Raw genomic sequence first — 57671 nt, 5'->3', positions numbered from 1 at the left:
TCACGACCGTACTTCTCAATGCTGGCTGCCAGGACGTCCGGGAGCAGCCGGTGCAGGCGGGCAGTCGGCCGCGCGGTGCCGCCGTCGCTGACCGTCTGCTCCACCAGGTCGACCGTGACCTTCTTCCACTGCAGCGCGCCGGGATCCATCTCGGCCCAGGCGGCCTGGACGTGGGGGAACATCGACTCCTTGCGCTGCAGGTCCGCCAGCCATGCCGTAACCAGGGTGTTGAGGATCCTCGGTTCGAGGGGGCTGGTGGTGTACAGCCACGGGCTGGAGTCGTCCAGTGTCGCTTGCTTGGCAGTCGACAGCAGATCGGGGGCCACGGCCCGGATCGTCTCGTTCAGCCGGCGGATCGGCACCGACTTGATCCGATCGGGGTTCCTCTTCTCGAGCCGGTACAGATCGAGGATGATCTTTCGCCAGGCGCTGGGGAAGGCCAGGGCATGGAAGTCCGCGGTGAACGGCCCGGAGGCCGGGTCGTAGCGGAAGGCTGCGGGGCGGATGCTGGCGGCCATTGCGGGGGTTACTCCTTGGTCTGGGGTCAGCGGGTCACAGGTCGGCCAGTGCCTTGTGCAGCGGCTCGTACAGGGCGCGGACCAGGGCCCGGTCCAGTTCGGGTAGGCCGGAGTCCTGGTCGAAGTAGGGCTCCAGCAGGGCGCGCATGGCCTCGATCAGGCTGGTGTCCGGGGTGTCGGAGCCGCGAAGGCCGGCTTCCCTGGGGTAGAACGCGGCGTCGACCAGCACGACCCTGGCCGGGACGCCGCCGCGGACGAGGCGGCCGATGACCTGCCACATGACCACCAGCTGGTCCCAGGCGAACGACTTCTTCTCCTGCTCCTCGAGGCTGTTCCAGGCGATGGTGCGGGTCATGAACCGCGTCCACTGCCCTCGCGCCTCGCGGCGGAAGTCCCGGCCGGCGGCGTCCAGGGAGCCGGCGGCGCGGACGCGTTGGGCGAAGGCCCCGCCGTGGACCTCGCGGACCGCCCAGTCGTTGATCGCGTGGATTGCGAGCGTGATGTCGTCGGGCCGAGGGTGCGGGCGGGCCAGGAAGTACACGGTGCCGATGGCCGCCTTGCCTCCAGGCATGACGATGTTGTGCCCTCGCTCCACGGCCAGCAGCGGGGCGACCAGCAGCTGACCGCTGCCGTGCGGGAAGGTGGCCAGCTCGCCACGGCGCAGCACTTTGACGCTGTCCTCGGACTGCACCTCGGTCCAGGAGTCGTCCAGGTCCGCGTCGTCGGAGACCAGCCGCACCACCCGCCCTTTCCACTCCTCGATCCTGTTCAGGTGTTCGGCGGCCCGTTCGGCTTCCTCGTAGCTGCCGGTCAGGATCAGCAGCCGGCGGCGCTCGGGATCGGTGATCTGGTCAAGTTCGGCGGCGAACTTGCTGCGGGCGCCCTGAAAGTTGGCCGGCTTGGCCAGCGCGTCGAGCATCTGCCGGAGCACGACGGCCCGGGTCTTGGGGTCTTCGCCGGACAGCCGCAGCGGGCCCTGCTTGCCGTACTGGATGTCCTTGCGGAACGTGGTGCCCAGGATCGCCTCGACTTCCTCGCGGTGCGGGCGAAGGACCGCACCGACGGGGATGCGCAGGTGGTAGCGGCTGGAGGTGCCCGACCAACTGGTCGCCGACATCAGCAGGAGCTTGGGGCCGTGTCGTCCGTCTATCTGGGGCCAGGTGGCCATGGCCGGTAGCAGTTCCCGCCCGACGCCGCCGCATCGAAAGAACAGCAGCTCCCCGCTGCGCTCGCCGTCAGTGGTCTGCTCGTCGGCGCGGAACTGGAAGCCCAGGATGTTGCCCATGGGTGACTCGGGGATCAACGGCTCGTAGTCCTTGGGCGGGCGCCGGGACAGCACGTTGGAGGTGGATTCCAGGTTCAGCGCCGCCTCGACGCGGGCCCACAGGGTGGTCATGTAGTCCAAGCTGGTGTGCAGTGCGGCCAGCAGCAGTGTGAACTCGAACTGGTCGTCCGGCGAGGCGGGCGGGACGTCCTGGTCGTCGTCGATCCCGTGCCGGCTGCGGCGGCCGCGCGAGACCGGGGCCGCCTGTGCCTGCAGGGCGGGGGCCGGGCCGGCCAGTTCCTCGATGAGGTCGCTCATACGGCGGCGAGTGGTGGCCGACTGCGGGGCGTGCAGTAGCTCCAGGGTCAGCCGGACGAGCCGGTCCACCATGGGGTCGCTGACCGTCTTGTGCCCCAGGGGGTCGTCACGGAAGTCGTTGAGGACGCGGTCGACCTCGGCGCGGCGCGCCAGCCTTACGGCCTCGGCCTCACCAGCCGCACTATCGCCGTCGGCCTCCGCCGTCAGCGCCTCATCGGGCACGGCGCCGATCGGGCGGGGAAACCATGCGTCGAGCAGGTGTCCGTGCAGGGTGAAGGAGCTGAAGTAGTCGGCCCCCACCCAGGAGCGGATCTCCGGCTTCTGGACCAGAAGCCGGTACAGGCGGTCGTTGGCGGAGGTGACGGTGTTGACCGCGGTCGCCCAGTCGTCGACGTCGAAGTTGGACAGCTGGATGCGGCCCTGCCGCGCCAACTCGGTGATCTTGTGTCCCTGGACCTCGTCCAGCCAGGACTCCGGGGACCTCCCGGACAGGGTCGCGGCCGGGCAGAACGCGGTGTCCAGCTGCATTTGGACTCGGTCGGCCTCGTCGACGATGATCAGGTCGCTGCGGCGCACCGCCAGTTCCATGTAGCGCAGCTGTTCGTCGTTGAGGTGGTCTGGGACGCTGCTGTGGACCAGCCCGGCGGGGGTGGCAACCCAGATGTCGGCGTCCACCAGGGCGCGGGCGCCGTGGTGCCGCGGGCACTGGGACCACAGGGCGCAGCCGTGCCGTCGCGGGCGTTTTCCCCGCCGCGTCGGCACGACCGGGCCGGCCGCCAGGCCGTCGTCGTACTTCAGGGTGTCCGCCGCGTCGTCCTCGGTGCGTTCGACGGGGAACAGGGACGTGCATGGGGCCTCCCGGACGGCCAGCGGCATGGCCGCCTCGGCGCCGCGCAGCGCATCGACCGGGCAGGCGGTGGTGACGTAGTCGAATCCGGGGTCGTCGTGGGCGAGCATGCTCGGCGCGCCGGAGCTGGCCAGGCGCCGGTGCAGGCGGCTGGCGTTGCGCTGCCGGGTGGAGTGCCCAAGGACGGGGGCGGCGGCCAGGTCGAATTCGCTGTAGAGGCGCACGGTGGCCAAGGTCTCGGCGACGTCCCCGACCACGACGGTGGTCCGGTAGCCGTTGCGGGCCGCCCACACGGTCAGGATGTCGCGCAGCGTGCTCTTGCCGGCCCCGACCATCCCTACCAGGTGCAGCAGGTTGGCGATGGGAAGCACCTCGGCGGGGTCGAACCGGCGGCCGTCCGTACTGGGGATGAACAGCTCCACGCGCGCCAGCCGGCCCGTCCACAGTCGTGGCTTGATGCCTTTGCGGATCTCCTCGGCGTCCATCCACTCGGCAGTGGTGACCAGTTCCTTCCAGGGCACCTCCCCCAGCGGCTGCAGCGCCTTGCGGACCGGGGCGAGGTCGTGGCCGGCCAGTGCGGGCCCTGCCAGCAGCTCGGCGTCGAAGGTCACCGCGTGGCGGCGGTCGCCCTGCCGGAAGGTGTACTCCCCGGCTCCGGCGATCGGCAGGGGCTTGCGCTCGAACGGCGGGGCCGATGCGAGCAGGGTCGCGTAGACGGTGCCGCGGCGCGCGGCCATGCTCGGGTGCCGCCGGACCGGCACATCCCAGACGTCAGCCAGGTCGAAGGCGCGCAGTTCCTGCGGGACCTGGAGGTACAGGCCGACCTTGGTGTGCCAGACCTGCTGGCGCCGCAGCTGCCACAGGTAGTGCCGGGCGCGGTCGCGCTGGTGGCGCTGCTGTTCGGTGGTGATGTAGCCCAGGGCCTCGGCGTAGGGGTAGCCGCCGAGCAGCGTCCAACCCGAGGCCGCCGGCTGCTGCGGCGTGAGCTCGAGCAGCAGATGCAGGCCCAGCTCGACGTCGCACAGGTCGCCGGGCGAGAAGTCACCGGCAAGCTCGGCCGGCCACACGGCCTTCAACTCCCCGACGATCTTGTCGTGCCATCCGCTGCGGTTACGCATTCCCAGCCTCCTGCTGCACGGCCGCCGAGCGCTTGGCGGTGCGGATCTCCTTGCGGACCATCGCGACCAACTCGCGGTCGGTCACCAGGTCGACGACACCGCGCAGCTCTTCGGGACGGTGCCGGTTGAAGATCGTCCGGTAGCCGTCGCGCTGCTTGAACCGGTAGTCCGGCACGACTAGGAACGCCCGGTCGAAGCGCGGCGGGCTGCGGAACGGCCTGGCGCCGCGCCCCAGCAGCGCCGGGTTCGCCCGATCCTTCACGTCGATCGCCCACACGCCGCCGCCGGGCAGCGGGACGTGCAGGTCGTAGGTGTCGTACTCGGGCCACATCGTGATCGTTAGCCCGAGCTTGGCCAGCTGGGCCTCCAGCTCGGTCTCGGCCCGCCCTGGTCCGGTGATGAACACCCGCAGCGGCCGGGCAATCTGGAACAGACCGCCGTCCTCCCGCCAGCCCACCGTGCGGCCGATGCTGGCAGAGCCCTCATACCGGCAGCGGTCCAGCTCGCAGCGCCACCCGCCGCCGGCCAGCGGCGTCAGCAGGCAGCCACACCGCGCGCATGTTGCACACTGCCCGTCGACCTGCAATGACGCCGGCACCCGCTGGTAGCTCTGCTTGATGACCTCCAGCGTCGGCTTGAAGAAGATCCCGCCGTCTTCGCCCAGCAGGGAGGCGATCTCGACGCCGGTCAGCACCGGCCGGGAGATCAGCAGCCGGCGGAACGCCGTGTACGCCTGCGGGGAGCGCGAGGAGCGGCACTGATCGATGGCGTGGCCCATGAGCCGGTTCTCGATCTGCTCGGCCGTCGCGTCTGCCGCGTCGACCACCCACTCGTGGCAGGCCTGGGTCGGACTGTTCGTCTCCTCATCGACCAGCAGCTCCCCGGCGCCAGCGACGTCCTCGGGCAGCTCCAGCGGCCACTGGTCCACCGGGATGGTCCGCGCCCACCGGATCATGTCCGGGACGCTGCGGGGCGGGGGAACCTGCTGGCGCAGGCACAGCAGCACCAGCTGATCCAGAGCCCGCTGCGCGGCGGCCGGGTACACCTGTCCCTTGGGCTGCACTCCTCGGTCGAGCTGGACGATGCCGGTAGCGATGGTGCGCAGCAGCGGAAGCCCGGCATAGGCGCTCCAGCTACCAGGCGTCGTCGTTTTGAGGGTCATCCAGCAGCTCCTCGTCGACGCCGTCGGCGTCGAATATGTGGTCTGAGTTGGTCCGGGGCGGGACGTAGTCGGGACACCACTGTGATACCGGACACGTCCGACAAGATTCACCAGGTCGGGCTATGGATCGCATATCCGCATGCCAGGGCTCTGCGAGTCCGGTCACGATGCGCTGCGCCTCAGCCGCAGTCTCCGGATCGGCGGGGTCCAGGCAACTGGGGTCGGCTCCGTCCGGACGCAGCACCTCCACCTCGATCCGGGCTCCGGCCGAGCCCGGGCCGAGCACTCCGGCGCGCAACAGCAGTACGGCGAAGGCCAGCTGCGGGTGCTCCTCGAGCAGCGTCATGGTCTTCGGGCCGTACCACTGCGTGGTCTTGGTCTCGCGCCACACCCAGCCTTCGCTGTCGCGGTAGATCAGGTCAGGCTTGGCCACCACCAGGACGTCCGCGGCTGTGTCGTGGGCGACGATCACCGGTTCGACGCGCGAGTCGATGACCTGGTTGGCGTGCCGGAACGGGCACACCGCGACGTGGTGCGCGAGCATGCGGGCCGCGACCAGAGCCTGATCGCCACGAACCTGCCAGCGCCCGACAGACCAGTCTTGGCTGCCGTCCGGGAAGTCGCCGATCTGACAGGGCACCCGCGGCATCCGCGCGTGGTTTGCCTCCAAGACCGCGTGGACAGCCTGACCGCGAATGGCCTTCGGGCTGTACTCGGAATCCAACGGCCGCGGCAGGTGCAAAGTGCGGGACAGGTGCTCCTGGGCCGGGCAGCTGGCGTAAGCCTTGGCCGTGGCGGCCGATAGCGTCCGGCGCACCTTGGAGGAATCGGCGATGCCCAGCAATCCCGGCACCCGGGGAAGGGCGTCGCATGCGGTGATGATCTTGCAGTCAGCGCAATCGGATCCGGGATTCGGAGCCCCGCCCAAGGCTCGCTGCCGAAGGACGTCCTGGGCGCCAGCCGCATACATCGCGGCGGCCTCCTCCACCGTCCCGTCGAACAGCACGGCTCTACTGCTGTCCAAACAGCCGAACTCGACGATCCGTACACGCCGCACCGCCGGCCCAGATGGCGGGACCGGGTCGAACGGCTCGCGCCACGGATCAGGCCACGCCGCCGGGGAGCCGAACGCAGTCGTGTAGGCGGCGGTCGCCAATTCCGCAGGGGGCCGGGTTCTGGATCCAGCTGTACCGAACCGGAAGACGCGCAGCTCGCGGACGGCTCCGTCCTGGCTTCGATACCTCCTCCCCCACGCCCACGTCTCGCGCACGACCCCGTCCTTCTTCCCCCGACAGACCCAGAATCCGCGCACCGGATACATCGGCTCGTCGCAGCTCAGGGGATTCGAGGGGTTCGCCAGGTAGCCGCGTACGGCGTGCTCGGTGAAGGTGCCCAAGCCAGGGTGAGATGGCGGACGCCGGTGCTGTGCGACCGTCTCCAATGCCTGCTGGATGCTGTCACCCTCGAACTCCACCCGGTTCAGCACATCCATCAGCGGGCCCAGGGCGAACGTCTCCAGCGGCTGTCCTTTGAAGGGGCCCCGCACGCGCGGGGACACCTCCGGATGAGCCTTGGCCGCGATCTGTGCGGGGCAGCTCTGCAGCAGGTCCAGGCCCGCCATGCGCGCGCCAACGCGAACCAGGTTCGTCGAGCCCTTCATCCCACCAGGGATCTGCCAACTGTGGACCACTGAACGATCTCCCCCCAGGCGACGACGCGAAGTAGGTGGGACTGCCCCAGTCCCACAACAGCCGCGGCTGGGCCGGCGGCTTCACAGAAGGGACCGCGCGTCTGCCCCTGGCTTCATCGATGCAGTACGGCCCTGTCCAAAGCGATGATCCACACGGTTCAGTGACAATCAAGTTCGTCCTCTGATATCACGACACAATACAGTCCACGAACTGTCGGTGTCTGCCCGGAAGCTGTCGGTGGCGAGCGACAGACTGGGCAGCCACCTAACAGAAGGGGCGGCGGCTGTGGGGGCGTTTGTGACTACCGGCCGATGGCTCGTTGAGTGGCTACACGAGCTCGTAGGCCGGCGAGTTGGTCTAGCTGTCACCGAGGCGGACCTTCGCAGATCTGCGACGGTGGGTGGCTATGGGCAGCACTTCCCGGAACCGACCGACGGGCCACTTCGGGTGCGCGCGGAGACGGCCCAGATCCTGGCCTACAGCGCACTCGACTACTTCGGCGCCGTTGGTGCTTGGAGATCGACAAGGCCGCTAATCCAGCGAGTGCGGGAACGAATCGAATCTCCCGAGCTCGCCGCAGAGGCTGTCGCCGTATTCGGACAGGCCGTGCCATGGGTCGGCCTCTTCGACGAGCACAAATTCGCGGCTCTCGTAGAACAGACTCGTCAGCAGCGCGGCCAGGCCGCAGCTGAGGCCCTCGCTACCGTCTCGGAAGAAGCACTGCTTGCGGAGTCGATGAAGCCATGGAGCAGCTGCAAGTCGCCGGAATGGACCGACCCAATACGACTGTCCGAGTTATTCACGTCAGAGTCGGTTCTCACTTCATTCGGCCCATTCATTGACCAACGCTTCATCGACTACCTCGTGTGCAATTTCGATGAGATCGGATCGATCAACTGGCGGAAGTTCGAGGCCCTCGTCGCAGAGCGTTTCCATCGAGCCGGGCTAGGTGTGGAAATCGGCCCTGGACGCAACGATGACGGCATCGACCTCCGAATCTGGGACGCTGGCATTGAGTTGGAAGCCCCACCGCTGATGGTCGTGCAGTGCAAGCGAGAGAAGCGATCGATCAGCAAGGTCGTGGTTAAGGCCCTCGCGGCCGACGTTGCGTGGCACGGAGCCGCTTGCGGCCTGCTCGTCACGACATCCGAGTGGTCGCCAGGAGCGCGGACGACCGCTCGGACCCGCAACTACCCGGTTCACGAAGTCAACAGAGCTGCACTCGCGTCCTGGATTCAGGAGATGCGTTCTCCTTCCGTCGGCCTGTGGACGCCGGGCCGGTGATTCGTGACGGTGCCGCCTGCCTGTCCGGCGTCAGGTTCACTGCGCGAGTCGTGTTCACCGTCCGGGACGTGCCCTTGGAGGCTTGCCATCGAGCGCTGATTTGCCAAGATGCATTGTTGTAGTGACCGCGCGTGACCTGGTGAGCAGTCTGTGCTTCCAGAGGTGCGCCCGACTGCAGGGGGACTCATGGCCACGCCAACTACACGCCGCTCATCGTCGACCAAATCCACGTCTACTGGGGAGGCACGCCGTCCTTCGACTGTCGCTACGCCTCGCGGGGGCAGCAAACCAGCGCGACGTACAGAATCCCGCAGCGGTCGTGCGATCCTTGCCGCAGCGGTCGGCGGGATCGTGGCCGTTGTTGAAGTAGCTACCGGCAGCCTGGGTTCACTGTGGCCGGCCATCCCGGGCATTATGCTGCTCACTCTTCTTGGCTCAGCGGTGATGCCATTTCTGCGCGCTGGACGCGCAGAGGAGCAGGCAGAGCGGCAGCGTCTCGCCGACCTGGAGCAGGCCGCGCGGCATCAGAACTTGGCCGCAATCGATGCCATGTCCGGGGGTGAGTTCGAACGTTTCATCGCTGGGCTGTGCCACCGGGACGGATTCGTAGTCCAACAACACAACGGCGGGGCGGGCGATCTCGGTGCTGACGTCGTCGCCGACGCACCCGACGGCCGACGCATCGTGATCCAGTGCAAGCGCTACAAGCCCGGAAATCCCGTCCCAAGCCCGGATATCCAGCGCTTTTTGGGCACCGCACGTACGATCCACGAGGCCGATGTCCCCGTATTCGTCACTACCGCTTGGCGCTTCACCAAACAGAGCCGCGAGCTCGGGGCCAGCCAGCAGGTCATCCTCATCGATCGGGACCTGCTAAGCCATTGGAACAACGGCATCAGCCTCGACAAGTACTTGCCCACCGCGCTGCCAGAGGTCGGCCGCTAGTAGCGAGCGCCTGCTTCGGAAGGCGATCAAGAGCCTGATTGCCATCCGCCCGAGTGAGGTTCGCTCTCCGTGACGCAAGCTGACCTGCTTCGACTAGGCGGTGCAGTACCTGGTGTGGATCCGCCACGACAGACAAGTGTCTGTGGTCGGAACTGGCTATGCTCAGTATCAGGATCGTGACTCAGCGTCCGCAGGTTTTCGGCGGAGTGCTTCGAGGAGGCGCGGTGAGCAGGGGGAGAAAATGATCGGCGCCACACAGGCGCGTTACTGCCAGCGGAGGCCCTCGCCCCGCCCTCCAGCCAGCCCTCGGGGTGAAGGTGGTGTCTTTCGCGGGCGGATTCACAACCACGGGCCCGCGGTCGGAACTCGGGAAGCGACTTGAACGTGCCAGGCCCTTTCGAGAGCGCAAGCATGCCACCAGTTTCACGACGGGGCCCGGGACTGCCTGACCGCTCGGGTTCGAGAGCGGTCCTGATCGGCGCGTCCCAGTACGCCGACGAGGCACTTCCTGACGTTCCGGCCGCAGCCAACAGCCTGCGTGCAATGGAGTGCCTACTGCTGGAGATCGGGGGCTGGCGTACCGAGCAGGTGACGGTACTCGGCAACGGGATCAGCGTGGTGGAGGCTGTTAAGTGCCTGCACGCTCGCGCCAAGGAAGCCAAGGACGCATTCCTGCTGTACTACGTCGGACACGGGGTCATCTCTGGCACGAAGAGGCATGAGTTGTGCCTGACGCTCTCGGGCACCGACTACGAACACCCTGAGATATCTGCAATCGCCTACAGCCACATCAGGGAGGTGTTCGCCGACTGCGCGGCACGCGTGAAGATCTCGATCCTGGACTGCTGCTTCTCTGGGCGGGCGATCGAGGCGCTGTCGTCCGGATCGCTAAACGATCTCGCAGTCGCCCAGGGCGTATACACCCTCAGTGCCAGCGACGGCTACCAAACTGCGCACGTCCCGCAAGTCGCGGCACAGCCCGATGTATGCACGTCGTTCACTGCGCAGCTGGCGGACCTGCTGCGAACCGGGATTGAGGGCGGTGCCGACGTGCTCACCCTGGGAGCGATCTACCCGGTGCTGCGCGCCCGGCTGCTGGACCGCGGCCTGCCCCAGCCGAACAGCAGGGCCACCGACACGGCCGAGCAATTCCCCTTCGCCCACAACGCCAGAGCCGTCGCGGCGCCGCCGCCAGTGGCAAGCCAGGCGGCCCTCCCAGATGAATGGAAGGGTCGGACGCAGATACCCGGCTGGCTTCGCAAGTTCGCCGAGCCGGCGCTGCCCCGCTCCACCCGCCGCGTGGCCTTCGACACCTTGAACAACCTGCCCGCCCACCGGCCGACCCGCACATCGCCGCCGCTTCTGGATGCCCAGGTCGACCTTGCGCAGTTCACGGACATGCTCGGACTTTCCCGCCGCGCCGCCTCCGCGCTGGCCGCCCGCGCGGACATCAAGCGGGCCTTCGCTAGTGGATACAAGCAGGACCTGGAGTCGGTGCTGCGTGACCTGGCCCGCGACGGTGTAGAGCTACCGTTCCGTCTTCCGCTGCTGTGGCGATCGCTACCCGCGGCCAAGCCGGCAAGGCTGGAAGTGTCCAGGGTGCACGACGGCTTCTTCATGCACGTTTGGAGAGCCGAGGCCGGAAGAATCTGTGTCCTGTATCCGTGCGACGAGCTGACCCCACGCGCTCCGGACCACAGCCGCCTGGTCTCCGACTTGGACCCGGTGCTCATCGCTTCGGAGTCGAAGAAGCATGGGCTGTACGGCCCACGGCTGCTGTGCGTGGACGCCGAGGATGCTGGGCGCAGTTACCTGGCCGACTGGCGCGAACTGGCCCGCATACTGGGCCAGGACGTGCCCTGGTGGCCCCAAGCGATGCGACGGCCGCAGCATATGGCCCGCTGGGTACCGGGGGCCGAGGCAGCGGTCTATGAGACGGCCACCGAGGAGGACGTGGCCGCGTTGCTGGACCTGGCCGACAGCGAGCCTCCGGAGTCACCGGCCCGGCTCGCGGCCCTGGCCCTGGCGGCGAACTGGCGCTACCACGCCGTTATCGGCGCGGACTCGCAGTTCCGAACCGTCGGGCGGGCCCGGCGGCCGACCGGGATGACGATGGCCGCGCGGCCGATCAAGCGCGGCTACGACGCCTACCGCGATGTCCCCGAGGAGGTACTACGGGTCGGCTGGGCCCGGATCCTGGACCGGGACGATCACCTGGCCTGGGTCTGCGCGCGGCAGGCCAGCGTCATGTACGGCGGCGATGTGTTCCCTTACGGCGGAGCCTTCTCGGTCAGCCGTCCCGAGGCCCCGGCTGCCGCCGAGTGGATCCGGCGCCTGGTTGCCACGACGCCCACGGCTGCAGCCGCATACTTCGGCGAATCACAGATCACCGAAGTGTTCACTGACCCGGTAACCGGATTGCCGGTGGTGGCTAAGCCCAACAACTATCTGGAGGCCACCTCGCCGATCGCCTACCACGGCTTCGCTGCCAGACGACTGCCGACCACCAGTCCGCTGGCCGAACTCGTCCTCGATGAGGTGATCTGGATCCGCACTCAGGATGGTGTGCTGTATCCGGCCCCGCGTCGACCCGACACCCAGCTGGGCTTTGGATACGACGGCACAGGATCCCTGGCCCTGGCGATCCTGATCGACAAGCTCCTGGACGACATCGGCGCAGAGGCCCCCGATGTCATGCAGGACAGCGCCTCCATCGGCCTGCAACACGGTCTCTACGGCCACTGGCCGGCCGGCGCCGTCCTCGGCCGGACGCAGTTGCTGCTGGCACGGCAGAGCACCGGCCGCATGGACCGGGCCCTGTGACAGCCGCCGCGACCGCCAGCCCCACCCAGCAGGGCGATAGCCCGGCGAACCCACCGCACGCGGCGACAACCTGGCCCCGCTACCGCGGGACCAGCTCCGAACCCGACCATAAGCGATCATGAACTGGGAGGCACCGATGGTCAACGTCCTGCTGCGCACTGACGGACACGGCAGTGCGAATCTCGAGGACCTGTATCGCTGGCTGCGCGGCGAGCGAGCGCTGAGCGGGCGCGTCACCCTCATCCATGATCTGCCCGGTGAGGAGGACCTCGGCGCCGGGCCCGGTGCGATCGAGGTCATCCTGGGCTCCGGCGGCATCGGCGTCGCGCTTGTCGGCCCGCTAACCGCGTGGTTGCAAAGCCGCCGCTCCGAGGTGACGATCGAGGTCACCGTCGGCGACAAGAGCGTGAAGGTACAGGCCAAAAACATCGACGAGGTGACGCCGCTGCTGACCGAGGCGCTGCGAATCGACGACGACCGTGATTCCTGATCGGGGCCGGTCCCACGCAGTCCTCATCGGCATCTCGGCCTATGCCGACCGCCGGCTGCCGGATGTGCCGGCCGCCGCCAACAGCCTGCGCGCCGTCGAACGGATGCTCACCGAATCCGGCGGCTGGACGCCCGACCAGATCACCGTACTGGACAACCCGGAGGACTGCCGCCAGGTCATCGGCCTGCTGCGGAACCTCGCCAAGCAGACCCCGGACGCGCTGCTGCTCTACTACGTCGGTCACGGCCTGATCTCCGAGGAGCAGCAGCTGTGTCTCACGATGGCCGACACTGATGTCGACCACCCGGATATCTCCGGTATCGAATACGCCCGAATACGGGCTGCCCTCCGGGACAGCCCGGCCCGCGTCAAGATCATCATCTTGGACTGCTGCTTCTCCGGCCGCGCCATCCAAGCTCTGTCCGGAGACGACCCACGCCATCTCACCGCGGTCCAAGGCGCGTTCGTCATAGCCGCCAGCGACAGCGACCGCAGTGCCCACGTGCCACCGTTGGAACGCCAAGCCGGGGCGTGCACGTCCTTCACTGGCGAACTGGTTGACCTCATCGCCTCCGGAATCCCCGACGAGCCGGGGGTTCTGACCCTGGCGGCAACCTACCTGCACCTTCGGCGCCGGCTTATCGAGCGCGGACTGCCCGAGCCGAACTGCAGCGGCACCGACACCGCCGCCGGGTACGCCTTCGCGAACAACCGCGCCGCCCCGGGCCCGATCGCTAGGCCGACCGCCGAGCAGGCAAGCCACTGGCGGCCCGCAGATCGGATACCGTCCTGGCTGCGCGACTTCGCCGCCACCAGCCGACCGGGCACCCCACGCGACGTGTCACTGGGCGAGGCCAACCTTCGGGCCTTCATCGGCGACCAAGGCCACGAGCCGCCGACACAGCGAACCCTGTTCGATGGAACTGTCAGCCTGCCCGAACTCGCCGAACGGCTCGGACTGGACCGGCGCGGGCAGCGCAGGCTCGCCTCCCACCCTGCCCTGCCCAGGATTCTGGCCACCTCGGGTACCACGACGGACCTGGGACTAACCGTGCGCCGTTTGGCAGCCCGCGACCCTGAGATGGCCGCTCTCACCCCGCTGATGTGGCGTCCCGCCCGCCCAACCGGGCCGGCCGCGTTGGAAGCCATCGCCGCGAACGACGACTACCTCCTGTGCCAATGGCAGGCACAGGCCGGACGGGTCGCCGTCATCTACCCGTGCGAACACGACTGGACCAGAAGACCCGTGCGGTCCCGCGACTACATGCATCTGGCCAAGGCACTGCCGCACGAACCCGACACCGTCCTGTGCCTCGGGCACGAATACGGCTACTCCGGACCGGACCTCACCGCCGTCGACGCGGCGCACCCCGACCGCTATTACACCGCCGAGTGGCAAGACCTGGTCGGCGTGCTCGGGCAGGCCGTCCCCTGGTGGCCCCACGCTCTGCGCCAACCAGATCGGATGGCTGAATGGCTCGCCTCGGCCGCGACCAGCGCGGCACAGTATGAGGTGAGAACAAGCTGCGACATCGCCGCGTTGCTGGACTTGGCCGAGGCCGAACCCCCTGAATCGCCAGCCCGACTGGCCGCGCTACACCTGGCATCGGACATCCGCGATTCGGCCGTCACCTGCTGCCTGGGCGAAGTCGAGCATGTGACGGAAACGGACCGATACAGCGGGATGCTGGTGGCCGCCCGGCCGAGCACCCGCGGCATGGGGCGGTTCGCGACGGCTCCAGCGCGAAGGCTTCGCCAAGGTTGGCAGATGATCGCAGATCGAACGGACCCGCTCTCCTGGGCCTGCATGAAGATCACTCAAGGCCGGAGTGTCGCAGAACACCTGCCCTTCGGCCTCGAATTCACCATCCACGACCCGCAGGAACCCGTCGCTGCCGAGTGGCTGGCCTCTCTGGTGCCTGCGACATCCACCGCCGCCCTCTCCTCCCTGAACACCGCGCACTTCACCCAGCTGCTGAAGGACCCGCGCACCGGCCTTCCCGTGGTGAAGCAGGACGGCTATCCCAACGACACCTATACCGGCCTCGCACCGACCAGGCTGGCTACCACCAGCCCGCTCGCCGAGGTCATCCTGGACGACGTCATCTGGATCAGGACCGCCGACGGCGCCTTGTACCCGGCTCCGAGGCGCCTGGACGCCGGCATCACCTTCGGTTACTCCGGCACCGGACCGATGACCTTGGCGGTGCTCATCGACCGGCTGCTCGACGACATTGGCTGCGAAGACCCAGTCGACGACATGGCCGAAAGCTGCTCGCTAGGCCTGCACCAGGGCACTGCGGGCAAGTGGGGTCGCGGAATGGTGCTCACACGCGATCAGCTGCTCGTCATCCGTCAGAGCACCGGACGCTGGCGCCGCTGAAGACCACTGCAGACACTGACCTTCCGCCGACGTGGGACAGGGCGGCCGTAGCGGCGGTGTCGTGGAGCCGTTCGCGAGCTGCACGACGGTGGGTAGAAAAACGGAGCGCTCGAATTTGTTCGTGGCGCATGATGGTGGCATGGATGCAGATGCCGGTGAGGCACTATTCGAACGCTACGTCACGGAGAACGGGTACAAGATCCTAGACCGGCATCCTGATCTCGGCACGCAGAAGCGTCCGGACTACCTGGTCCTGGCGGCCGGTGTGGAGGTCGTGGTTGAGGTTGAGTCATTCAATTTACCCTCGGCTGCATCGGTTGGAGATGTCGCCCTGCTCGACATGAGGCCGCAGCTTAAGAACGTCCGCAATAAGATCACGGCCGGCGCAGAACAGTTGAAGGGCATCGATGGCTATCCGTTGGCCGTTGTCTTGGCGAACCCCAAAAACGCCCATCTTCCGCTTGAAGGACCCATGTTCGAGGGCGCTCTCTACGGCGATCCAATGATCACAATCGACGGAGACGGCGAGACCGATATGCGCTTTGGCCGCAATGGCCGTCTGCATGTAACAGAGCTCGATGGTTCGGTGCGCGGAAACCATCCCCACCTGAGCGCCGTTGCAGTGCTACGCCGGTCGTACTCAGATGAAGCGCACGCCGCCGCGATGCAAGCCAGTCAGAGCCTGGGCTACGAGAACATCCTCGCGACCGTCCGAGAAGCGCACCGGCGCATGGCCGAGATGGGTGAGGACGCCACCCAGGCCGTCTGTCTCGACATATATGAGACTGTCAGCAGGTCTGCCATTCCGCTACCACGCGACGTCTTCGCGGGACCGCATGACACCCGGTGGGGCGAGGTGGCGGAGGGTCGCTATGGGCAAATTGAGCGTGAGAGGCCCGGGAGACACAGCGCGGCCAGTTCGATCCAGCAATCAGCTACGTGTGAGAAGGCGTCTTGAGCCCCGTCCCATGGGTCACGTTAGAGCCGACCCAGACCGAAACGATCATCGCGGTGATGCTCTGTCGGCTCAATCCCAGCGCTGTCCGCATCCGACCGTCTCAGGGAGATGGCGGCATCGACGTCATCCAGATCACCCCTGACGGCTGGATCGTCGACCAGATCAAGTACTTCGCAGAGACGCTCGACGACAGCCAGAAGAAGCAGATCGTCAAGTCCTTCGGGAAGGTCCGCGCGTTCGCTGCTCAGCAGGGTGCAGGCATCGCCGAGTGGCACCTGGTGACTCCCTTGGACCCGACCAAGGAGAACCGTCTGGACTGGTTCTCAACCATCACTGCGAACGCCGACTTCACCTGCGAGTGGCGCGGTAAGGCTCACGTTGAGGGCTGGGTCAGCGAGTTTCCAGAGGTCGTTGACTATTACCTACGCGATGGCAAGGACCGCCTGGCTCAGCTCGTCACAGCGGTAGCCACCATGTGCAGGCTCTTCACCGACTCGGACACCATTGCCCAACAGGGCACGCTAGAACCGGCTGATACGGTGACTGGGCTGCGCTCGGTGTATGAAGCGCTCAACGCGCATGATCCGCACTACCGGTACGGGTTCTCCGTCGATGGCGAACTGGTAGACGTACCTCCCGAGCCTCATCAAGTAGCGGTGCTCCAGATCGAGACCACCTCGTGCTGGGTCACATTCAAGGTGTACGCGCGCTACGACGCTGCTGTTCTCGACCGTCCGGTGCCGATCGTCTTCGAGGTAACGGCTGCGCCCGACAGCGAAGCAGCGCGAATCATGACCGACTTCCAGACCTATGGGTCGCCGGTCGTGCTTGACACCGGAGATGGCGTTTCCATAACGGTAGCCGCGGACTTGCCCGCAGGGCTGGGGCAACTGGTTTCCGGGCAACTCGCTGGCTTTAGTCTCACGGCCCTGCCAGCCACGCCTTTCCCTGCACGGTTACAACTCATCGACGCGGAAGGAAACGAGCTGGCGATCGTTCGACTGAACCTTCAGCCTGCCCTCACCAACCTGGATGGTTCCGGCATGTTCATCGCCGGGACCGAGCAGCACGGCGTCTTCGATGCCGAACTGCGAATTCAGCGCCAAGCCGGCACCGTGACGACCAAGCTTCAGGGTCATGATCCCGCGGGGCTCGCACCGGACGATGTCTTGCCGGCGCTGCGGCTCTTGAGCGGGCTACATCACCCCAACCAGTACCGGGTGGTTGGAGCGCACGGCCCCAAGCAGGGTGATGCGATAGCGATCCCGCAACCCGACTCACCATCGGCCGATCTGCTGGTGCTCACGAAGTTCGTCGAGGCTCTAAGCATCATGCAGCAGCACACGACCGAGCAGATCCGTGTGCCTGACGCCGCTGGCTTCGGTGCGCCAGCCATCCTTGAGCTCATCGAGCTCGGGCAGCTGCTGAAGGACGGCCGGCGCCAATCGTCCTGGACCAGCATGAGCACAACGCTGAGCCCCGACACCAGGTTGCCAGAGGACGGAGGTTCGCTACTCATAGTGCAGCAGGCCACCTACAACCTAGAGGGACGCCAGATCGAGCTCGGACGTGTGCGGACGATTCTTGACTCAGTTCGGTTCACGCAATCCGAAACCGATGGCAAGGGCCGGCGTCATGTCGTGATGGTTCCTGGACGCTCCGACAAGATGACTGCTATTCACGAGCCGCTGGATGTCCACTGACGGTCTGTGCTGCGGTTGACGCTTCGCAGGCCCGCGGACCGACAGGTTTACCGACCGTTCCGTCGTGAGTGGGCATGTCACGCAAGACGTTGATGGGTCGCGGGTCCTTCTTGGCGTGGGCTACCACATGCGCGTCAGCTTCGCGCATCTGGTCACGCCGCCGGTCCAGCGTGGCGGCGAGCACCGTATCGGCCATGACCCACTGCCTCGTGCGGCGGTTCTCGATCCACCACTCGTCTTCGTAGAAGGCCGCCTCGACAACGACGCTCAGAATGACTGACGTCCCGTCCGCGATGGCTTGATGCATCTCCTCTGCGCTAAGGCGGAACTCCTTCAGCGCGTCGTCAGGCTCGCTGGTGACGCGGGTGTCCGTGATTTGCTTCTGGTCCTGCATGTCGCGTCTCCTCACGCCTTCAGCTCGGGGCCGTTGGGCTCGATCGCCGGCTGCTGGGGAAGCAGCAAGGGAGCTGGCAGAGGGCCATGATCCAGGGCTCGCCCCTGTGCCGCGGCGTGTGCGTGGGCCGCAGAACCTGCAACCGAGACCGCGGCCTGCGCAGTGACTCGATCGGCTTCTGCGGCGAGCACGGTGTTGGTGTGCTCGATCAATAGGTCGCGTCCGACCGCGAGGGCCGCGCCGTATTCGACGGTCGCGGTGGCCAGCAGCGCGACGTAGCCGACGGTCGGGCCGGGGCCCATCCGCCCCGCCTCCTCCGGCGCCATCCCTTCCTGAATGTCGTCGAGTGCGCGACGCCGGCTCAGTTCCCAAGCGACGGTGAGCTCCTGAACTGGCTCGCCTCGATCGTCCACAATCAAGATCGTTTCGTAGACCATCCGGTTCGCTGGGGAGGTGAAGACTTCGGCGTCGAGCCAGTGGACTTCAGGGATGAGTTCCGGGTGTTGGATCAGGTCCGACAGGATGATGCGCTCTCGCTCAGTGGCCAGCATCCAGGAGTCGTAGGACGCGCCGGTGTAGGTCAGCGAGCTGGCGGTCTCGCCGACCCAGGCAAGGCCGGTGTCGTGGGTGCGCAGGGCATCGGCGAGCAGTGCCAGATGATCAAGGCGGGGGTCGAGACCGCGTACGGGGCCGGCCTCGCCGGTGAGGCGTTCGGCGTGAGCCGCCATCTCACGTCGTAGAGCGGCTTCGGCGACCATGCGGCCGTAGACCGCGATGGCGTCGGGGTCCGGGCAGGACATGGCCAGGCCGCCCAGGTATTCGGCGTCCACGCTGGGCCGGTCGACGATTCGTGCCACCTGGTCTGCAAGAGCCGCGCCGGCGAGGTCGGGGCGGGAGATCGCGAGGTCGACGATCGTCTTGAAGACCAGTTGGTGTGTCGGGTCGGCGAAGTCGGTGAAGGACAGGTAGCCCACGTCATTCAGCAGCGTCCGGTCGATGAGCGCGGCGCCGATGAGCGCCTGCTCCGCCCGGTGGGTGAGGTGGTCGGTCATCGTGATCTAGCTTTCTGCGGGGCGGTTGGAGCTGGCGGTGAACGCGGCCACTCTGGCGTCGGCTTCGGCCAGGTGGGATCGTCGGAAGTCGAGCCCTTGGGAGACCACGACATCGGTGATCTTGACCCAGCCGCCTCCGGCCTGTTTCCACCAGAAGCTGTCGTAGGACGCGAAAGCGGTGACGGACCCGCTCATCGGGGTAGCTCGGCCAGATGAGATGTGGGCCGCCATGGTCGATGTGGTCAAGAACAGGTCGCTGTCGGTCATGTTCTCCTTCTTCGCGGTAGCCAGCAGGTGCGCTGGTATCCCGGCGAGTGGATCGCCGGCAGACCAAGCAGACTGGATCTCCGGTGACGTCACTGCGCGCACGACGCCGTCGCTCTTGTGCCCGCTTCGGCAGTTGCGGGAGTAGAACATCACAGCACTTGTGATCAGCTGGCGCAGCTCGTTATGCCAGTAGCGGGCAGCTTGCCCGCTCGGGCCTTTGGCCCCGTAGATCTCCTCGCGCCAGACCTTCAGTGCCCACAATTCCTCGATCAACCCTGGGTGCTGGCTCCAGCAGCGGGGCAGCCGAGTCTCAACGCTCAGCTCGTAGCGGTCATGCAGCCAGGTGACCCAGCTGACCAGCTGCGGCCACGCGGCTTGGCGCTGGGCGGGGTCCATTGCGTGCCACTCGGGGATTCCGGCGTGCTGGGCACCTCGCTGGCCGCGCCGCTGGTTCCTCACCGCTCGGGGCGGCAGCCCTGAGTGGCCACGCCCTTGGCGGGGGACGCTCGGCACGGCGAACGGCTTGGGCTCCGTCAGTGCCTCGGTTCCGCGGGGTTCGGCCTCGGTTTCGGGCAGGAGGGACCGTGGTTCCTCGTCGCGGTTGCCGAAGACGGCGGCCTTCCATCGCGGGGCGTCGTCGTTTGTCATGCCGCCTCCCTCTGTACGTCGTCGGGTTCGCTGCTCCCTTGCCGAGCGCGCTCTGCGCCGATGATGGCCCGAGCGTCCTTGACGGCTGTCACGAACTCTGCGGCGTGGGGGCCTTCGTAGTGGCGCTGCATGCGCACCTTCACTGCCGGCGTCGTAGCGTGGATCACCAGCGCTTCCCGGCGCTCGGACGACAACGTGCGGATCTGCTCCGGGGAGATGGTCTTCCGGTCCAGGAGCGTGGTCTGCATGCTGTATCCGCTGCTTCCGCGCTGGTAGGTGGTCAGCGATTCGCGGTACTCACCGCCGAGCTTCGACAGGTCGTCGAGTTCGTCGCCCGACAGTCCGCCGAGGGCGATCTTCACGGTCGCGGATCCCCAGATCTTCGCCGCGCCGTTCGGTCCCCAACCGTCGATCGCCTGCGCCATGTCTTGCAGCACCATGACCATGAAGATTCCGGAGCCGCCGGAGTAGGAGATCAGGTCGGGGAGTTGCGGTAGCGGGGAGACGTTGGCGATCTCGTCTCCTAAGATCGCGAGCGGGGCATCGAGCCGGCCGCCGGGCGAGTCGTCCGCCAGGCGCTTCGCGGTCTCGATCACCTCATCGAAGAATGCGCTCACCAGCGGCGCGAGGCTTTTCGCGCGGTGCTTGGGCACGAGGATGTAGATGGTGCCGTGCGAGCGCAGGAAGCCCTCGATATCGAACGTCACGCCGGCTTCCGGCGCGAACGTTGCGCGGGCGGAGACAGACAGCAGAGGCGCTACTGCGGTCTGCACGGTCGTCCAGAGGTTGGAACGCGTGGTGTCGGCCGGTGCGCGGTACAGGTTGTCCAGCATCTCCGCGACATCGGGTGCGGCCTTGGGGTTGCTGCCAAGGATGTGGACCGGTTCGTCCAAGCCCTCGTTGAAGGCCCACCGGAGCACGTCGGTCATCGAGCGGCCCGAGATCGCGGCGGCGTGCAGCCAGCCGGCCATGAGGTTCGTCGCGGCCAACCCGAAGAACTTGTTGTTGTCGCCACCGCCAGCGCTGTCGCCGCTGCTCTTGCCGACAGTGACCATCACTTCGGCGCGCAGAATCGCCTTGTCGAAGTCTTCGCAGTCGGCGAGCGGGGGCCACTGGACGTTGTCAGGCCAGGTGACCATACCGGTCGGCGCCATCACCAGAACCGGGCCTTGCTTCGCGCGTATCGTCGCGGTGTTCTCCAACACATCGGTCCGTGCGCTGGTGACGATCGCCGGACCCTTCCAGCCGTGCAGCCAGGGGATGATGACCTGGCTCGACTTGCCCTGGCGAGGAGGGGCCAGCATCAGGACGCTGTCCTCGATCGAGATCGCCACCGGTATCCCCGCCGGGTCGGACCAGCCGACCCGCACGCCGACGTCGACCAGGGTGAACTTGACGCCGCTCACGCTGGGGCGAACGATCGGACCGCGCTTCAGAACAGCCTTCTCGGACAGCGATACAGCGAGCTGCTGGCGGGAAGCGAAGCCACGGTGCGAGCGTCCCCTCCACGCTCGCTTCGCGGCGACGATCCCCAGGCTGCACATCGCCGCCAGCACCAAGGCTGCGGCGATGCCGAAGCCGATCGGTCCGGGAAGATCCGGCCGCGTGCTTGCCGGCCAAGCCTGCTTCGGGTCAGACCAGTGATGCGGCAGAGCTCCGATGATCTTCGGTGCCTGCCCGAGGCTCGCGGTCGGGAGCACGAAGTGCGTGATGAGCCCGGCGAGCTCGCCGGTGGCGTAGACACCGGGCACCACAACGGCGACCGCGACGATCAGAGCGAAGATCGCATAGTCGGCGGGACTGTCGAGCACCGGCCGCCGTGCGACCGTGACATCTCCGGCCATCAGACGACCATGCGTTCGTTGGTGTGATACAGCTGCCGCTCCAGCGGCGTCAGCACCGTCTGCACGACATGGCTGGCGCTGCGACCGACCTTCCACACCGCACGACCGCGGTGCTCGCCGGACCAGCTGGCGATGTGCGCGCACTCGGTGTCGGTCAACCCGATCGCCTCGCGGGTCATAGCCAGCGGCGCGGTGTCCTGCCGCAGACAGATCCGCACGTCACAGCTCGCGATCAAGTTCTTGGCGATCGTGACCTCTTCCGAGCCGGCCGCCCCCACGGCCTCGAAGTCGGCCAGGCGGTGCGTGCTCAGCACCTGGATGGTGCCCTGGGCTCGGGACAGACGCAGGTCTGAGTCCAGCTTTCGGATCATCGCCGGGACGCGCATTGCCCGCCACAGCTCGTCCCGAACGACAAGGCGGACCGGACCGCCGGGCTCGTCGATCGCGGCCTGACCCCAGCTGGACACACAGGCCAGGGTCATCGCCACGGTCTCATCGCCGCGGCCGTCGATCCGCGACAGGTCGACGGTCTGGATCGGCGCGGAGAAGTCCACACCAACCGTGGTCGGTCCATCGAACAGCCCCGAAAGCGAGCCCTGGACCATGTTGCCCAGAGCGTCGACGGCGGGCCGGATCATCTCCCGCAGCTCGCCAATATCGCCGTCACGAACACGCAGTTCCTCGGCCATCTCCGGCACGGGGTCGCGCAGCAGCGCCCATACCTGGGGAATCGTCGGGTCAATGAGCCGGTTTCCGCTGGCCTCTCCAGAAGCCTGCTTGATCGCCAGCGAGAACGCGGCCTCCTCGGTCGGAGTCAAGGCCCGGCCAAGGCGCATCACGACCAGCGAAGCAAGCAGGGTGATGCGGCGCCGGTGGATCTCCTCCAAGCGCTCACGCAGCAGTTCGGGGTCGGCAGGAAGGTTCGTGCCGAGCGGTCCAGCGTCCAAGGGATTCAGACGTGCCCCGAGACCTGGTCCGAGTTCGACGGGCTCGACGCCCAGAGCGCGCGACAGCGGTGCGTACTCGTTCTTGATGTCGCCCAGGACGAAGGTCTTGACGCCGTAAGCCATTAGACGCATCGCGAGCGACTTGATGGCCGCGCTCTTCCCCGCCCCCGGCACACCGGTGATCAGCATGTTGGGATTGGTGATCAGGCCCTGGTGAAGCCATTCGATCGGATGGCAGGAGAACGCCCCGCCGGTCAGGCAGTCGACGCCGATATAGACACCGACCGGCGGCATGCTTTGGCCGTACAGCCACGGATACAAGCCAGAGAACTGGCCGGTAGAACTGCGGAAGACCGGGATCGGCGGAGTCTTGGGCGCGCGGCCGGCGAACTTCCTGGCGTAGCCGCGGCGCGGCGGTGTTGGGTCGACCGGCGCCTTCCGCTTCTTGCTCTCGGGTGCCGCAGCTACGGCAATCGTGGACGGCTCTGCGCCGTCCGCTGCGGGAGCAAGCAGGCTGGCGAAGTCGACTTCCGGCAGCTGTGACTTCTTGGACTTGGTTGTGAAAGCCATCGTCGTCACCACCGCATCTTCGGCAGGCCGAAGCCCAGCGGCAGCGAGCTCATGCTGAAGCCCACGTCCTGAGCCATCCACAGCCGACGCAGCTCGATGCGTGCGGCAGCGGCATCCGCTTCGAGCGCAGCGCAGGCGTCTTCGAGCTGGTCAGGATCGGTGACGGTGACAGTCACGAAACCGGTGAACCTCACCAGCCCGTGGCCAGCAGCGCGTTCGGCATCCTGCTCCTCAGCCCGGCGCAGCGCGGCCTGCTCGTGCTCGGGCACGATCTGGCCGGTGCGCTGGCGCATCCGGATCGCGACGTGGCGAGCGGTGCGCTCGCGCATCACCTGACGCTCCGCGACGCGCGGACCCAGAGGTTCAATGTGGAGGCTGAAGGCCCGGCGGTGCGTGCCCTCGCCGAGCAGCGGCGCTAGGGCAGTGGAGAAGACCTGGTTACGCGGCCAGTCATGAACGACATAGGTCACCGAGTCTGCGCCATCGTGCAGATAGGAACCGCGCTTCGCCTCGGCGGCGGCCGGCCCGGCGACACCAGGATCGACGCCAGGGGCGAGTCCTGCTGCATCGCGGTCGATCACGGTCGCATTGGCACTGGCACGGCGCTCAGCAAGGGTGCGAGCCGAGTGCGGGTCGTAGGCGGTCCGGATCACCTCAGCCAGATCGCGCGGGCCGAGCCAGCCGTCTACCTGAAGGTCGGCGCCGGAAATGGAGGACGTCAGAGCCCGGAGGTGTCGAACCAGGACCGCGGCGGCTCCGGCCGCTCCGCCGCCGGCGCCCTTGATGGCCTGACCGGCGCGGCGCTCGTCCATGACGAAGGCGAGGTACGCCTCTCGCTGGCTAGTGCTGAGTGTCGATGTCGCCAGTAGCGTGCTGGTGATTTCGACCGCCGTTTCGGGAGCGTCCGCGGCCAAGCGGTCGTTGTGCCAACGCCGCAGGGCCGCCCCGGACTCGGGGACGATTCGTTGCAGAGCCTGGACCCTGATGATCGGGTTGCCCTCGGTGCACAGCCCGGACAGCAGCGTTCCCCAGCCGGCCACACGCTGGTCGCGGCGAGCAGAGTCGACCAATCCGATTCCGGGAAACTTGATCTTCGCGACGGCGGTGTACGTGCGGTCGTAGCGGTGGTGCACCACGGCCATGGTGCTGTTGCCGGTGTCGGCTTCCAGGATCCGCAACGGCGCGAGGATGCCGGGCAAATCCATCGGTTTGGGGCCGGCCGGATCCGCCTTGGAAGCCGGAGTGAACGCCCCGGCGGCGAACTTGTGTTGATTGCGGGACTTCAGCAGTTGGAAGGACACAGCGGCCACGAACCATTCGTCGGTGGTGCGTCCGGCGATGCGGACGAAGGCGAGCAGGGCGAGCAGGATCGCGATCGGCCAGGCCACGACGCCTGCGGAGATGTTGGATGCGGCAATCGGCCATACAGCGACCAGGACAGCGGCACCGCACATCACGGCACGCTGCGCTGTCATCCCGAACAGGAAGTTGACCTTCTCGCTTTGCCAGCCGAAGTAGGTCCGCGACGACCGGGTCTCGGAAGGAAAGGTGCTTGTGCTCACTTCTTCTCTCCGTGGCGGTCGTTGTCGGGTGCCTGCGGCGGTCGTGCAGGCGGGATCGGCGGAACGTCGCGCACAGCGGGGAACTCGGCGGTCGGCGGGTCACTGCGCGGCGAGATCGGCTCGACCGGAGTGGGCGGCGTCAGCGGCTGAACAACCGGCGCCTGCCCTGCTTGGTTGTGAGTCGCTGGTTCGGGTGCCGCGGGTAGCGGCGGCGTTGAGCGGTCCTGCGGCGCGCTCATGTCAGGCGGAGCGGCATGCCGCTCGGGCACGGTCTCCGGCGCCGAGGTTGCGACCGGCTGCTGCGATACCGCTGGGGCGGGCTGCTCTGCCGCCGGTCGTGCCGCCGGTGCTGGTGTCGGTCGACTGCGGGCAGCCGATGGCATGGCGGATCCCGCGGGGTGACTGTACGGACCGGTCGGGTACATACCGGCATGTCCAGCCATCTGCTCCATCCGGCCGCCCAGCGCGTTCACGCCCTTCTGGGCCATGCTTAGCCCGGCCGCCGCGATGCCCATGGGTCCAAGGGCGGCGCCCGCAGCTGCCTTCGCACCCGCTCCTCCCGCTCCGGCACCGGCCATCGCAGGAACCCCGGCTGCGGCCGCCGATCCGGCCCGGCCTGACATCGCGGACATGGTGCGAGCCTCGCTCTGCCGGGCGAACTGCTCCGGCGGGATGCCGGTCGGAGACCCACCAGCTGCCGACGCAGTCCGGCCCGCAGCGAACCCAAGCATTGCCCCCAGGCCGCCAGCTGCGCCGACCTGTACGGAGGCGAAGGTGAACAGGCGCCCGATCACCGGCCAGGCGAATACCGCCAGCAGGAGAACCAGGATGCCGATCAGAAGGCCCTGGATGTCCTTGCTGCCAGCGCTCAGGTTGAAGCCCAGCGCGAAGACGAGCGCGATCACCGGCTTGAGGATGATCAGCTGGATGCAGGCGGTGCAGAGCTTGGTCCACCACTCCTTCGTGGCCTGCGACATCTGCCCAACCGCCGAGATCGGCGACGTGGCGACCAAGACGGCCAAGGCTGCGTTGCGGATCAAGAGCTCCAGCCACAGCACCACCGTTGCCAGCAACGCGAGGACCGACACGAACAGCAGGAGCGTCATGGAGACGCCACCGCCGGCCGACCCGAAAGCGGCGAGGCTGCCCAGCTTGGCACTCATCGCGTCGATGCTGCCGAAGCTCTGCTTGATGATCGATTGGGTGATGTTGTCCGAGGCCAGTAGCGCCGCATTGGTGAAGACGAGGATCAACATGAAGGACAGCGCGGTCTTGCCGACGCCGACGAGCGCGGTCGCCACCGGCGTGCCGTCGTGGGTGATCGCGGTCCGCACGACCTGGCCGAGCAGGATCAGGACGGCGACGAACCCGGCGATACCCATCGAGATGGCGTAGACGTTGCGGACGCCCGGCGAGGTGACATCGATGTTCGGCATCGCGGCGAAGGCTTGAGCGAACGCCTTGAGCAGCTGGTCCGCGGCGTCGGCGAAGGACTTGCAGACCATGTCCCAGGCGCTGGAGGCGACTGAGGACGCGGCGTCGCTGATGCAGTCGATCGGATTGATGGGGCAGCTCATTGTCCGATCTCCTGCCACCCTAGGCTGCGCGCCTGGTCCGATCCCGGCGCCGCCGCGAGGCTGGTGTAGGTCGTGCCGTCCGGCTTCAGCACCTTCCAGTCGCCCCCGGCCCAGTGCATGCGCAGCGGGAACACTGCGTTCGAGCTCTTGGTGCCGGTGCCAGGCAGCGAGGTGGTGTAGCGCGCCAGGAGCAGCACCGTGACCTGATCGTCGGAGGCGTCGCGGACCTGGTACTCAGCTGGGCCGAGCATGACTGCCGCGGCCGAAGGCAGCAGGCCCGAGGTCGGAAGCCCCAGCGAGGCACGGGCGTCGGAGGTACCCTTTGCCCACTCCGCCGGCCCGTCGGTGTAGGACGGATCGGCGACCAGGCGCATCACCGCTGCGGTGCGATCGGGATCGAGAGTGGACCCGAGATCAGTCATGTACTCGGACGCGGCAGAAACCGCCCCAGCCAGAGTGTGTGGGTATTCGATGGAGACGCCGTTGACCAGTTGGCTGCCGCGGGTCAGGGCGACCGGTGCAGAGGCGCCGGAACTCGAAGGCATGTCCGCCGATGGGGTGCTTGCGGTCGCTAGCGGATTCGGGCGCGGGGATGGGCTGTCGGCGCTGGCGTGCGTGCCGGACATCGCCGATGCCGCGACGTAGGCGATGCCGGTCAAGGCTGCCAGCCCGGCCGCCGTGAGGACCGCATAGCGACCGGTCCGGCGGCGTGGGTGCAGAAACTCGTTGCTCATGGCGCTACATCCGTTGTTCTGAAGGCTGGATCAAAGCCCTTAGTGGGCAGCGCCGAAGACGGTGTTGATCAGCGGGATTGCGCAGGCGGTGACGATGACGCCGCCCAGGGACCAGACGAGGGACCGCTTGCCCTTCTCCTGGTGGTCGGGCCTGTTGCTCAGCGAGCCGACGGCCATCAGGCCGCCGGAGGCGACTGCGGCGACCGCACACGCCACCAGGCAGCCCCACTTAACGTACGAGAGGAGCAGGTTGACTCCGTTGGAGCCGCTAGTCGGGTCGGCTGGCGCCGGGTTGGTGATGTCCGCCGGGAGGGCGCCGAGCGCTTGCACGACAGAGTGGATCGAGCTCATGAGTGGGGACTCCTTGCCGCCTGGGAACCCGATCGGGCGGTCGACGCCGGCCGCGGGTAAGGATGAGTTGCCGAGGCCCTGAACTGCACGTTCTGCTGTAGCAGAACCTCGGGGCAGTAGATTAGGCAGCAATGAGTGGTGCTTGTCAACTACAGCATAATTTTGGGCGGTGGGACCTTGAGTTGCGTTTGCTATAGCAGATGCGGCATGCTGGCAAGAGATCGTTGAATCCGGAACCGGAGGAGCTGCTGCGCGATGGGCGGAGGGCCAGAGGACGTCGAGGACATCGGCGTGATCGCCACGCGCATCAAGCACCTGTTCGCAACGGTCTATCCGAAGTCATTGGGCCGGCCCTACACGCTGCGCGAAGCCGCCGACAAGATCAACGAGGACGCGGGCGAGGAGCTGATCTCCGTCGCGTACCTCAGTCAGTTACGCAAGGGCGACAAGCGGGAACCGGCCTTCAACAAGCTCGCGGGCGTGGCCAAGCTGTTCGGCGTGAGCACCGACTACTTTCTGGACGACGAGACGGCCGCCAGGACTGACCAGCAGTTGGCCTTGGTCGCCGCGATGCGCGAACAGGGCGTGGACCGCGTGGCGACGCGGGCCCTGGGGCTGTCGGCGAACAGCCTCGAAGCCATCCTCGGCATGATCGAGAACGCGCGCAAGATCGAGGGTCTGGCCGACGACGAGGGCGACGCTCCCGCTCAAGAGCAGTGAGCCTGCTCACTTCACTCCGCGCTGTAGTGCAGCGTTGTCAATTCGTGATTTTCGTATCGCCCGTCTGATCGCTTACCGTATCGAACGCGGGAGTTGTCACCGTTGTCCGATTTCATCTCGGTAGCGCGGCGCCATTGACGGGTCTCCCACATCGAGCGGGAGGAACCGGCGTGCGAGACCTGAAACGGCTTCGTCGTGCCTGCGAGCAGCGGCTAGACGGACTGCGGATCCCACGACCGTTCGACTTGGACACGTTCATGGTCAGCGTCCAGAAGCAGCGCGGCGGGCGACGGATCCACATCCGGCCGTCGCCGATCCCGGCCAGCGAGGTTTCGCCCTATGGCATGTGGGTTGCCACCCACGATGACGACTTCATCGTCTACGAGCCGGAGACGACGCCCCTTCACCGCGCACAGATTGTGTTGCACGAGGTGGGCCACATGATCTTCGACCACCATTCCGACGAGGTGGTGGACCCTCGGATCCTTCGCGTCGTGTTCCCCGATTTGGACCCCGCGATCGTGAAGCTTGTCCTGAGCCGCCACGACCACCACAAGCGCGAAGACGAGTTCGAGGCCGAGATGTTCGCCTCTGTCGTGCTGGAAAAGGCCGGCTACGAGCCGGACCCGGCCCTGACTGAGGACGGCCTGATGGACCGTATCGGCGACGCACTCGGACACCCGATGCGCCGTCGGGAGCGTGGCATATGAAGCCGGCCCTCGTCGTGATCTTGTGGGTGGTCACCGTCTGGCGACTGGGATCAGTTCGGGACCAGCCCTGGAAGCGATCCCTGTGGCTCGCCTTCTTCGGGCTGGCGATCGCGATGACAGTCACGCTCCCTGCCGTCACACGCGCCATCGACGCGTCGACGGGAATCGCCGACCTTACAACGCTGATCAAGCACCTGGCCGGCATCGTCGCGTGTGGTGCAGTGCTCGACTGGGTACTCGCGTTGAACTCGCCCCAGACAATGGGCACCTTCCCAGCCCGCCGCCACTACATCGCTGCGGTCACCATGGTCGCGATGACGGGTCTCTTCTTCGCCATTGACCGGCAGGAGACGTTCAACTTCGCCGAGTTGGAGTCGGGGGACGGCGCGGCGGCGACGGCGTACATGCTGACGTTCGAGATCTACCTCGGCATCGCGATGGGCATCGCGAGCAACCTTTTCTGGCGAGCTTCCCACCGCAAGCCGAATGGCCTCCTGCGGGCCGGGATGTGGATCCTTGCCACCGGAACGGCTCTCGGCGTCGTCTACGCCGCGCTGCGGAGCGCCTACCTGCTCGTGCGATTCAACGGCAGCCACGCTCCCGGCGGCGACCACACCATGGTCTCGGCATCTGATGCCGTCCAAGCGGCAGCGATTCTGCTGATCATCATCGGCACGTCGACTCCGCCCGTGAGCGCCGGCCTGAGAGCCTTCGCCAACTACCGGGCGCTGCACGTGTTGCGACCGCTGTGGAAAGACCTCACCGCTCAAGTACCGTCGATTGTCCTCGGTACGCCGCCGACCAGGGCCGAAGACTGGATGGCCGTCCGGGAGGTCCGGCACCGGCTCTTGCGACGGGTCGTGGAGATCCGCGACGCCGCTCTCATGCTTCGCGGGCTGGTCGACGAGACCGACCAGGAAACCGTCCGCACGCAGCTGAGAAACAGCGGCCTCAGCGGCAGCGAGCTGGAGGCCAGCTGCGAGGCAGCATGGATCCACACTGCCATCGCAGCCAAGAAGCAGCAGCGGACGGTTGTGGCCCGAAGTGCAACACTTCGCCCGCGAGACAGCTCGGCGCTGGAGGACGAAGTTCGCTGGTTGCTCCTGGTAGCTCGCTTCTACCGCAACCCCAAGACCAGCTCCCTTACCGCAAAGCCCGCGCTTGCCACGGAGTCACGATGACCACCGCACCCGCCACCACGTCTCCCTCGTTCGCCCGTAAGGTCACTGACGGCCTGGAGCCGAAGAACTGGATCCTGGCCGTCACGATCCTCGTCGGCTGGCAGGTCGACCGGTTCGCCGGCATCGGATGGGGCCTGCTCGGCGCCCTGTTCGCCGCCGTCATACCCATCGCCTTCATCAAGTACGGCATGAAGCGCGGTCGCTGGGCGGACCGCCACGTAGGCGTCAAGCAACACCGACTGATCGTGATGGTCTTCATCATCGGCTCGGTGGCGACCGGGATCGCCTTGATGATCGGGCTCGGTGCTCCCCGCACCATGACCGCGCTCATCGCCGCGATGCTCACCACCCTCGCCGCCCTGATGGCGATCACCACCGTGTGGAAGATCTCGGTTCATGCCGCGGTCTCCTCCGGCGCCGTCGCCATGCTGGCCGTGGTCTACGGGCCGATTGCCCTGACCGGTTATGCCCTCGTCGCGCTCGTCGGCTGGTCACGGATCGAGCTCCGCGACCACACCCGCGGCCAGGTGCTTGCCGGCACAGTTCTCGGCGCTGTAGTTGCCGCAGCGACATTCACCTTGTTCCGCTAGGCAATCAGCAGCTCAGAGCGTCATCGGGGCGCCCGTCGCGCTCTCCCTCGCCGCCGTCAGGACCAACTCCTGGCGGTGGCGGTTTGCCAACCCCGAGCAACGCGGATCGCTTCGGAGCCGAGCGGTCTTTTCTGCTGTAGTAGACAAGACCCCCTGCTGCTGGCGTATTCTCGGCTAGCGCGTCGCGTTTGCTGTAGCAGAATCGGGCTGTTCTTGCCCTGGCTGAAGGCTGCGCCGTGCTTGTCCCAGCGCAGTTCCATCCAGCAAGGACGCACATGAGCACCATCCCCCACCTCAGTCGAGTGCCGGCATGAACGATGTAGCGAAGAAGGCGAAGTTCGCTGTCGGCGGCTTGTTGCTGTCGCCGATAGCCATCGTTCTCGGCATCGCACTGGCAACTACCGGATCGGGCACGCTCGAACCACAGACGGTACTTGCAGCGGCGGCGGCCTTGCTGACGAACCAGCCATGCTCGACCTCGGGGCCGGTGACACCGGGCACTACTGACCTCGACAAAGGGCATCCGATCACCACTGGTCAGATCAGCAACGCGCAGCTCCTGTACACGGTGTCCCAGAACGACGCGCACCTTCCCAAGGACGCGGCGGTCATGGCTATCGCAGCCTCGATCGAGCGGACCCGCCTGGCGAACTACACAACCAAGAGCGACTACAACGGCTTGGGCCTGTTCAACCAGGACCCTGGTAGCTGGGGGACCGCCGCCGAGTTGGCAGACCCGGTGCACGTCGCCACCGAGTTCTACTCGCGGCTGGTGCAGGTGCCGAACTGGCAGACCATCCCGTTTGACCAGGCAGCCAGCGCAGTCCTCCGGCTCCCGGATCCCGCGCGTTTCAACTTCGAGCAGTGGGAAGCGATATCCAAGCGCCTGGTCGCCACCTTCGACGGCAGCGCCGGCACGTGCTCGGGAACCGGGGGCGATGGCTCGGGTGGTGGAGGCGGCGATCTCCAGCTTCCCCCAGGGTTCACGCTCCCCGCCGACACCCCGGCAGCGGCACGCACCGCGATAGCCTGGGCACTTGCCCAACTCGGGACGCCGTACTCATACGGCGGTAGCTGCTCGAACTCACACGATGGCAATCCCAACGACCAGTGCGACTGCTCATCGCTGATGATGATGGCGTACCGCGCCGCCGGAATCACTATCCCGCGGGGTTCCATCGCTCAGTCCGACGTTGGAACGCCGATCTACAACGTCAAAGACCTGAAGCCTGGCGACTTGATCTTCATACCCGGAGACGACGGAACTCCCGAGGCTCCGGGTCATGTAGGAATGGCTCTTGGGCAGGGGCTTCTCGTCGAGGCTCCCCACACCGGACTTACGGTTCGGATCCAGCCAATCGCTGGGTACCGGGAGGGTCAGATCTCCAAGATGCGACGGATCGTTCCGTGGCTGTAGGGTCCGCGACTTAGTGTCCAAATCCCGTGGCCGTGTTCACTCGATGTCTGGTTGGACACGCTTCGTGGATTCGAGTTGCATGACTCATCGATTCCTCTGCACCGTTGGATCCGTGTTCGGAACCGGAATCGGGCAAGCCGGGATGGCGGCTGCTGCCGTCACGCGCATAGTGATCGCGGCCAAAGCCGATACCGAGTGCCCATCACAACCCGAGGGTGTGGGCCGCCATGGCCAGTACAGCGGCGAGCGTGAGAGTCGCGGCAAACGCTCCAGCCGCGCGGGCTACAGCGTGCGGCCACGTGTTGCGGTCGCGGAGCGCAAGCAAACCGGCGGCCAGAGCGATCAAAGTGGCGACGAGCGCGGAGAAGGCGGTAGAAAGCAGAATCAGGGCCGTGTGGTTGGTCATGGCGAGGCTCCTCGGGGACGAAGTTGTATGCGTGTCGCCATGAATCTCGCCCCGTCCGTGTTCGCTGTGGTTCAGCTGGACGAAAATGAACACCGTCGAACAGGCCGCGAGAGCCCGCGGGAGGGCGTTGATGGTCACTCAGGACGAAGCGGCGAAGGCTGCGGCCGCCGAGTTGCGCAATCAACTGCGGGATGGAGTGGCAGGTCTTGATCTAGACGTGACTCAAGTCGCTCGGCGTAGTGGTCTGGGGCGAACAACGGTCTCGCAAGCGTTGAACGCCGAAGTGGGCGTTCCTTCGGAAAGGACGCTAGCCGCGCTGGGACGAGCGTTGCGGCTCAATGTGACGTCGCTCCTGGAGTTGCGGAGAGCCGCATGCGCCACGCAACCGCCGGACCTGCCTGAAGGACCGGGATTGCCCATCACAGCGTGGGACGCGTTGGACTTGGAGGTGCACCCGGCCGGCGGTCAGCGATACACCGGGGCGCCGCTTCCTGCGTATATACGGCGCCAGCATGACGACCAGCTTGCCCGTGTAACCGCAGCCGCAGCAGAAGGTCGCAGCGCGATGGTGGTGCTGGTCGGCTCCTCCTCCACGGGCAAGACGCGCGCATGCTGGGAAGCCGTGCAGCCGCTATCTGAGCTCGGATGGCGCCTATGGCATCCATTCGATCCGAGCCGCGCGAAAGCCGCCTTAGTGGGGCTGGCACAGGTAGAGCCGCGCACGGTGGTGTGGCTGAATGAGGCTCAGCACTACCTCGACGCCGGGGAGGAGATGGCCGCGGCGATACACGCCCTGCTCTTGGATCCGGAACGAAGCCCAGTTTTAGTATTGGGCACTCTATGGCCTGAATACGACAGGATCTACGCAGAACATCCAGCTTTCGGACAACCAGATCCCCACACTCGCACCCGGGAGTTGCTGGAGGGGCGACGCATCATGATGCCAGGTGAATTCGACGAACCAGCGCTGAGTGAGGCGAGACGGCTGGCCTCAGCCGGGGATAAATATCTAGCGGATGTGCTGGCGCGCGATCACGGCGGTCGGATCACCCAGTATCTGGCCGGTGCTCCAGAGTTGCTGCGACGCTACGCCAGCGCCGAGCCAGGTGCCCAGGCGATTCTCAAGGCGGCAGTCGATGCCCGGCGACTTGGCGTCGCACTGCATCTGCCGCGGGAGTTCCTTGCCGAGGCGGCGACCGATTACCTGAATCCTGATGAGTCCGAGGCTCTTTCGGACGACTGGTTCGAGCGCGCATTGTCGCAGCTCGCCGAACCGGTCCATGGAGGTTTCGCGCCTCTGCGCCGTGTGCGCCAGCGTATGAAGCCTTGGGCGGCACGGGAATCTCCCGCTGCCGAGGGTGCATCCGGGCCGACGTACCGCCTTGCGGATTATCTTGAACAGCACGGCCGCCGGGAGCGCCACTTGGACTGCCCTCCGCAGTCGTTCTGGGACGCGGCGCTCACCCATGTGAACGACCACGTCACTCTGCATCACTTGGGCAAAGCCGCAAGCGCTCGTGGGCGCTTCCAGTCTGCGGACGCCCTCTACCGGCGTGCCGTCGAAGCCGGGAGTACCGAAGCAACGTCCGACCTGGCCCACCTACGCGAGAGGAAGGGCGATATCAAGGAGGCCGAAGCCCTCTTCCGACGTGCAGGCGAACTCGGCGACTACGCAGCACTGTGCGAACTTGTCCTAATATGGGCCCACGCTGGAAGATTGGACGAAGCTGAGGATCTGGCCCTGTTCGCTGCGGAGGCGGGGTATCCCCGCGGCCTCTGCGATCTTGCGTTTGGGCGCGAGGGCGATGGGGATCGGTCTGCGGCCGAGGCGCTTTACCAGCGCGCCGCGACGGCCGGAGACCACTTCGCTACGCATGAGCTCATGCGATTTCGCGAAGAGGCCGGAGACGGCGCCGAGGCTGAGCGGTTGGCGCTAGGCGCGGTTGCTGTTGGCAACCCTTTCGTGGCGGATAGCCTTACCCAACTCCGCGAGCAGGCCGGAGACCACACCGGAGCCGAGCGTTTTGCTCAGCTCGCTGCCGACGCTGGACACCCTGGTTCGCTCTATGAGCTCGGTCGACTGAGGCAAGAGGCGGGGCGCGGGGGCGAAGCGTTGGAACTGTTTCAGCGAGCTGCGGACGCCGGAAGTACGACGGCGCTCTACGAGGTAGGCCTCGCAATGTGGAAGACCGGAGATCGGGAGGGGGCCGAGCGGTCGTATGAATTGGCCAGCGAACAAGCCGGCCAATTTGCCGCTCACAATCTCGTGGTCACGCGAGAGCAGGGCGGGGATTCGACCGGGGCTGAAGCGGCGGCCCTCGGCGCCGCTCAGGCCGGTGACCCCGGCGCGCTAACCAGCCTCGCAAGAATGCGAGAACAGCACGGAGACCGTGCCGGTGCTGAAACGCTCTACCAAAGCGCCATAGATGCAGGTGAGACTAATGCCATGGTTCTTTACGCCGAGATGCTGGCAGCTACTGACGCGCCGGAGGCCGAGCGCCTGCTCCTTTTGGCCGCGAACGCCGCACAACACTCGGCACTGCCAGGGCTTGCCCGTCTTTGGCAATCAGTTGGAAATCCTGGCGCCACGACCGTCGAGCGGTACGGGCTTGACCCAGACGGCAAGCCGTCCCGCCCCTGGTGACTTCACCCGCCGGACGAACATTCCAATCGGCGATGCCTTCCTGGCGGGAGCTTGGATGTCTCACGCGCGTGGCGGGCTACGAAGAGCGACGCAGCACGACGGTCGGGGTAGCCAGCGCTGACACAGGTCCGGACCACAATTGGGGCCCAGCGTAGGCGGATTCGATCCAATTCTAGCTCGGCCGTTCCCAACGCCAGGGAGATCCAGGAACCGAATTCGGCTCGCGACCGAAAGTGTCAAACGCCGAACGGCGTTCGGCGTGAGCGGCTACTTCGATCCAGTAAAGAAAGAGTTCATGATCGGCGCCCGAGTCCATCGCTCGCTCAAGTAGCGTGACGGCCTGGCGTTCATACCCCATCTTTAGCAAGCCCTTAACTAGGCTTTCAACGTGCGCGGGGCTGTCGAGGTCTACTTCACCTATAGTGCGATTAGCGAGCTGTTCCGCTACGCTCCTCGCTGGCGAGTCGTATACGGCTCGGATCAGGCGCCGAGCCGCTAGCGGCTTGGTAAGATCTGTGCGCGAATGAGCCCGCATCGTTAAAATTGAAGCCACCTCCGACTCTACGTTCGAAGGGCTATGCTCGATCAATGCCGCGACGTGCTCGGCGTCGCCCACGTCTAGTCTCTGGCAGATGTCTGGGAGGGCATCTGTCAGGCGTTCGAGCTGCTCGGGTGGCCCTGATTCTTGAAGGGTTCGCAATAAGCCGCCAACGTCCCCTGCGGCCGTTGATATTACTCGCGTAACTGCGCGTTCAGCAGCCTTCTCTGACTCAATTTGTAATCCCGCGCGCTTGAGCGCCCCAATGACGTCCCCGAAAAACCATGATGGATTGTCAATGTCGGCAGCATACTGAGCCGCAAATAGGAGCAGATCGTTTGCGGTGGAGATGTCGATCGCCCGCGCCACGTGTGAGGACCAGATGATTGATGGAATATCCGGATTTTCGCGGTGGATGGTTAGAAGTCGGTTTAGAATATCCGCGGCTGTTGATGACTGTTCGATGTCGTAAAGTGCCTTGGCTAGGTCGGCCGAGTAGTTAGCGCCTGAAAGGTTCACGGTCTGTGCCGCACGTCGCGCTAGCGCGACGGCAGCATCCGCGAGACCGCAATCCGACAATGCGTGAATTAGCGTTGCCAACTTGCCCGGATCGTCCGTCTGTCCGAGGAAGGCTGCTCGATAGGCAAGCACGATAGCTGCATTGGCTACGCGCTCGCGGTGCTCGCGGAGTTCGTATCGTGCTAGGTCCCGAACATGGCGAACCAAGCTTGCTACTTCGCCGAGATCTTCGATACTCACGAAGAGCGCGCCATGTGAGAGCACGCTAAGGGCTTCCTGAGGTGCCTCGTTGTCCGCCAGGCATCGCACCATGGCGGCAAGATGCTCGGGCTCCTTCGGGCTGCCCAGTGCAGTAATCCTGGAGATCAGGATCCTCGCAGCCTGCAAACATCCGGTGCGGTGAAGCGCGTAGATGAGATCTGCAGCGTCATCGTAGTTGTCGAGCCGTACGGTTCCAGCCGCGCGACAGGTCCACTGGTCGAGCGTCGCCGGCGCAGCTGAATTGTGCATGACGTACACAAGATCCGCAACAACCCGCGGGTTCTCTGACTCCACCATGTCAATGACCCACTCGGACGCATCGGTGAACTGGTCGTCGCCTAGTCTCCGAACGACTCGCAATAGTAGGTAAGCTGCTTCAGCGCTCCCCGCGAGCGCGCCACGGCTTCCGAGTTTTGCGGCGTATTTGTACAGACCTGCATCGAATGCAAACCGAGATAGCCGCGTAAGGTCCTGTGGATCATCTGCATATTTTGCAAGTGCTTCCCAGAGTGGAGTGGGTGCCAAGGTTCCTTTACGCTCATGCTGAATCTGTTGCTCGAGGTAGTCGGCCAGCCGATGTACTTTTCGCGCTTCGGCAACGCTTCCAGGCTTAGGGCGACTGGCCGAGAGCGGCCCGCGTGCACCCTTGCACGGAGCAGCACAGTAATCGAGCGCAGCCGTAAACCAATCCGCCTTCAGGTGGTCCCAATCATGGTCTGACAGGTAGCCGACTGCGGCTGCCCTGAGCAGCTCCTCGGGTAGGCCAGGCCCGTGACCGTAGCGTCTCGCGTCGACTGCGGCGTGAATGATCGCTCGTGCGTGGGGAGGAGCGGTTCGGTACCGGGCGATCAGTTGTGGTGCACCGGCAAGGAACTGCGTGACACGCGCATCCTCAGCATGCCGTACTGCGAGGGCTAGTCTGGCGTCGAGGTCGGCGGCGCGGACAGCATTATCCCAAGCCTCACCGGCGAAGGAAGGCGGTACGGAGATGTACTTGTTGCTGAGGAACGCCCGCGCCTGTGGGTGGAGATCCATCTCGCCAGAGTGTGGCGTCCTTGTCAGGGTGTCCCATTGTGACTGCCACATCGTACCTAGTACCAGGAATGGACCTCGGTTTGGACTACGAAGGAGCTCTCGCAGAGCTGCCGCTACGCGTTCTCCTAAGTCTGAGCCTGGCGTCAGGAAATACTGCTGCGCTCCGTCAAGCCACATCACTGTGCGGGGCGCAACATGTGGAAGTCCCTCAAGCAGCGCTTGCGGCGGGCCAGAGCTGATCGGGTTCCACAGCCGCCACGTTTCCGTGAGCGTCACGTGGCGGCCGATTGCTTCCCAGCAAGCGCGGGTCTTCCCAGTGGATGAGTCTGCGACCATGAACACTGCGCTGTTGTGTCCGGCAGCTGCACGGTCAATGACCGCGCCCAGTTCCTGATCGTGATCTCGGAAGATGTAATACGGCAACAGCGGCAATGCGCCGCCAGTCGGGGATACGTCTGCCTCGATCGCTTCGTGCACGTCGTACACGAAGGGGTCGTCCAACTCCGCTATGGGCCGCCCCGGAGAATCGTGCAACCGTCCGGCCGTGGTTGGAGCAGCGGGGCGTCCTTTCCTCTTCTGCTGCCGAGCGTCCTTACGGCGCCTCTCCCACGCCGCGATGGGCTCCGGTCTATACCCGACCTGCCGTTGTGCCGCTTTAGCCTGCAGGACCCTGATTAGCGCCTCAAGGGTCCTAGCGTCCGCCGGCACACTCTTACCGCGTTTCCAGTCGCTTACCGAGGCGTCCTTGAACGTCGCTACCAGAGCCCGGGCTTCAGGCGAGAGGTTCAGCTGAGTGACTGTCGGAGAGCCAGCCCTCTCAAACAGCGTTCGCAGAGCTGAAGCGAATCTCTGGACCGCGTCACCTTCGTCGAGCACGGTAGGTCTCCCGCGTTCCGGACTTCGACCTCGCCGAAGTACCACCGAAATACCGTAATGCATGTCCTACCAGCAGCATCGCCCATGAAGCTAGCAGGTCCCCTCGCCGAAGGCTGAGGTTCCTGGCTCTCTGGGATGCGACAGCGTAAGCACTCAAAGCATCGAGGAGGCCGTGGTGCCGAAGAAGATGTCGACCCAACACCGATTGTCCCAGCGGCTGCGCCGGACCGCGTTGTTCGCCGCCGTGCGCGGGGCGGCCACGACCCTCGGATCAGCCGCCGCTGCCGGTATCGTGTGGTGGCTCGGGCACCACCTCTGACCGCCCGATCGAGTCGGACCGCGTCACGTTGTAGCAGGACCATCCTGCAAAATCTGTTCATCGGGACGCTGGGGCCACAAGGCTTCAACTGCACCACGGTCCTCGAGGGTAAGATCCCAGGGGCCTGAGACAGCGCACAAGGTGGTGACCCAAGGGCGCTGGCCTGCATGATCGGGGGCGAGTAGAACCCCAACCGTCAGGTCGTGACGGAGTTCGGGAAGAGCTTCGATCAACTGCTGATGACGCAGGCGAACCAGCAGCGAGAACATTCCCTGCAGGTCCTGGTTCACCTGAGAGACGACCGAGAACAACAACTGCGGCTGCCCAACTCCCATAATGCGACGAGTTCGCCACCGGGTCGTGTCTGCCGGAATCGCGGCGGCCTCTTCTAACCATCCAAGAAGCAGGTCGCCCAAGTCGCTACGATGTCCGACCACCAAGGTGTCCATGGCAGCCAGCACATCGAGGTACTCATTCTCCGAGACGCCCGAGGGTCGTGGGCAGGCGGCGGTCTCTTCAAGGATCGTCTGAAGCAGCAGGTGTGCGCCGCCCTCAGCTCCTGCAGGCACCTGCGGAAGCACGGGCAATGAGATATGCACCGGATCACCCGCAAGGCCAGCCGTGCTCATCGGCTGGGGCGGCGCGACAGCGTCGGCCGCTGCAATCTGGTAGTAGCGGATAGGCTCCTGGCCCAGCGGCAAAGGCGCGTCGTCTTTGACACGATGCAGGTACCTGATGACGGCATCAGTGGATTTCAGCTGGTCGAACAGAAACTCCCAGTCGCGGCGCACCAGAACCACCGCTCCGGGCTCGGGAAGATACCCGTCTGCGGAAGGGTGATCGACGACGACTACGGGCACCCAGATCTTGCTGGCGTACTCCACCTCCACCTGATTGCCCCGCTCGTTGACGAGTACCTCGCGCTCCTTTCGCGCAAGCGCTCGTAGCGTCCCACTGGCCTGGCTCATGCCCTTCGGGATCTTCGAGGCAAGCCAGCTAGCCTCGCGTGCGCTGTCGTCCGAGACCTCGGCTCGCGCCTTGACCTGAATGACAGCTGCTACGTCGCCCACGCAAACGATCACGTCACCGAGTTCGCGAACGCCGCGACCGCGCGACCGTACCGCAGCGCGAAATACGAAATCAGGCAGGCCCCACTGCATAGCAGCACGTCGAGTGGCTTCTTCCGCGGCCGGCCCGACATCGCCGGACGGCAACGAGGTCGCTGGCGGTACCTGCCGAAGGAATAATCCGCGCTCGGTCCCGACAAGCAATCTCGAGTACTGGTCGTTTGCTCGCGCCATCCAACAAGGATGCCACCCGGCTCCCGCCCATAGCGGCTGTTTGACGTGCGCAGGAGCCGTGGCGTGCTCCGTAGCGAACGGAGCACTGAAAATGGGGAGATCTGGGGGTACAGCTGGGCCAGAATACGGACGTGACTCATGGAAGCCCTCAAAAACCGCGATTCGACCCGACCTGGGTCGCCGAACGTCGCCGCCGATATGACCACTTGCCGCAGGTGCAGCGTGAGCTCAGCTACGACATTCAAGTCCAAGACGAGTACGTCTCGTGGCGGGACTGGCTCGACGAGCAGCTTGCGCAACTGCCTGAAGGGAAGGCAGACACGCTGGCCGGCCGGCTGTGGCAAGACGAGTTCTTCTGGTCGGTCATCTTCGAGCTCGCCGCGGGCGCGGCCCTACGTCGCGCGGGCTTCTCCGTGGCCTATGAGCAGCCATTGGACGGAAGAAGCGGCCTTACGCCGGACTGGACGGTGACGACCTCCGGCGGACAGCCGCTGTTCCTGGTGGAGGTCCACACGGACGATCCGTCGAAGGAGACGTTCGCGCAGATGCGCGCCTGGCATCATCTGGTAGAGGCGATCAAGAAAATCCCGGTGTCCGTGGTGCTCCAGTTGGCTGCGACTGAGGGACCGCCACGACCCCCAGAAGCCGGCACGGCTAAGAAGATCGCCGCCGAGGTGCAACAGCAACTGCTTTCGGTGTGGAACTGGTCCCAGCCCGCCCCAATTAGGATCACCAGCCATGGCTACACCTTCCTGGTGATGGGCGATCCGCGCCTGGGCGGACGCGCGATGGACTCCCCGCTCGGGATGCACGCCGCCTTCGATCCGCCCACTTCACGGGCCGGAATGGTGAGTGCTGACAAGCTGCTGGCGCGCGTGGCCGACAAGGTGTCCAAGTATCGGCAACTCGCCGACCGGTACGGGCTGCCGCTAGCCATCGCGGTCGGGGCTCACAAGTTCACCGGCGTGACGCTCGAAACCGTGGATTACGCGCTAAACGGAGCGGAAGCGCCGATGATCACGATGCAGTTCGGCGCAGGGGACACTCACATCGGCGATGTGACGGTCCAAATGGGTCCAGTGAAACCGTGGCCGATGCCGCCGGATCTGGCCGCGCTGCTGTGGATCGACCATGCCTTCCCCTTCGAGATGACTGTTCGGCCGAACATGAGCGCCCGGCGCTCATTTCCCGACTTCGGTCAGGTAGCGGGCTGACTGACCTTCGTGTGATTCGAGCCAATGTCCGCGCAACCGCCCAGGGTGGTAGCTACGACACGTGGGCGTAGCCGCCCGCACTCCATACCACGTGGCGGAAGGCCCCAAGGTGAAGCAGTTGACCGGTCGGAACAGGTGCCGGCGTGCCGACGGGAAAGAACGCGCCTCCACAACGGTCGCAGTACCATCCCTGATTCCAGAGGGCGATTGCAGCGGGCTGGCCGCGGAGCACCGCGGTGTTACGCCTGACGCGACGAACGAACGCGCCTAGGAACAGCACAACCGGCAGCAAGAAGAACACAGGCATTAGCCAGGTCCCGAAGGCGTAGCCGCCCTTCTGGGCAGCGGTGACCGCCGACGGAGATCCGTGCCGAGTCATGTTAAGGGCGATCCGCACCATCAGGGCGAGCGGAGGGATGAAGAAGAGGGACGCCCCCAAGAGCCACCCTGCCTTGCGAGGGGCAGGGGCCGGCGACAGCGCACTCGATAGGCCGCTGATCGTAACGCCGCCGTGGACGGCGTATCCGTAGGCGACATGACCTCCGGCGACGCCGGCCGCGGAACTGGTTCCGTGATACACGCCAAGACCGTTTCGGTAAATGGCGGGGACGTGCTGGACCCGCTCAACCTGGCGGCAATGCGGGCATGCAAGCGGCGCTTGAAGGGTTTGACCTGCGGCCTCCATAGCCACCTCCTGTGATCATATGGCCAGCTCACAGGCCCGGATGAGCGACTGTACCTCACCGTCGAGGAGTAGGCCAGGGGCAATTTTGGACTTTAGTCTTTCTTCTGCGTTGCATGTTAGACTCACTCTTGGGGCCGCCGGAGCGAGTCCCGACCTGCCGATGACCGAGAAGGGGACGGTGCGCGACATGGCCGCCAATGCTGAGGACACGCCGGCCAAGGAACTGCCGTTCGTCGCTCAACGTCTCGACCTCCTGTTCAGGATCGCGAGCGAGAAGGCGGGCAGGAAGATCGGGGCTGGCACCGTCGCGGACGGGATCAATGCCACGGCCGGCGAGAAGGTCATCGAGCAGAGCTACATCTGGCAGGTGCGGACGGGCCGGAAGGACAATCCCTCCTACAAGGTCCTCGCGCAGTTGGCCGAGTACTTCGGCGTACACCCCGCATTCTTCTTCCCTGACGACGCAAGGCTCACAGTCGCCCCCGAGATCCAAGTCGCGCTGACCGATGAACGCGTCCGGAACCTCGCGCTTCTCTCCGTCGGCCTCTCCGACTCCAGCATCGAGGCAATCACCATGATCGCCAAGAACAGTCGTCAGCTTGAAGGGCTGCCCAAGCACTCGGCTAAGTAGTCGGCGCCCAGCCTTTCCCGCACCGCGCCCGGCACCCCGCAGAAGCGGGGTGCCGGGCGCTGCTGCTTGGCGGATAGACGTCCTCTATCGGGGCGCCGCTGCGCCACCTCCACCTGGTCGAGGCAGAGCATCTCTGGCTGGGCATCGCGGCCATACGGACTGAACCCACGGCCTGATCCGTGCGCGCTTTGGCACTGCACCCCTTGCCCACCTGGGCCGAATCGCTCCCGTTAGCTGAAGGGCCAGCTGAAGCTGTCTAAGGCGACCCATCTACGGGGCCTTCCGAGGAGCCGACAACCTCCTCGGCCTCAAGCCGGACGATCGTCCGATTCCTCGACCATAGTCCAGGACGCCTGAGCCTGGGTCGACTATGGTTGACATTGGATCTAGACCATAGTCTATGATTGACTCATTGACATGGACTCGATGTCGAGTCCGAGGTCCCGCCGGCGTCGACCTCAAAGACGCGGCAACTCCCATCGCTCTTGGAGGCTCAGGCATGTCCGAGTTCCGTTTTCAGCTCCCCGTGTACGGGTTCACCGCACCGCAGATTCCGGGGGTCACACCCACCGGCCGTCATCGGCGCCGCTGCGTCCAGCGCAGGATCGCCCTCCGCCTTCTGATCGCGCGCGGCGTCGTCTTCGCAGCACTCGTCGCAGCCGGCTGTGAGGCGATCGCCGAGGGAGGTCGCGACCGTGCCTAACTGGATGTCATACGAAGAGGTCGCCCTGCGGCTTCGCGTCAGTCGCAGCACCGTCCGCCGCCTCGTAAGGCGAGGAGAGCTTCAGGTAGTCCCCGTAGGCGGGTGTCGACGAATACTGACGCTGTCGTACCTCTACTACGTCTCGACCACGATGGGCGGCGAGCAGAGGTGAGTGTTCCGCTGTACACCGTGCGGGAAGCCGAGCAGGTCCTTCGGACCAGCCGTACAACGATCTACCGGCTCATGAAGGCGGGCGACCTCGAAGGCGTCATGGTCAGGGGATCGCGACGCTTCACCGTCAGGTCGGTCGAACAGTACATCGCCAGCCAGATCACTGAGTAGAACGGGGACTCTATGCCTAACTTCCCGCTTGATACAGGTGGTGACGTCCGCGGCAAGATCGACTGGGAGGGCGGCGTGTGGGGCGCACTCTGTTGGGGACTCGCTGCCGAAGATCTGCCCGAGCAGTACCGCGAGGCCTGGCGGTCCATGGCCGAGCTCTACGACGAGCTCGACAGACGCGCCACCGCGTTCTACGAGCAGTTACCGCCGGAAGCCGATGGCGACGCAGAGTACTAGCCCACGCCCCGGCCGTCGGCCGGCGGTTAGGCCAGTCCACAAGACACTCTTCGGGGACAACCCCGTGCAGAACCGGAGCAGCCAAATGCGAAAGATCAAGATCTACGACCGCTACGCTGCCCGCCCAGCCGATGCCTGGATCGGTCGTCGATGGCACTCGACCCGGAAGGCGAGCTGCGGAAGCTACCTCGTCGGAGTAATCATCGACGTCAGACCTGGCGCTGTCAGGGTACGTTGGTCGCCCTGCTGCCCTGAAACGGACAGTTGGGAAGCGACTGACCGAGGCACGTTGATGAAAACCTAGTCGCGGTCTACGTCTGGGCCGCCCCTCCGAAAGCGGGGGCGGCCCACACCTATTTCGACACTCGCGTCGGTGACCAAGTACGACACTCCCCCGGCGGGGCGGCGGGTCGCTGCGGTGCTGGTGGGCGGCTTACAACGCACGACTGTCAGTGCGCGGCCCTACCCTGTCCTGAAGGACTGGTCACGGGGCAAAGACAGCCTGCGGGCCTCCATCAGCAAGGGATCCGGTGAACAACCGCTACAACCTTCGCCTTGACCCCGGCGAACGTATCGACAACGACGCCCTGCTTCGTGACATGTTCATGGCCCTCGGCCAGATCTTCGACGGCATCGCCGAACAGTGACAGGTCCCGCCGGTCGAGGTGAAGCTCGTGGTCGCCGACGACTTCCATCAGGGCGTCGATGACGCCTTTGCCATGCGCGATCCGGATCTCGCCTCCGAGGGCAGCGTCGGGCCGTACGACAGCCAGCGCCTCGGCGGCACTGCGATCGCCAAGAACATCATCTTGGATCGGCAGGCGGCCCGGGTCCGCATCGTCGTCAACGGCGCGCTGCTGGCCGCGGGCCCGGACGCGTCCGTCAGCCCGTGGGCAGTCTTCCTGATCGCCCATGAACTGGCGCACCCCATTTTGGAGCGGCGCCGTCGGACCAGCGGAGCCCTGGAGCGCGAGCCCGAATACCCGCGGACCGCGACCGAGGCTGCCCGTGCCTTCGTCCGATCGGCGCTGGACGAGCTACACGCCGACCTGATGGCCGACATTGTCCTTGGGCATCTGTGGTCCGTTGAGATCGAGGGGCAGGACGCCCGGCCGGTGCGCGCCACCGACCTCGAGGTCGTCCTCGGCCAGCACCTCCAGGTCGCCGATGTGCTGGACAGCCACGTCCACCCAGGCTGGCCGGACTTGGTCGACGCCCACCGCAACTGGCGCCTCAGCGTGAACGACCTCTACGTGCGCCTGTTCCGAGAGACGGATCAGATGCTGACGCTACTCGGCCACGCCCAGGCCGAAGCCACCTGGCTGGAGCAGCTGGGGCCGTTGGAAGCCGAGTGTTCCGATCACCCCGGGGCACAGCTCTACCTGGCCGATGTCTGGCGGCGGATCATGAAGATTCGCGACGAGTCGGAGTTCTCCACCGACCCGGACGTCATCTGCGAGCAAGACCTCGCCATCGTCGCCGAAGGCGAGGCCGCGGTACTTCAGATGTGGCAGCGACTCGGGCTCACATTCGACATCTACGAGGATCGGGGCATGTACATCCACGTCGATGAGCCTTTGCGCTGAAGCGGCATGTGCCCTGGCCGCAACAGGCTACGGGGCCGCACAGGCCGTTCGACGGCCCGGGCCGGCCGTTTATCCCGCGACCTCATCGGCGGCGAAGCAATATCCTGATCTCAGCGCCCCGCACTAGAGCGGCGAGAGGATGAGAGTGACCGCGACGCCGGAGAAGGTCCAGATGGTCTACGTCATCGGTAGTCCCGGCGGAAGCCGGGTGAAGATTGGCACCTCTGAGGACGTCCCGCGCCGGCTCGCGCAGCTCCAGAGCTCATCGCCCGTCGAGCTTGAGGTGCTCTGGCAGAAGAAGGGTGGCGTGGAGCTCGAAACCGCGCTTCACCGGCGGTTCAAGACCGCGCGCGCCCATGGCGAGTGGTTCGACTTCCCGGAGGGCGACCCGGTCGCGGTCATCGCTGAGGCGTTCCTCGAGGAGCAAGCTCTGCTGATCCTCGCTCAGCAGAAGAAGGCCCGCGAGCCGCTGGTTCCCTGGGAGGACCCCGAGGGCACCGTCGTCATGATGAACGGTGTCCTGATGGTCATGCCGCCGCACACCGAGGGCGGCTGGCTTTGTGTCGCCCGGGATTCCAAGCGCAACCGGCGTTGCCATCGGCCGATGAACGGCAGCAGCCTCGAGGCGTGCTGGGCGGAGTGGATCGTCCCGGGTCTCGGCGTGCTGTCGGGACGGTCGTTGGACCAGAAGGTCATCGTGCCCGGCGACGAGGTGGTCATGGCCGCGGCGATCCGGCGGACGTTGATGCAGGTGTGCAAGCAGCATGAGGACTCCGATGCATCCACTCGCGAACCGGTCGCCTGGCGGCCGTTCGACCTCGCACACGACCGCCACCTGGTGAAACCGCTCTCGGATAGGTCCGCGGGCTACGCCCTGCTGCCGGGGTTCGAGGCGATGGAGGCCACGGTGCGGGAGTTCGCAGAGAGCCTCGTACCGCAGCCCGCAGACTGACGCTTTAGGGTGGGCAGGCGCGGGCCCTCACGCCCGCACTCGCAGCATCTGCAGCATCTGCAGCACCGCCGCCGACGCGCCTTGTGCGTGCCGAACAGCAGCGCGGCGGTGTTCTCCGCGGCCTGGTGGGCGGCGGCCGGCAAGACGGCGGCGTAGATCTAGGCGGTGGCCTGGATCGAAAAGCGCCCGAGCATCGCCTGCGTGATCTTTAGCCCAGCCCGGGCAACCGGCTCAGTGGCACTGCACCGACGCACATAAGCCGGTCCGGGGGCGAGCACAGATACCTGCCCCGCCCCAGACAGTCACGGTCGACGGCTCAAGACGCGAGGCGTTCGTACGTGTCCTTGATGCTTGCCATCATCTTCATCAGTTCGGCCATATCGGGCGTACCCTCCTTCGCCGTTGAAGGCTCGGCCTGGAGATCGGCCGGGGTGCGCGCACCGCGTATCGCGTCGAGGGCGCTTAGCGCCGCGTCGCCGGCTCCTGGCAGCGTCCCGAGGTACTGCTCGGTGGTGGTGATGCTCCCGTGGCCTAGGCGTTCCTTCACAATTTGGAGGTCGGCACCGCCGGCCAAGAGCCACGATGCATGGGCGTCACGCATCGACTTCGGTGTCACCTTGAAGGTGATCCCAGCAGCTTTGACCGCGGGGTAGAAGACCTGGTTGCGGAACCAGTTGCCGTCGATGTGACCGTCGGTGTCAGGCGCGCGCAGCTTCCGCGGCTCGTCCTTGCCCATGGCGCGGCGCTCCGCACGGTACGCGCTCATCGCGTCGCGACAGTACTGGCAGCGGCATTTCATGCCGGAGTACGCCGTAATCGTCCCGTGCCGGAATTGCCGACCAGACTTGGGGTGTGGTTCGGTCCAACCCAGCGTCATCGGATCGGGCAACACCTCCGGACGCTTGCGCCGCTTGGCCTCGGTGGGCTGCGCGAACTGGAAGAACAGATCGTCAGGGGCGAGCCCACGGGCCTTGGCGAAGTCCACGAGCTTCCCTGCAAGATGTCTGGCGATCTTGAGCTGTCGCCATTCACCGTCCTTCGGGTACTCCTTGACGTGGAAGCGCTTGCCCTCAGGGTGGAACTGGGGATCGAGCTTGACGACCACTCGGGCAATGGTGACGACGTCGGCGTCCGCATCCAGGTCCTTCACACGCAGCTCGGTGAGCTCGCCCCATCGCATGCCCGTCTCGATGTCCGTCTCGACGAGCAGCTGCATCATCTCGCCATCGTGTTCACCGGCCCCGATCGCCGCATGGATCCGGTCGTACTGGGCTGCAGTAAGAATCTGCTTCGTCTTCTTGGCCACCGTTGGGCGTTTGACGCCCCGGCCGGCATGGAGACGGGTCACCTGATCGTTGAATGCTGTGGTGAAGATGGCGTCAAGTACGGCCTTAGCGTGGCGACGAGTCTGAGCTGGGACCTTGTCGGCCTGCATCGCTGTCAACCATTCGCGGACGTGTTCGGGCAGGATGTCGACCATCCGCATCGAGCCGAACTGCGGCATGAGGTGCTTGCTGATCAGGTAGTGATAGTTCTGCCGCGTCGACAGCTCCATACCGTGGTTCGGAAACCACGTCCCCGTGACGTACACCTCGAACCTCTGCCGTCCACGCTTGGGGTCGCCGATACGTCCGGCGGCGAGATCGTTCTCGGCCTTCTGCCATGCCCTCTCAGCCTGTGTCTCGGTTGAATAGGTTCCGGCCGACCGAGTCTTGCCTCGTATGTCTCGGTAGCAGGCGATATAACGGATCGTCCCTTTTGTGGACTCTCGCCGCTTGACCCAGCCCAATAGATCCCCCTCGCGTCGCGCGTCGTGTCCGCAAAATGTCCGCGGTCACGCTGAAACAGAGCGAGACAGATTGAAACAAGTGGATACTTATAAACTGCCTCTGACCTGCAGATTAGCAGGCGGAAACCGGCCTCTACAAGCCAACTACTTGACAGCCTAGGCGGGCTGGGGGTCAAGGGGTCGCAGGTTCAAATCCTGTCAGCCCGACGGTAACATCGCAGGTCAAGGCCTCAATCCGAAGGATCGGATTGAGGCCCTTGATATACTTTGGGGGCCGCTTGGGGGCCACTGTGGCGCCGCCGTCACGGTGCCTGGAAGCTACCTCCACTTCCGCACCAACGCCGTGACCTGTGCTTTCAGTACAGCGGCGCTGACCCCATTGACCGCAGGTCAAGTTCGGCAGCGACTATGCCCACCTCTCGGACCAGGCAAAATCCGATGACGAACCTGACGATGAGCCGATCCAGATCGGCCGCATGAATTCCTGATGGTCGATGAAGCGATGGTGGGCCAGGTCTTCGATAGCCTCGACGCGCTTGACGGTCATGCATCCCCCCACGCCGAAGTCATCCTGGTCCTCGGTGACGACGAGGGCGCGTCATTCGAGATGCCGTTCGGCCCCTGCCTCATCGTCCAGAGCTTCCAACTCGATCAGCCGTTTCGAGGCCGCTGATTGGGGACATACCTCACCGGCATGGCCATCAAGATGATCAGCCCAGGGCGCGACATCGTGACGGTCTGCCCCGTTCCACGACTGGGCGTGGACCCCGCCGGGCCGACACTGGCCGGCGCATCCGCATCCAATCGACGGCCAGGACCGGCAGGCCGGCGGCACCAGGCTGGCCGTCGACCCGGTCGCGGCGTTCGCCGCGGTCGTCAGTTGTGCGCGCCCCCGGGCCCTTGAAGCGGGGCTGCACGTGATCGTGAACAGCGGTCCGGAAGGCGTCGACACCGTCGACGGCCCCGGCGTGGCCGAGATGGCGGCGCGGATCAAGCACTTCCGGCCGCTGCTCGCCGCAGCCGCCCGCCCCGAGCCGCAGGCGCATGGTCCGACCGTGCAGGCATGGGCGTCGTGACTGCCGCTGGTCGCCGGCGCAGACCCGGCCCGGCTCGCACCGACGAGCGGGCGCTGCTGGTGCGGCGTGCCTTGGGCGAGCGCGCCTGGGGCATGACGTCGGTGTCGCTGGTGGCACTGCGCCGTGACGGCGGGTCCGGTACGACTTCAACGCCAACCCGGGAGATGCGGCGGGATGGACCGGGGTGGCGGACGATGCCGGCGGCTACTTGACCGGTGACGGCTCGTAGGTCAGGACGTGGCCGGACGCATCGTAGAACGTTCGGCCGACCATCGAGAACCCTTTGGCACCGAGCTCGACGATGCACACGGCGAAAGAGAACCCGCCGATACGGACCGTGGAGGCGCGGAACGTTCCGGTGCTCAGTGCGAAGTCGACGTGGTCGACACCGTTGCCCACCAGGCCGCCCAGCGCCACCCACCACGGGGCGTTGCTCGGCACGTTGTCGCCCATGGGCGCGCGGTCCGGGCCTGTCGGCGGGGCCGGAGTCGTGGCCGACGGCAGCGGCTGGCAGGTGGTGTTCGGGACCTTTTTCTTGTCGTCGGGGGAGTTCTGGTGCTGGATCGTGTAGCAGATGCCGAACGGGCCGGTGTGGACCTCGACGTTCGCCGGGACGCCCTTGACGGTCGCGGTGATGGTACCCGCGGCCACGGGCTGCGTGGGCGTCTCGTCGGGCCGGTACCACATGGCGAGCTGCGCGTCGGTGGGGCTTTGGTAGGCGATCGAGTAGGCGACGACACGGCCGTCGGCGCCGTACGCGGTGACTCGGCTGATCCCTACTCGCCGCGGCACCTCGAAGGCCGCCATCGGCGTGTCCACGATCTTCGCCGGTGTCAGGGACAGGCGTTCGCCGTCTGTCAGATCGACATCCGCGCGGGCCACACCCGGACGCAGCCGGATCCGGTACTTGATCGGCGCAGAGGTATAGGTCTGAAAGGTGGAGGCCAACTCCGCGGCTGCCCCCGGCCCCGGTGCCCATCCTTGCAGGCAACCGAACAGGTCGCCGTCGTCGGTCGCACACCGGCCCGCCGCCACACTGACCGACCACTTCTTGCCGTCTGCGGACCCGGAGAACACCGTGCCGCCTTGCTTGTCGACCTTCGGCGGATTCACGCTGACCGCAGCGCCCCCGCCGACGGCCGAGCCGTCCCGCCACGGCCCCACCCCGGCCAGCACCGGCGTGGCGACGCCCGCGACGGCGACCACCGCCAACGCGGCGGTGCCGGTGGCACGGCGCCGGGCGCGCACCGCCCGGGCGCGGCCGATGACCGTCTCCACCGGGGCCGGCGGGGCCGACAGCCGGCCGGGTTCGGCACTGATGCGGTGCTGCAGGTCTTCAATGCTCATCGTGACGTGCTCCCATCGTGAAGGTGCGGGCTAATACGGAGCTTGGCCAGGGCGCGGCTGGCCTGGCTGCGGACGGTGCCGGCCGAACAGCCGAGGATCGCAGCGGTCTGGGTCTCGGTCAGCCCATCCCAATAGCGCAGCGCCACCACCGCCCGCTGCCGCGGCGGCAACTCCATCAGCGCCGCCACCAGCACCGAACGCTGATCCAGCTCGGCGGTGCCGTCGGAGACCGTCACCGCCTGCTCCTCCGGCGCGGCACCGGTCTCCGGCACGCGCCGCTTCCGGAACCGCGAGTGGTTCGCGTTCAGCAGGATGCGGCGCAGATACGCGTCCGGGTCGTCGACGCGGCGCAGCCGCGGCCAGGAGACCAGGGCCTTGGTAAACGCAGTCTGCGCCAGATCCTCGGCATGACCCCAGTCGCCGGTCAGGGCGTAGGCCAGGCGTACCAGCCATGGCCAGCGGCCCACCATGAACTCGGCAAACTCAGCCTCCCGGCTCTCCGCATCCCGCATCGATCCCCCTCCTCGCCGCTGCCTTTACCCCTCAAAACCACAACGGCGACACAGACCGCTGCACGTCACGGCGAAACCAGGGCACCCAAGCCCGGGCAGCGACGTGGGCAAACCTTGGCGAACCGTTGTGACCTGCGCGATAGTCCCGCTGTGCCGACGATCGAGGCAGCGCGTCCCACTTTGATCATCCATGACTGCCGTGTACCCTGACGCCGCTGCCGAGTCCGCTAAATCCGTCGAATCTGCCCCCGACAGCGCCGGCGCCGAGGCCCAGCCGCCGGCCGGGCTCCTCGTGATCGATCTGACCGGATCCTGGCCGGACCGTTGGCCACGATGATCATGGCCGATCTGGGGGGGCGCGGATCGTCGAGGTCGACCATCCTGCTACCGGCGACGACTCCCGCCGCTATGGGCCGTTCGCGCACGACGGCCGCTCCATGTATTTTGCCCGCGTCAACCGCGGTACGCAGTCACTGGCCGTGGACCTGAAGAAGGACCCGAACAGGTCGCAGCGCTGGCCCAGCACGCCGATGTGCTGGTGGGGAACTTCCAGTCCGGAGTCATGGACCGGCTCGGCACGCGGTGATCCAGGCACGCAGCGGCCCCCGAACCGTCCCGTCATCGCAACATCCCCTACGCAGGTGTTGCGACCTCCCCTGGAACTCGCCCCGTCAGACCTGGGCCACTTCAAAGATTCTGGCACGCTTTCCGGGACAGGCGGAGTGGATCATCGCGGCGCTGGGGTCCGGTGAGCTTCGAGCGCTTGGGCCTGCGCTTGTCCCGCACGGGTCGCTGTGTCGTGACCGTGTGAGGCACGGAAGATGTTCTGGAGTCGTGGACGGCCGTGTTGTTCGGGGATGACGCTGAGGCGGTCGTCGAGGCGATTGGCCGTTGCGGGCCGAAGGTCCACATCGCTGCGCGAAGAACTGCCGACGCTGCGGCCTGTCCGGCGTACGGGGCGATGTCGTCCCGGGTTCACGATGTCTACCTGCGGCATCCTGCGGACATGGCGCTGGCCGGGTTGCCGGTCCAACTCGTGCTGCGTGTTCGTCGGTTCGTCGGTTCGCCTGCGAGGGTTGCGGCCTGCTCGTGTCGCACGTTCGCCGAGCAGATCCGGGGGCTCACGTTCTGGTAGGGCCGCTGCACGCTGCGGCTTCGTGCTCTGCGTGAGCCGATCGGGTTGGCGCTGGTCGGCCGGGCCGGGGCTCGCCTGGCTGCCGCTGCCGGTTTTCCAATCGGGAGGATGACGCTGATCCGGCTGGTCAAGGCGCTGCCGGACCCGGAGGAGCCGACGCCGCGGGCCCTTGGTGTTGACGACTTCGCCACCCGGCGTGGCCACCGCTACAGCACCGTGCTGACCGACTCCGAGACGCACCGCGTCGTCGACGCGCTGCCCGGCCGTGGAGCGGTTCCGCCGGCCCGCTGGCTGGCTGAGCATCCAGGCGTGGAGATCGCGTGCAGGGACCGGGCCAGCGCTTACGCCGAAGGCGTCCGCCGCGGCACCCCGGCCGCGGTGCAGGTTGCTGATCGCCACCACTTGTGGGCGAGCCTCGCAAGGTTATGGAGAAGGAGGCCGCCGCGCACCGCGAGGACATCCGCGCGATCACGGTGCCCGTGGTCGGCGACCAGACTACTGACGGCGTCGAGGCTGGCATCACGGCACTGACCGGTCCGTTCGCACAGCGTGCTCGCGAACACCACGCCATGGTCCACGAGCTGCTCGCAGTCGGCTACGGCATCCACGCGATCGCCCGACACCTGGTAGGGGACGGCACGCCGTCCAGCGATACACCCGAGCCGAGCGATGGCAGGACCTGGTCAAGGGGCCGGCCGAAACGCCCCAGCGACATCGACCCGTTCACGCCCTACGTGCTACAACGCTGGGACCAGGGGCATACAAACGTCCTGCAGCTTCACCGCGAGATCACCGCGCAGGGCTACACCGGCAGCTACAGCACACTGCGCGATCGTATGCGCTGGCTGGCACCGCACCGGGGTCGACGCAGCCTGCCCACCTCCAAAGTGCCGTCCGTCCGCAGCGTCACCGGATGGATCACGCGGCATCCCCGCTCGCTTACCGAGCAAGATGCCGCCGGGCTCGAGACGGTCCTCGCCGGCTGCCCGGAAGTGTAGGCGGTCCACCGACATGTCGCCGCGTTCGGCGCGATGATGAGCACCCGGAACGGACGCGACCTGCCGACCTGGATCGAGGCGGTCCACGACGATGACCACATCCCGCACCCTGGCAGGTTTGCCGAAGGCCTGCTTGCCGACTTCGACGCCGTCACCACCAGTCTGACTCTGCCCTACAGTTCCGGAGTCACCGAGGGCGCGGCCAATCGCATCAAGGCATTGAAACGCGGAACCTCCGGGCGCGACGGATTCCAGCTGCACCGCAAGCGAATCTTGCTGACTTGATCCACTCCATCCGTCCCGGAAAGCGTGCCAGACCCCACATGAAACCGTCGCAGACATGGCAGCAATATCGATGTCCTGCATTTTCGTTCAACAGACAGCCCGCACGGACGGAGGTTGCGACCATATCAGGGTGCTAACACCGCTGGAGCTCAGTCTTCTCAACGATCAGCCAGCCTTTCAGGGCGCGCAATCTGACTTGCTAGGCCGAGAGCCGGCGATCGCTCAACTGGCCGATCTCGTACGCCGCTCGCAGTCAGCGGCACCGTTCACGGTGGCGATCTACGGCGAGTGGGGTGCATGCTCGGGGCTCCTTTCGCAGGCCCTTGGGGCCAATTGGGGGCCACAAGGCTCTGACCTGGTCTCTTGATGCTTCGTCAGTCTGCTGCGGATCCGGAGCCGTCAGTGTCTCGTTCGACCGCCGCGATCTGGATCGGTGGCTCCGGCCTGGGAAGATCACAGGCCGGTGCCACCGTGTTGGCGGTGCTGGTCGGGTTCAGCCGGTCAGGTTGCGTCCGGGGTGAACAGGAAGGCGTTGGTGTTTTGGTCGTCTACGATGGTGGCCGCGATCTGGCCCTTGTTGTTGATGGCCAGGCCGGGGGTGTAGGGCGGGGTCGGGAGGCCTCGGGTGCTGAGGTCGGTGGTCGTGCCGTGGTCCCACAGCAGGGGGTGGAATCCGGTCGCGTCGACGCCGTAGCCGGTCACCTGGCCCAGGTCGTTGATGCCGGTGGCGCGGACGGCGGTCAGGCCGGCCGGGATGGGCAGGTGGACCACTGTGCCGTTCTGCCACACGGCCGGGCCGCCGCTTGCCGGGTTGTCCACGGGCTTGGTGTTGATGACGACCTGCCCGTACTTGTTGATTCCGGCGGCGGTACTGCGCGTGTCGGGCAGCAGGGCACCGATGTCGACGAAGCTTCCGTGGTCCAGCAGGCAGGCGTGGATCAGGCCGTTGGAGTAGTAGCCGGAGATCACACCGTTGTCGTTGATGCCCGTGGCGTAGCACTGGCTGCCCAAGTCGGTCATCTGCCCGTACTGCCACAGGAACGAGTGGGTCACCTCCCCGGCGGTCTGGCCGTAGCCGACGACCTGGCCGAGGTTGTTGATCGCCTGGGGCGAGATACCGGTTCCCCCCAGCGTTCCCAGGTTGGTCATTGTTCCGGCAGCCCAGAAGAATGCCTGACCGTCGGCGGTTCCGATGATCTCGTTGTTGTTGTTGATCGCCACCGCCCCGGCATTCGTGGCGGTGGGAGTCAGGTCGGTGAGCGTGCCGCCGTTCCAGACGATCGCATGGCTCGCCCCCCTGGCCGACAGGTTGGCGAAGCCGACGACGACGCCGTTGTCGTTGACCTTCGCCGCTTCAGTCATGTCACCGCCCAGACCGCCCAAGCTGACGGCACTGTAGTGCGCGGCCGCGGCCGGAGCAGGCCCGGCGCCGACGCCGGCCGCTGCGGGCCCAGCCGCGAACAGCACCAGCGGAAGCGCGGCCGTCCAGGCCAAACGCCGAGTCGTGCGACGGTTCAGGATCCTCATAATCTCACCCCAAGTGGTAGGTGCCGATCGCGCCCCGCACCGTGATCGGCCGGACGCGACCGGCGCAGCCACCGGGGAGTATCACAGAACTCTGATTCCGTCGGAACGACCGCCGGAACATACGGCTGAAACCCCTCAGACCCCGGTATACCGCTCAGGCGCGCAGGGCATCACTGGTGCCGAAGAGGACCCTGGCTTGCGCGCTAAGGAAATGTGGGATCCCCGCCACAGAACCCGCCGTCTCGGCGATTTCTAATCGTCGCAAATAGGGGCCGACTGCCAGGGCTTTACCCACGTCAGCCGACCCTCAGTGTCATTCATCGCGCAACGTTAACCCTCCGACTACTCCTCAGGCCCCTGGGGCTCGCTTGGGAGCCACTAAGTCATAGGGAAGCCATTCAGTGACGTTCCAGCATCCTGGATCCGCTTCCAATCTGGATGCAGGTACCGCTGAGTCGTGGCGAGGGAGCCATACTGTTCCGCGAGACTCGGATGCCAGCCGCACGGCGACAACGAAGGGCAGTTGCTCGCGTCATGGCGTGGGCGACCCGATCGCCACAGTCCGGTGAACTGCTGGATGCCGCAGGCGGCGTCGGACTTGGCGTGCCTGTCAGACCAGCCAGCTTTGGTGGCGACGCGTTCTGGGCTGTCGCCTCATTCCCTTCCGATGACATGGCGCCTGACGGCGCGGAGGTCGACGTAGGCGTTGCGCTGACGTCTGACGAAGTGGTCCGTGTAGACGAAGCGGAGGGTTGACTTGACGGGGTTCCCTCACGCGCAATCTACCGTGTCAGGACTATGATGATGCCTGTCGCAGAGTTCTGTGATTGGGGAGGCGCTCCAAGTGACCCGACGTGGCCTATCGGTCACCGCAGGCCTGTGCGCTCTGCTGGGCGTCGCCGTTGCCGTATGGCTATGGCCCTCGCCCGGGCCGAAGATCGCCCGACACTTGACGCTGACCGACAACGGCAAGTCGGTGACCGTTCGGGTCGGTGACCGTGTCCAGTTGGTACTGGACCAGGCCTGGGCGATCGGGTCAGCGCCCACAGGTAGCGCCCTGCACCAGGAAACCCATCCCAAGTTCACCCGTGCCGATGGTCCGTGCGGCCCCACACCTGTCAAGTGCGGATCGACGTCCGCCGACTACATAGCAATCGCTCTAGGTGAATCATCGATCACTGCCCTCGGCAACTGTGGTGAAGTTGTATCTGACTGCCCCTATGAGCGCAGTCATTTTCGAGTAACAGTCGCGGTTTCTCCCTAGAGAAAACTAGCGTTGGGGGCATGTCGGCGACAGCGGCGCGGATGGTGTCGATCCGGCCAGATCTCAGCCGTTGCGCGCGTCATCCGGCGACTTCTTCGATGACGTCGAGGGGCGGCAGGTGGCGGTAGTCGTTGAAGTGGGGTGCGTTGAGTTCGGCTCTCAGACGGCTGATGAGGCCTCGCTTCCATGACGTGAATGGACGGATCGCCGTCATGAACGGGAACTGTGGAGACGTTTGGGCGATGCGCTCCTCGCAGATGGACAGCCAGCGTTCGGCGGTCGCCAGCGCCTGCGCGACGCCGGCCGCCACTTGTGGGCTGTTCACGAGGTCCTGGGAGGAGGCGTCTCCGGCCCAGATTCCGCGTAGTGTGTCGTCGAGGTTGTCGTCGAGGACCGAGATGATGCTGTAGGTGACCAGGCCCTTGCTCAGGTCGTCGGCCAGGTCGGCGACCTCGTCGGCGAGTTGGCGTGCGACGCCGAAGGCGTGGGTGGCCGGAATGAGCGGGGTGGCATCGAATCCGGCCAGCTCCGCCAGTCCACAGGTCAACGCCGTCAGATACACGCATGGTGAACGGTAGTACGAAGTCATCTGCGGGTCTTCAGTGCTTGCTGTAATGCGGCGGCACTGTTCGGCGGTGGGGATCGTCCATCGGTTGGCGTGTTCGTGCAAGGCGGCCTCAATGGCCTTGTGGTACGGACTACCGACGACCGACGCTACCCGGGCCCCGTTGGGCAGAGCAGCCATCGCGGTCGAGGCCGTGAACACCGAGCACAGGATCCGTGCCGTGGTCGGCCCCGAAATCACGTCGGCGTCGTCGAGCTCGTGGCTGATTGCCAGAATGGGCAATGAGAACCCGCTGAGGAACGCGTAGGCGAAGTCCTCGACCAGTGCTGGCGACAGCTCCATCGCGTCCCCGATGTGCAGCAGGGGCAGCACGTGCCGCTCCACCTTGCAGTAGGTGATCTTCTGGCAATAGCTGCGAGGAAAGGAGCCGACGCGCTGGCAGATGCGTACTAGTGGCGCCTGGTAGCGGTCGCGGAGTGCGGAAAGCAATTGGGCGTCCAGATCCTCGAAATCCTTGGCCGCGCTCTCGTCCAGTCCCCGTGCGATGTCGTCGACTGAGGGTATGTGCACACCCATTGCAGCTCTCTCCTGCGGTCGAAATGGGACGGTTGCTGCGATCCTCGGAGAGCCCATGGGCGCTCTCGCCATCAGCCTGTTCGACCGTCGGGCATGCACCGGCCGGGAAGCGCGGCCTGACCGCTCGCCTATTCCGTAATCGTCATCGCGCCGGACGGGCACGCAAAAGCCGCACGCCAGACCCGCCCCTGTTGTACTGTCCCGAGCGGCTGTTGGGTCAGCACTTGGACCAGTCCCACGCCCTCTTCCTGATCGCACACGTCCGGGGCGATCGTCACGC

The 57671-nt window shown here is 66.0% G+C and carries 50 protein-coding genes (2 of these 50 cut by a window edge); 28 read left to right on the top strand and 22 right to left on the bottom strand.

The window, feature by feature from the left end; genetic code table 11:
- The 4 genes in view from ABD481_RS16530 to ABD481_RS16515 are tightly spaced (at most 34 nt apart) and all read right to left on the bottom strand, a layout consistent with a single transcriptional unit that may run on beyond the window.
- Window positions 1–518: the 5' end (the start) of a pPIWI_RE module domain-containing protein gene (locus ABD481_RS16530; RefSeq protein WP_344666552.1), read on the bottom strand. The gene continues 2269 nt to the left of window position 1, outside the view; the window shows 518 of its 2787 coding nt (coding positions 1–518); the start codon lies at window positions 516–518; the stop codon falls past the left edge of the window.
- Window positions 519–552: 34 nt separating this feature from the next.
- On the bottom strand, window positions 553–4065 hold the full coding sequence (locus ABD481_RS16525) for a pPIWI_RE_Z domain-containing protein (RefSeq protein ID WP_344666551.1): 3513 nt from the start codon (window positions 4063–4065) through the stop codon (window positions 553–555).
- Complete coding sequence (locus ABD481_RS16520; RefSeq protein WP_344666550.1) at window positions 4058–5227, bottom strand: pPIWI_RE_Y domain-containing protein; 1170 nt, start codon at window positions 5225–5227, stop codon at window positions 4058–4060. The genes ABD481_RS16525 and ABD481_RS16520 overlap by 8 nt, the downstream gene beginning before the upstream one ends.
- On the bottom strand, window positions 5199–6848 hold the full coding sequence (locus ABD481_RS16515; protein WP_344666549.1) for a PD-(D/E)XK nuclease family protein: 1650 nt from the start codon (window positions 6846–6848) through the stop codon (window positions 5199–5201). Before ABD481_RS16515 ends, ABD481_RS16520 begins: the two co-directional genes overlap by 29 nt.
- Before the next feature lie 286 nt (window positions 6849–7134).
- Here ABD481_RS16515 and ABD481_RS16510 point away from each other — a divergent pair, with 286 nt between their 5' ends.
- The 7 genes from ABD481_RS16510 (at window position 7135) to ABD481_RS16480 (ending at window position 17504) form a co-directional block, all read left to right on the top strand.
- On the top strand, window positions 7135–8202 hold the full coding sequence (locus ABD481_RS16510; RefSeq protein ID WP_344666548.1) for a restriction endonuclease: 1068 nt from the start codon (window positions 7135–7137) through the stop codon (window positions 8200–8202).
- Window positions 8203–8553: 351 nt separating this feature from the next.
- Entirely contained in the window at window positions 8554–9147 is a 594-nt protein-coding gene (locus ABD481_RS16505; protein ID WP_344666547.1) for a restriction endonuclease, read from the top strand.
- A 411-nt stretch (window positions 9148–9558) separates the two neighbouring features.
- Complete coding sequence (locus ABD481_RS16500; RefSeq protein ID WP_425559192.1) at window positions 9559–11970, top strand: caspase, EACC1-associated type; 2412 nt, start codon at window positions 9559–9561, stop codon at window positions 11968–11970.
- Window positions 11971–12088: 118 nt separating this feature from the next.
- Window positions 12089–12460: an effector-associated constant component EACC1 gene (locus ABD481_RS16495; protein WP_344666545.1), complete on the top strand. Its 372-nt coding sequence runs from the start codon at window positions 12089–12091 to the stop codon at window positions 12458–12460.
- Window positions 12450–14843 carry a caspase family protein gene (locus ABD481_RS16490; RefSeq protein WP_344666544.1) on the top strand — a complete coding sequence of 798 codons (2394 nt, stop codon included), beginning with the start codon at window positions 12450–12452 and terminating at the stop codon, window positions 14841–14843. The genes ABD481_RS16495 and ABD481_RS16490 overlap by 11 nt, the downstream gene beginning before the upstream one ends.
- A gap of 139 nt (window positions 14844–14982) precedes the next feature.
- Window positions 14983–15801 (top strand): hypothetical protein, encoded by an 819-nt coding sequence (locus ABD481_RS16485; RefSeq protein WP_344666543.1) that lies wholly within the window; start codon window positions 14983–14985, stop codon window positions 15799–15801.
- Window positions 15798–17504 carry a hypothetical protein gene (locus tag ABD481_RS16480; protein ID WP_344666542.1) on the top strand — a complete coding sequence of 569 codons (1707 nt, stop codon included), beginning with the start codon at window positions 15798–15800 and terminating at the stop codon, window positions 17502–17504. Before ABD481_RS16485 ends, ABD481_RS16480 begins: the two co-directional genes overlap by 4 nt.
- On the opposite strand, the gene ABD481_RS16475 is transcribed toward ABD481_RS16480, so the two are convergent.
- From ABD481_RS16475 to ABD481_RS16435, 9 genes are all read right to left on the bottom strand, one after another.
- A complete protein-coding gene (locus ABD481_RS16475) occupies window positions 17476–17898 on the bottom strand; it encodes a hypothetical protein (RefSeq protein ID WP_344666541.1) in 423 nt (140 codons plus the stop codon). The two genes, ABD481_RS16480 and ABD481_RS16475, sit on opposite strands and share 29 nt — an antisense overlap.
- 11 nt (window positions 17899–17909) lie before the next feature.
- Window positions 17910–18950 (bottom strand): DnaB-like helicase N-terminal domain-containing protein, encoded by a 1041-nt coding sequence (locus tag ABD481_RS16470; RefSeq protein WP_344666540.1) that lies wholly within the window; start codon window positions 18948–18950, stop codon window positions 17910–17912.
- Window positions 18951–18956: 6 nt separating this feature from the next.
- The gene (locus ABD481_RS16465; protein ID WP_344666539.1) at window positions 18957–19865 is read right to left on the bottom strand and encodes a hypothetical protein; all 909 of its coding nucleotides are present in this window, start codon (window positions 19863–19865) and stop codon (window positions 18957–18959) included.
- Window positions 19862–21709 carry a type IV secretory system conjugative DNA transfer family protein gene (locus ABD481_RS16460; RefSeq protein ID WP_344666538.1) on the bottom strand — a complete coding sequence of 616 codons (1848 nt, stop codon included), beginning with the start codon at window positions 21707–21709 and terminating at the stop codon, window positions 19862–19864. The genes ABD481_RS16465 and ABD481_RS16460 overlap by 4 nt, the downstream gene beginning before the upstream one ends.
- Window positions 21709–23226 carry a VirB4 family type IV secretion system protein gene (locus tag ABD481_RS16455; RefSeq protein WP_344666593.1) on the bottom strand — a complete coding sequence of 506 codons (1518 nt, stop codon included), beginning with the start codon at window positions 23224–23226 and terminating at the stop codon, window positions 21709–21711. The genes ABD481_RS16460 and ABD481_RS16455 overlap by 1 nt, the downstream gene beginning before the upstream one ends.
- A 5-nt stretch (window positions 23227–23231) precedes the next feature.
- Window positions 23232–24788 carry an SCO6880 family protein gene (locus tag ABD481_RS16450; RefSeq protein ID WP_344666537.1) on the bottom strand — a complete coding sequence of 519 codons (1557 nt, stop codon included), beginning with the start codon at window positions 24786–24788 and terminating at the stop codon, window positions 23232–23234.
- Entirely contained in the window at window positions 24785–26365 is a 1581-nt protein-coding gene (locus tag ABD481_RS16445) for a hypothetical protein (protein WP_344666536.1), read from the bottom strand. The genes ABD481_RS16450 and ABD481_RS16445 overlap by 4 nt, the downstream gene beginning before the upstream one ends.
- On the bottom strand, window positions 26362–27024 hold the full coding sequence (locus ABD481_RS16440) for a DUF8175 domain-containg protein (protein WP_344666535.1): 663 nt from the start codon (window positions 27022–27024) through the stop codon (window positions 26362–26364). The genes ABD481_RS16445 and ABD481_RS16440 overlap by 4 nt, the downstream gene beginning before the upstream one ends.
- A gap of 114 nt (window positions 27025–27138) precedes the next feature.
- Window positions 27139–27450: a hypothetical protein gene (locus tag ABD481_RS16435; RefSeq protein WP_344666534.1), complete on the bottom strand. Its 312-nt coding sequence runs from the start codon at window positions 27448–27450 to the stop codon at window positions 27139–27141.
- Window positions 27451–27741: 291 nt separating this feature from the next.
- Between ABD481_RS16435 and ABD481_RS16430 the strand changes: the two genes are divergently transcribed.
- The 5 genes from ABD481_RS16430 (at window position 27742) to ABD481_RS16410 (ending at window position 32068) form a co-directional block, all read left to right on the top strand.
- Window positions 27742–28170: a helix-turn-helix domain-containing protein gene (locus ABD481_RS16430; RefSeq protein WP_344666533.1), complete on the top strand. Its 429-nt coding sequence runs from the start codon at window positions 27742–27744 to the stop codon at window positions 28168–28170.
- A gap of 170 nt (window positions 28171–28340) precedes the next feature.
- A complete protein-coding gene (locus tag ABD481_RS16425) occupies window positions 28341–28880 on the top strand; it encodes a hypothetical protein (RefSeq protein WP_344666532.1) in 540 nt (179 codons plus the stop codon).
- A complete protein-coding gene (locus ABD481_RS16420) occupies window positions 28877–30061 on the top strand; it encodes an MAB_1171c family putative transporter (protein WP_344666531.1) in 1185 nt (394 codons plus the stop codon). The genes ABD481_RS16425 and ABD481_RS16420 overlap by 4 nt, the downstream gene beginning before the upstream one ends.
- Window positions 30058–30651, top strand: a complete 594-nt coding sequence (locus ABD481_RS16415) for a phosphatase PAP2 family protein (RefSeq protein ID WP_344666530.1) — start codon at window positions 30058–30060, stop codon at window positions 30649–30651. Before ABD481_RS16420 ends, ABD481_RS16415 begins: the two co-directional genes overlap by 4 nt.
- Before the next feature lie 310 nt (window positions 30652–30961).
- Entirely contained in the window at window positions 30962–32068 is a 1107-nt protein-coding gene (locus ABD481_RS16410; protein ID WP_344666529.1) for a C40 family peptidase, read from the top strand.
- 202 nt (window positions 32069–32270) lie between these two features.
- Here the strand turns inward: ABD481_RS16410 and ABD481_RS16405 are convergent, their stop codons facing one another.
- Complete coding sequence (locus ABD481_RS16405; protein ID WP_344666528.1) at window positions 32271–32474, bottom strand: hypothetical protein; 204 nt, start codon at window positions 32472–32474, stop codon at window positions 32271–32273.
- 130 nt (window positions 32475–32604) lie between these two features.
- Between ABD481_RS16405 and ABD481_RS16400 the strand changes: the two genes are divergently transcribed.
- Complete coding sequence (locus ABD481_RS16400) at window positions 32605–35118, top strand: hypothetical protein (protein WP_344666527.1); 2514 nt, start codon at window positions 32605–32607, stop codon at window positions 35116–35118.
- A gap of 172 nt (window positions 35119–35290) precedes the next feature.
- Here ABD481_RS16400 and ABD481_RS16395 read toward each other — a convergent pair whose 3' ends face one another.
- Window positions 35291–38347 carry a hypothetical protein gene (locus ABD481_RS16395; protein ID WP_344666526.1) on the bottom strand — a complete coding sequence of 1019 codons (3057 nt, stop codon included), beginning with the start codon at window positions 38345–38347 and terminating at the stop codon, window positions 35291–35293.
- Between the two features lie 175 nt (window positions 38348–38522).
- Here ABD481_RS16395 and ABD481_RS16390 point away from each other — a divergent pair, with 175 nt between their 5' ends.
- The gene (locus tag ABD481_RS16390) at window positions 38523–38666 is read left to right on the top strand and encodes a hypothetical protein (RefSeq protein ID WP_344666525.1); all 144 of its coding nucleotides are present in this window, start codon (window positions 38523–38525) and stop codon (window positions 38664–38666) included.
- 23 nt (window positions 38667–38689) lie between these two features.
- Here ABD481_RS16390 and ABD481_RS16385 read toward each other — a convergent pair whose 3' ends face one another.
- Window positions 38690–39826, bottom strand: coding sequence for a hypothetical protein (locus ABD481_RS16385; RefSeq protein ID WP_344666524.1), 1137 nt, complete (start codon window positions 39824–39826; stop codon window positions 38690–38692).
- A 272-nt stretch (window positions 39827–40098) separates the two neighbouring features.
- Between ABD481_RS16385 and ABD481_RS16380 the strand changes: the two genes are divergently transcribed.
- The 8 genes from ABD481_RS16380 (at window position 40099) to ABD481_RS16345 (ending at window position 46317) form a co-directional block, all read left to right on the top strand.
- Window positions 40099–41181 carry a hypothetical protein gene (locus ABD481_RS16380; protein WP_344666523.1) on the top strand — a complete coding sequence of 361 codons (1083 nt, stop codon included), beginning with the start codon at window positions 40099–40101 and terminating at the stop codon, window positions 41179–41181.
- 845 nt (window positions 41182–42026) lie between these two features.
- Entirely contained in the window at window positions 42027–42497 is a 471-nt protein-coding gene (locus ABD481_RS16375; RefSeq protein WP_344666522.1) for a transcriptional regulator, read from the top strand.
- Window positions 42498–42996: 499 nt separating this feature from the next.
- Window positions 42997–43200 carry a hypothetical protein gene (locus ABD481_RS16370; RefSeq protein ID WP_344666521.1) on the top strand — a complete coding sequence of 68 codons (204 nt, stop codon included), beginning with the start codon at window positions 42997–42999 and terminating at the stop codon, window positions 43198–43200.
- 4 nt (window positions 43201–43204) lie between these two features.
- A complete protein-coding gene (locus ABD481_RS16365; RefSeq protein ID WP_344666520.1) occupies window positions 43205–43372 on the top strand; it encodes a helix-turn-helix domain-containing protein in 168 nt (55 codons plus the stop codon).
- Between the two features lie 17 nt (window positions 43373–43389).
- Window positions 43390–43542 (top strand): helix-turn-helix domain-containing protein, encoded by a 153-nt coding sequence (locus tag ABD481_RS16360; protein ID WP_344666519.1) that lies wholly within the window; start codon window positions 43390–43392, stop codon window positions 43540–43542.
- A 12-nt stretch (window positions 43543–43554) separates the two neighbouring features.
- Window positions 43555–43779, top strand: coding sequence for a hypothetical protein (locus ABD481_RS16355; protein ID WP_344666518.1), 225 nt, complete (start codon window positions 43555–43557; stop codon window positions 43777–43779).
- Window positions 43780–44453: 674 nt separating this feature from the next.
- Window positions 44454–45365: a hypothetical protein gene (locus ABD481_RS16350; RefSeq protein WP_344666517.1), complete on the top strand. Its 912-nt coding sequence runs from the start codon at window positions 44454–44456 to the stop codon at window positions 45363–45365.
- Window positions 45366–45510: 145 nt separating this feature from the next.
- Entirely contained in the window at window positions 45511–46317 is an 807-nt protein-coding gene (locus ABD481_RS16345; RefSeq protein WP_344666516.1) for a GIY-YIG nuclease family protein, read from the top strand.
- A 316-nt stretch (window positions 46318–46633) separates the two neighbouring features.
- Here the strand turns inward: ABD481_RS16345 and ABD481_RS16340 are convergent, their stop codons facing one another.
- Window positions 46634–48106 carry a tyrosine-type recombinase/integrase gene (locus tag ABD481_RS16340; RefSeq protein ID WP_344666515.1) on the bottom strand — a complete coding sequence of 491 codons (1473 nt, stop codon included), beginning with the start codon at window positions 48104–48106 and terminating at the stop codon, window positions 46634–46636.
- Between the two features lie 487 nt (window positions 48107–48593).
- Here ABD481_RS16340 and ABD481_RS16335 point away from each other — a divergent pair, with 487 nt between their 5' ends.
- Complete coding sequence (locus tag ABD481_RS16335; protein WP_344666514.1) at window positions 48594–48779, top strand: hypothetical protein; 186 nt, start codon at window positions 48594–48596, stop codon at window positions 48777–48779.
- Window positions 48780–49023: 244 nt separating this feature from the next.
- The gene (locus tag ABD481_RS16330; RefSeq protein ID WP_344666513.1) at window positions 49024–49182 is read left to right on the top strand and encodes a hypothetical protein; all 159 of its coding nucleotides are present in this window, start codon (window positions 49024–49026) and stop codon (window positions 49180–49182) included.
- Between the two features lie 204 nt (window positions 49183–49386).
- Here the strand turns inward: ABD481_RS16330 and ABD481_RS16325 are convergent, their stop codons facing one another.
- Both ABD481_RS16325 and ABD481_RS16320 read right to left on the bottom strand, forming a co-directional pair.
- Window positions 49387–50529 (bottom strand): hypothetical protein, encoded by a 1143-nt coding sequence (locus ABD481_RS16325; RefSeq protein ID WP_344666512.1) that lies wholly within the window; start codon window positions 50527–50529, stop codon window positions 49387–49389.
- Window positions 50526–51041 (bottom strand): SigE family RNA polymerase sigma factor, encoded by a 516-nt coding sequence (locus tag ABD481_RS16320; RefSeq protein ID WP_344666511.1) that lies wholly within the window; start codon window positions 51039–51041, stop codon window positions 50526–50528. Before ABD481_RS16320 ends, ABD481_RS16325 begins: the two co-directional genes overlap by 4 nt.
- Before the next feature lie 362 nt (window positions 51042–51403).
- Between ABD481_RS16320 and ABD481_RS47400 the strand changes: the two genes are divergently transcribed.
- The 4 genes from ABD481_RS47400 to ABD481_RS16310 all read left to right on the top strand — a co-directional run bounded on the left by ABD481_RS47400 (window position 51404) and on the right by ABD481_RS16310 (window position 53459).
- Window positions 51404–51793, top strand: a complete 390-nt coding sequence (locus ABD481_RS47400) for a CoA transferase (protein ID WP_425559194.1) — start codon at window positions 51404–51406, stop codon at window positions 51791–51793.
- A gap of 491 nt (window positions 51794–52284) precedes the next feature.
- Window positions 52285–52707, top strand: a complete 423-nt coding sequence (locus tag ABD481_RS47395) for a transposase (protein ID WP_425559191.1) — start codon at window positions 52285–52287, stop codon at window positions 52705–52707.
- Window positions 52602–53174 (top strand): hypothetical protein, encoded by a 573-nt coding sequence (locus tag ABD481_RS16315; RefSeq protein WP_344666510.1) that lies wholly within the window; start codon window positions 52602–52604, stop codon window positions 53172–53174. The genes ABD481_RS47395 and ABD481_RS16315 overlap by 106 nt, the downstream gene beginning before the upstream one ends.
- A 33-nt stretch (window positions 53175–53207) precedes the next feature.
- On the top strand, window positions 53208–53459 hold the full coding sequence (locus ABD481_RS16310; RefSeq protein WP_344666509.1) for a hypothetical protein: 252 nt from the start codon (window positions 53208–53210) through the stop codon (window positions 53457–53459).
- A gap of 501 nt (window positions 53460–53960) precedes the next feature.
- On the opposite strand, the gene ABD481_RS16305 is transcribed toward ABD481_RS16310, so the two are convergent.
- From ABD481_RS16305 to ABD481_RS16295, 3 genes are all read right to left on the bottom strand, one after another.
- The gene (locus ABD481_RS16305; protein ID WP_344666508.1) at window positions 53961–54986 is read right to left on the bottom strand and encodes a hypothetical protein; all 1026 of its coding nucleotides are present in this window, start codon (window positions 54984–54986) and stop codon (window positions 53961–53963) included.
- Between the two features lie 1343 nt (window positions 54987–56329).
- Window positions 56330–57391, bottom strand: a complete 1062-nt coding sequence (locus ABD481_RS16300) for a hypothetical protein (protein ID WP_344666507.1) — start codon at window positions 57389–57391, stop codon at window positions 56330–56332.
- 128 nt (window positions 57392–57519) lie between these two features.
- Window positions 57520–57671, bottom strand: partial view of a ferredoxin gene (locus ABD481_RS16295; RefSeq protein ID WP_344666506.1) — the 3' portion only. Its footprint extends 46 nt past the window's final position; the window shows 152 of its 198 coding nt (coding positions 47–198); the start codon falls outside the window, past its right edge; its stop codon occupies window positions 57520–57522.

This window comes from Catenulispora yoronensis, from assembly GCF_039531695.1.
Lineage (GTDB): Bacteria > Actinomycetota > Actinomycetes > Streptomycetales > Catenulisporaceae > Catenulispora > Catenulispora yoronensis.
This window is presented reverse-complemented; position numbering and strand designations above follow the sequence as displayed.

What these genes read in the sequence shown, in the direction of transcription:
- ABD481_RS16365 (WP_344666520.1), top strand. Translation starts at nt 43,205, where the DNA reads ATGTCATACGAAGAGGTCGCCCTGCGGCTTCGCGTCAGTCGCAGCACC.
- ABD481_RS16410 (WP_344666529.1), top strand. Translation starts at nt 30,962, where the DNA reads ATGAACGATGTAGCGAAGAAGGCGAAGTTCGCTGTCGGCGGCTTGTTG.
- ABD481_RS16355 (WP_344666518.1), top strand. Translation starts at nt 43,555, where the DNA reads ATGCCTAACTTCCCGCTTGATACAGGTGGTGACGTCCGCGGCAAGATC.
- ABD481_RS16470 (WP_344666540.1), bottom strand. Translation starts at nt 18,950, where the DNA reads ATGACCGACCACCTCACCCACCGGGCGGAGCAGGCGCTCATCGGCGCC.
- ABD481_RS16335 (WP_344666514.1), top strand. Translation starts at nt 48,594, where the DNA reads ATGGTCGATGAAGCGATGGTGGGCCAGGTCTTCGATAGCCTCGACGCG.
- ABD481_RS16525 (WP_344666551.1), bottom strand. Translation starts at nt 4,065, where the DNA reads ATGCGTAACCGCAGCGGATGGCACGACAAGATCGTCGGGGAGTTGAAG.
- ABD481_RS16405 (WP_344666528.1), bottom strand. Translation starts at nt 32,474, where the DNA reads ATGACCAACCACACGGCCCTGATTCTGCTTTCTACCGCCTTCTCCGCG.
- ABD481_RS16485 (WP_344666543.1), top strand. Translation starts at nt 14,983, where the DNA reads ATGGATGCAGATGCCGGTGAGGCACTATTCGAACGCTACGTCACGGAG.
- ABD481_RS16415 (WP_344666530.1), top strand. Translation starts at nt 30,058, where the DNA reads ATGACCACCGCACCCGCCACCACGTCTCCCTCGTTCGCCCGTAAGGTC.
- ABD481_RS16475 (WP_344666541.1), bottom strand. Translation starts at nt 17,898, where the DNA reads ATGCAGGACCAGAAGCAAATCACGGACACCCGCGTCACCAGCGAGCCT.
- ABD481_RS16385 (WP_344666524.1), bottom strand. Translation starts at nt 39,826, where the DNA reads ATGCAGTGGGGCCTGCCTGATTTCGTATTTCGCGCTGCGGTACGGTCG.
- ABD481_RS16520 (WP_344666550.1), bottom strand. Translation starts at nt 5,227, where the DNA reads ATGACCCTCAAAACGACGACGCCTGGTAGCTGGAGCGCCTATGCCGGG.
- ABD481_RS16500 (WP_425559192.1), top strand. Translation starts at nt 9,559, where the DNA reads ATGCCACCAGTTTCACGACGGGGCCCGGGACTGCCTGACCGCTCGGGT.
- ABD481_RS16300 (WP_344666507.1), bottom strand. Translation starts at nt 57,391, where the DNA reads ATGGGTGTGCACATACCCTCAGTCGACGACATCGCACGGGGACTGGAC.
- ABD481_RS16515 (WP_344666549.1), bottom strand. Translation starts at nt 6,848, where the DNA reads ATGGCGGGCCTGGACCTGCTGCAGAGCTGCCCCGCACAGATCGCGGCC.
- ABD481_RS16305 (WP_344666508.1), bottom strand. Translation starts at nt 54,986, where the DNA reads ATGAGGATCCTGAACCGTCGCACGACTCGGCGTTTGGCCTGGACGGCC.
- ABD481_RS16465 (WP_344666539.1), bottom strand. Translation starts at nt 19,865, where the DNA reads ATGACAAACGACGACGCCCCGCGATGGAAGGCCGCCGTCTTCGGCAAC.
- ABD481_RS47395 (WP_425559191.1), top strand. Translation starts at nt 52,285, where the DNA reads ATGACGCTGATCCGGCTGGTCAAGGCGCTGCCGGACCCGGAGGAGCCG.
- ABD481_RS16370 (WP_344666521.1), top strand. Translation starts at nt 42,997, where the DNA reads ATGTCCGAGTTCCGTTTTCAGCTCCCCGTGTACGGGTTCACCGCACCG.
- ABD481_RS16325 (WP_344666512.1), bottom strand. Translation starts at nt 50,529, where the DNA reads ATGAGCATTGAAGACCTGCAGCACCGCATCAGTGCCGAACCCGGCCGG.
- ABD481_RS16460 (WP_344666538.1), bottom strand. Translation starts at nt 21,709, where the DNA reads ATGGCCGGAGATGTCACGGTCGCACGGCGGCCGGTGCTCGACAGTCCC.
- ABD481_RS16320 (WP_344666511.1), bottom strand. Translation starts at nt 51,041, where the DNA reads ATGCGGGATGCGGAGAGCCGGGAGGCTGAGTTTGCCGAGTTCATGGTG.
- ABD481_RS16400 (WP_344666527.1), top strand. Translation starts at nt 32,605, where the DNA reads ATGGTCACTCAGGACGAAGCGGCGAAGGCTGCGGCCGCCGAGTTGCGC.
- ABD481_RS16455 (WP_344666593.1), bottom strand. Translation starts at nt 23,226, where the DNA reads ATGGCTTTCACAACCAAGTCCAAGAAGTCACAGCTGCCGGAAGTCGAC.
- ABD481_RS16445 (WP_344666536.1), bottom strand. Translation starts at nt 26,365, where the DNA reads ATGAGCTGCCCCATCAATCCGATCGACTGCATCAGCGACGCCGCGTCC.
- ABD481_RS16310 (WP_344666509.1), top strand. Translation starts at nt 53,208, where the DNA reads ATGATGAGCACCCGGAACGGACGCGACCTGCCGACCTGGATCGAGGCG.
- ABD481_RS16375 (WP_344666522.1), top strand. Translation starts at nt 42,027, where the DNA reads ATGACCGAGAAGGGGACGGTGCGCGACATGGCCGCCAATGCTGAGGAC.
- ABD481_RS16315 (WP_344666510.1), top strand. Translation starts at nt 52,602, where the DNA reads ATGGAGAAGGAGGCCGCCGCGCACCGCGAGGACATCCGCGCGATCACG.
- ABD481_RS16420 (WP_344666531.1), top strand. Translation starts at nt 28,877, where the DNA reads ATGAAGCCGGCCCTCGTCGTGATCTTGTGGGTGGTCACCGTCTGGCGA.
- ABD481_RS16435 (WP_344666534.1), bottom strand. Translation starts at nt 27,450, where the DNA reads ATGAGCTCGATCCACTCTGTCGTGCAAGCGCTCGGCGCCCTCCCGGCG.
- ABD481_RS16495 (WP_344666545.1), top strand. Translation starts at nt 12,089, where the DNA reads ATGAACTGGGAGGCACCGATGGTCAACGTCCTGCTGCGCACTGACGGA.